This window comes from Streptomyces sp. NPDC002057, from assembly GCF_040296665.1.
Classification (GTDB): domain Bacteria; phylum Actinomycetota; class Actinomycetes; order Streptomycetales; family Streptomycetaceae; genus Streptomyces.
In genome coordinates this window covers 115,017-160,137 of record NZ_JBEOXR010000012.1, presented here as the reverse complement: position 1 = coordinate 160,137, position 45,121 = coordinate 115,017, and the positions used below count along the sequence as shown (strand labels likewise).

Here is a 45,121-nt window from a genome sequence, read left to right as displayed (position 1 = left end):
ACCTGACCCTGCCGCCGATGCCGGGCGCCACCGACACCACTGAGAAGCCCGACGTCGGCAACACCGCCGACGCCGTCGTCGCGCTCGCCGCGGCCAGCGCCGCGAAGGAGGCGAAGCCGGCCCTGGAGTGGCTGGAGAAGAACTCCGCCGCCTGGGCGAAGGAGGGCGGACCGGCCGCGTACGCGCAGCTGATCCTGGCCGCCCGCGCGACCGACACCGACCCGCGCGAGTTCGGCTCGGCCGACCTGGTCGAGCAGCTCAACGCGACCGGCCCCGCCCCCAAGACCCCCGACACCTCGGCCTCCTCCACGAGCGACGACGAGGGCTCGGGCTTCGACGTCTGGTGGATCATCGGCATCGGCACGGTCGTCGGCGTCGGCATCGGCTTCCTCGTGAGCGGCCGCAAGAAGTGACCACGGCAGCCGCGGGGCGGGGCGGCCGCCGCCACGGCGCCCGCCCCGCCGGTACCCGCCTCGGCGGCGCCCGCGTCGCGGGTGCCGCCGCCGGGGCTCTGCTCACCCTGACCGCGGTCGCGGCCGCCCCGGCGCAGGCCGCCGGCTACCGCTACTGGTCGTACTGGGAGAGCGACGGCGGGAAGCCCTGGGCGTACGCCACCCAGGGACCGGCGACCGCCCGCCCCGCCGACGGCGACGCCATCGGCTTCCGCTTCGCGATCAGCAGCGGTACGGACGACACCTCCCGCCCCTCCCCCGCCCCCGACTTCTCGGTGATCTGCGGGGACGTGGCGAAGAAGGACGGCACCAAGCGGGTCGCGGTCGTCGTCGACTTCGGCGGCCCGGCGGACGCGCCGCCCGGCGAGACCCCGCCGAAGCCGCCGGTCGAGGTCGGCTGCGCGCAGGTCCGCGAGGACGCGACGAGCGCGGAGGCGCTCGCCACCGTGGTGAAGCCGCTGCGGTACGACGGGGCGGCGATGCTGTGCGGGATCGCCGGGTACCCGGCGCGGGGCTGCGGCGAGCAGGTCGACACGACCGGGAAGACCCCGGCGTCGGCCGCGCCCACCGCCGCGGCCCCCTCGGGTGACGGGGAGAAGGGCGGGGGCGGCCCGTCCCTCGGCGTGCTCGTCGGAGGGGCCGCCGTCCTGGCCCTGGGCGGGGCCGCGGTCTGGAAGGCCCGCCACCGCGGATGAGCCCGGCACGACCCGAAGGCCCAGCGCCGCGGACCGGCCCCGGAGGCCGGCCGCGGCGGACGAGCACCGCGCGCCCCGACGGCCCGGCGTCGCGGACCACCCCCGCGCGCCCCGGAGGCCCGGCGTCGCGGACCAGCACCGCGCGCCCCGACGGCCCGGCGTCGGCGATGAGGCCCCTACGCACCGCACGCGCCGAGGGTCCGCCGCCGGTGAGCCCCGCGTGACCCGGCCGATCCGCACCGTTCTCTCCTCTCTCCGGGCCCCCGAGGCGAGCCGGGCGAACGCCCTGCACGCCGGAGCCTGGTGGCTGTGGGCGCTCGGCCTGGCCGTCGCCGCCTCCCGCACCACCAACCCGCTCCTGCTCGGTCTGCTCGTCGGGGTCGCCGGTTACGTGGTGGCGGCCCGCCGCACGGACGCGCCCTGGGCCCGCTCGTACGGCGCGTTCGTGAAGCTCGGCCTGTTCGTGGTCTTCCTGCGGGTCGTCTTCTCCCTGCTGCTCGGCTCCCCCATCCCGGGGACGCACCTGCTGTTCACGCTGCCCGAGGTGCCGATGCCCGACTGGGCGCAGGGCGTACGGGTCGGGGGGCGGGTGACGGCCGAGCAGCTGGTCTTCGCGGTGTACGACGGCCTGAAGCTGGCGACCCTGCTGATCTGCGTCGGCGCGGCGAACGCGCTGGCCAACCCGGCGCGGCTGCTCAAATCGCTGCCCGGGGCGCTGTACGAGGCCGGGGTCGCCGTCGTCGTGGCCATGACCTTCGCGCCGAACATGGTCGCGGACGTGGTCCGGCTGCGGACCGCCCGGCGGCTCCGCGGCCGCCCCACCGGCGGGGTCCGCGCGGTGCTCCAGATCGGCCTGCCGGTCCTCGAAGGGGCCCTGGAACGGTCGATCGCGGTCGCGGCCTCGATGGACGCGCGCGGATACGGGCGGACGGCGCGGGTCCCCGCATCCGTACGGCGCACCACGAACCTGCTGACCCTGGGCGGACTGCTCGGGATCTGCGCCGGTTCGTACGGGCTGCTCGCGGCGGAGGGCGCGGGGTACGGGCTGCCGCTGCTCGGCGCCGGGCTCCTCGCGGCCATGGCCGGGCTGCGGCTGGGCGGGCGCCGGACGGTACGGACCCGGTACCGGCCCGACCACTGGGGGGTGCGGGCCTGGCTGGTGGCGGGCTCGGGGGTGGCGGTCGCGGCCCTGATGATCTGGGCGAACGCGTACGACCCCGAGGCGCTGCACCCCGGGGTCGTCCCCCTGGAGGCCCCGGAGCTGCCGCTCTGGCCGGCCCTGTCGATCCTGGTGGGCCTCGTGCCCGCGTTCGTGGCCCCCGTTCCCAAGGAGAACGCGTGATCCGCTTCGAGAACGTCTCCGTACGGTACGAGGAGGACGCCACGCCCACCCTGAAGGGCCTGGACCTCACCGTCCCCGAGGGCGAGCTCGTGCTGCTCGTCGGCCCCTCGGGGGTCGGCAAGTCGACCCTCCTGGGCGCGGTCTCCGGACTCGTCCCCCACTTCACCGGCGGCACCCTGACGGGCCGCGTCACGGTCGACGGCCGCGACACCCGCACGCATCCGCCGCGCGAGCTCGCCGACCTGGTGGGCACGGTCGGGCAGGACCCGTCCGCGCACTTCGTGACGGACACGGTCGAGGACGAGCTGGCGTACGGCATGGAGTCCCTCGGTCTCGCGCCGGGCGTCATGCGGCGCCGCGTCGAGGAGACCCTCGACCTGCTGGGCCTCGCCGAGCTGCGCGACCGCCCGATCGCCACGCTCTCCGGCGGCCAGCGCCAGCGCGTCGCGATCGGCTCGGTCCTGACCCCGCACCCGAAGGTCCTGGTCCTGGACGAGCCGACCTCGGCGCTCGACCCGTCGGCGGCCGAGGACGTGCTGGCGGTCCTCCAGCGCCTGGTCCACGACCTCGGCACGACGGTGCTGCTCGCGGAGCACCGCCTCGAACGGGTGGTGCAGTACGCGGACCGGGTCCTGCTGCTGCCGGAGGGCGTCATGGGCTCCCCCGCCGAGATCATGGCCGTCTCGCCGGTCCACCCGCCGGTGGTGGCCCTCGGCCGTCTCGCGGGGTGGGACCCGCTGCCCCTGACGGTGCGGGACGCGCGCCGGCGGGCGGGTGGGCTGAAGACGCGCCTGGAGGGGCTGGACCCCGCGGGGCTCCTCCCCGCACCCGGCCCTTCCCGTACCCCGGGCTCCGCCCCCGGCCGTGCTCCCGGGACGCCGGACGGGGCGGGAACGGCGGACGGGCCGCGTCCGCCGGCCGCGGGCTTCCACCCCTTCAAGCGGCGCCGCACCACGGCACCGGTCTCCGCGGGTCCCCGCGCCGGGGCCCCCCTCGTCCTCGCCGAGGGCCTCGGCGTCCGCCGTGGCCGGGTCGAGGCCCTTCGCCGTATCGACCTCCAGGTCCGCACCGGCGAGACCCTCGCCCTCATGGGCCGCAACGGCGCGGGCAAGTCCACCCTCCTCTCCACCCTGGTCGGCATGATCGCCCCGACCTCCGGCACCGTCCGCGTCGCGGACCGGACGCCGCACACCACCGATCCGCGCGAGCTGATCCGCCAGGTCGGCCTGGTCCCGCAGGAGCCGCGCGACCTGCTGTACGCGGACACCGTCGCCGCCGAGTGCGCGGCGGCCGACACCGACGCGGGCGCGGAGCCCGGGACCTGCCGGGCGCTGGTGTCCGAGCTGCTGCCGGGGGTCGCCGACGACATCCATCCCCGGGACCTGTCCGAGGGGCAGCGGCTGGCGCTCGCGCTGGCCCTCGTCCTGACCGGCCGGCCGCCGCTCCTGCTGCTCGACGAGCCGACCCGCGGCCTGGACTACGCGGCGAAGGCCCGGCTCGTCGTCCATCTCCGTGCCCTCGCCGCCGAGGGCCACTCGATCGTGCTCGCGACGCACGACGTGGAGCTGGTGGCCGAGCTGGCGCACCGGGTGGTGATCATCGCGGACGGCGAGGTGGTGGCGGACGGGCCGACGGCCGAGGTGGTCGTCTCCTCCCCCGCGTTCTCGCCGCAGGTGGCGAAGATCCTCGCCCCGCGGCCCTGGCTCACGGTCGAGCAGGTGGAGGCGGCCCTGGAGGAGGCACGGTGAGCGCCCGCCCGATCCGGCTCGGTCCGCGGTCCGTCGCCGCGCTGGTCCTCGTCTCCCTCATCGGCCTCACCGCCTTCTGCTGGCCCCTCTTCGCGGACGCGGACTCCGCCGTCACCTCACACGCCGGGGACGCGCCCTGGCTGTTCGCCGCGCTGCTGCCGCTGCTCGTCGCGGTGGTCGTGGCGACGATCGCCGACGGCGGGACGGACGCGAAGGCCATCGCGATGCTGGGGGTGCTCGCCGCGGTCGGGGCGGCCCTGCGGCCGCTGGGGGCGGGCACGGCCGGTCTGGAGCCGATGTTCTTCCTGATGGTGCTGAGCGGCCGGGTCCTCGGGCCGGGGTTCGGTTTCGTCCTCGGCTCGGTGACGATGTTCGCGTCGGCCCTGCTCACGGGTGGTGTGGGGCCGTGGATGCCGTTCCAGATGCTGGCCATGGGCTGGTTCACCATGGGCGCCGGGCTGCTGCCGGGCGCGAGCCGGATCCGGGGCCGGGGTGAGCTGCTGATGCTCTCGGCGTACGGATGCGTGGCGGCGTTCGCGTACGGAACGATCATGAATCTGCAGGGCTGGGTGCTGCTGCAGGGCCTGAGCAGCGGGATCTCGTTCCAGCCGGGGGCCCCGCTGAACGAGAACCTGGTCCGTTTCCTCGCCTACGTCACGGCCACCTCCCTCGGCTGGGACCTGGGCCGGGCCGTCCTCACCGTCGTCCTCACCCTGACCGTCGGCGGCACCCTCCTGAAGGCGCTGCGAAGGGCCACGCGACGGGCCAACTTCGAGGCCCAGGTCACATTCGAGGCCCCCGGGAAGCCCTCCGCGGGTGAGCCGCCCCACAGGACCTACGTCACGTACGAGCCGGAATAGTAGTCGGGCGGTACCCACCCAAACCACCCACAGTTGGTCATGACCTGCGGAAACACCACGGACCCACCCCCCGGGACGTTCGCCGCGGGTCCGAACCTTCCTCGTACAAGGGGTCGTTGCGTCGGCGTTCCGGCCCTGGTTGTCTGGTGGACGTCGCCAGGCAGCCGGTGCTCACCGCAGCGCCTCGGACGGCCGGTTCCCCCCAGTTCCCGGGTTCCCCGGGCTCTGGTTCCGGCTTGCCGAAACCGCCTGACGCAGCCCTTGTTCCCGAAGTTAGGTAGAGACCTTGATCCGCTCGATCACCACTCGTGTCGCCGCCCGCAAGAAGACCTTCGCCGCCTCCGCAGCCGTGCTGCTCGGCGCGTCGGGTGCGGTGCTCGGCACGACGGGCACGGCCTCGGCCGCCAGCCCGCAGGATGTCGCCCGGCAGATCGTTCCCGCTTCGCAGTACGCCTCCTTCAGCAAGATCGTGTCCCACGAGTCCGGCTGGAACCACAAGGCCACCAACGCCTCCAGCGGCGCCTACGGCCTGGTCCAGGCCCTGCCGGCCACGAAGATGTCCTCGGCCGGTTCCGACTGGAAGACGAACCCCGCCACCCAGATCAAGTGGGGCCTCAACTACATGAACGAGCGCTACGGCTCCCCGAACGCCGCCTGGGCGTTCTGGCAGGCCAACGGCTGGTACTAAGAGTCACCGCCGCACCCTGCGCACCCGCAAGGCCCCGCCTCCCTTCCAGGGAGGGCGGGGCCTGCGGCGTTTCCCGGGCCGGCCCCTTCCCGCACCCGTGCGCGTACCCGTCCCCGTCGCGCGGTCCCGGACCCGCCGGGTCCTACAGCCGCTGGATGATCGTCCCGGTCGCCACCGCCCCGCCGGCACACATCGTGATCAGGGCGAACTCCTTGTCCGAGCGTTCCAGCTCGTGCAGGGCCGTGGCGATCAGCCGCGCCCCCGTCGCCCCCACGGGGTGGCCGAGGGCGATGGCCCCGCCGTTGACGTTGACCTTCTCCAGATCCTGGTCGAAGACCTGGGCCCAGCTGAGCACCACCGAGGCGAAGGCCTCGTTGATCTCGACGAGGTCGATGTCCCTCAGCGACATCCCGGCCTTGCCGAGGACGGCCCGCGTGGCGTCGATCGGCCCGTCGAGGTGGAAGTGCGGGTCGGCGCCGACCAGGGCCTGGGCGACGATCCGGGCGCGGGGACGGAGTTTGAGGGCGCGGGCCATGCGCTTGGAGGCCCACATGAGCGCGGCGGCGCCGTCGGAGATCTGGGAGGAGTTCCCGGCGGTGTGGACGGCGGTCGGCATGACGGGCTTGAGCCGGGCGAGGCCCTCCATGGTGGTGTCGCGCAGGCCCTCGTCCCGGTCGACGAGCCGCCACATGCCCTGCCCTGAGGCCTGCTCCTCCTCGGTGGTGGGGACCTGGACGGCGAAGGTCTCGCGCTTGAAGCGCTCCTCGGCCCAGGCGTTCGCCGCCCGTTCCTGGGAGAGCAGGCCCAGGGAGTCGACGCGCTCGCGGGTCAGGCCGCGGTGGCGGGCGATGCGCTCGGCGGCCTCGAACTGGTTGGGGAGGTCGACGTTCCACTCGTCGGGGAAGGGCTTTCCGGGGCCGTGCTTGGATCCGGAGCCGAGCGGGACGCGCGACATGGCCTCGACGCCGCAGCTGATCCCGATGTCGATGACCCCGGCGGCCACCATGTTGGCGACCATGTGGCTCGCCTGCTGCGAGGAGCCGCACTGACAGTCGACGGTGGTGGCGGCCGTCTCGTAGGGGAGCCCCATGGCGAGCCAGGCGGTCCGCGCCGGATTCATGGACTGTTCGCCGGCGTGGGTGACCGTACCGCCGACGATCTGTTCGACGCAGTCGGCGTGGATGCCGGTGCGGCCGAGGAGTTCTCGGTAGGTCTCGCCCAGGAGGTAGGCGGGATGGAGGTTGGCGAGCGCGCCTCCGCGCTTGCCGATGGGGGTGCGAACGGCTTCGACGATGACGGGTTCCGCGGCCATGAGCTCGTCCTCTCCTCGACGGACGGGGTGTCCCGGCACCCCGGTCGGTCGGCGTCACGGGGGAACTAGTACGCGTTCTAGTTCTGAGTGCAGTCTTATGACTGCTACCGCGGGTACGCAAGGGTCCGGGAGGCAACACTTCCCGTTCCGCCCCTTGCTACTTGTAGAACTCGTTACTAACTTTCCCGGCAACTCCTGACGGCCCATCAGATGTGGAGTGTGTTGCCGATGCCCTGCCCCCATCTTCCCGAAGGGTTCGACGCCACCGACCCCGATCTGCTCCGCGACCGCGTCCCCTTCCCGGAGTTCGCCCGGCTGCGGCAGACCGCACCCGTCTGGTGGTGCCCGCAGCCGCCCGGCGTCACGGGCTTCCCGGACGGCGGGTACTGGGCCGTCACGCGCCACGCGGACGTCAAGTACGTCTCCACCCACCCGGAGTTGTTCTCCTCGAACGAGAACACGGCCGTCATCCGCTTCAACGAGCACATCACCCGGGACCAGATCGAGGTCCAGAAGCTGATCATGCTCAACATGGACCCGCCCGAGCACACCCGGGTCCGCCAGATCGTCCAGCGCGGCTTCACCCCCCGCGCCATCCGCACCCTGGAGACCGCCCTGCGCGAGCGCGCCCAGGCCATCGTCGACGAGGCGAAGCGCGGCGCGGACGCCGACGGCACCTTCGACTTCGTCACCCGGGTCGCCGTCGAACTGCCCCTCCAGGCCATCGCCGAACTCATCGGCGTCCCCCAGGAGGACCGCTCCCGGATCTTCGACTGGTCGAACAAGATGGTCGCGTACGACGACCCCGAGTACGCCATCACCGAGGAGATCGGCGCCGAGGCCGCCATGGAACTCATCGGGTACGCGATGAACATGGCCGCCGCCCGCAAGGAGTGTCCGGCCGCCGACATCGTCAGCCAGCTCGTCGCCGCCGAGGGCCAGGGCAACCTCTCCTCCGACGAGTTCGGCTTCTTCGTGCTGCTGCTCGCCGTCGCGGGCAACGAGACCACCCGCAACGCCATCAGCCACGGCATGCACGCCTTCCTCACCCACCCCGACGAGTGGGAACGCTTCAAGCGGGAACGGCCCGCGACCACCGCCGAGGAGATCGTCCGCTGGGCGACCCCCGTCGTCTCCTTCCAGCGGACGGCGACCCAGGACACCGAACTCGGCGGGCAGAAGATCGCCAAGGGGGACCGCGTCGGCCTCTTCTACTCCTCCGCCAACAACGACCCCGAGGTCTTCACCGACCCCGAACGCTTCGACATCACCCGCGACCCCAACCCGCACCTCGGCTTCGGCGGCGGAGGACCCCATTTCTGCCTGGGCAAGTCCCTCGCGATCAAGGAGATCGAGCTGATCTTCAACGCCCTCGCGGACACCCTTCCCGACCTCACCCTCGCCGGCGAACCGCGCCGACTGCGCGCCGCCTGGCTCAACGGCGTGAAGGAACTCCGGGTGCGGGCGGGGGCGTAGGGGGCCTCGCGGGGCGGGGGCCTCGGCGTCGTGGGGCGGGGGCGTCGTGGGGCGGGACTCCGGCGTCGCGGCGCTCCTGGTCATCCGGGCCGTACGGGCCGTACGGGCGGCACGACACCGCCCGGAGACCGGAGCCGGTGTACGTTCGGCCGCATGACGAACCCTCAGTGGACCGAAGTCGACCAGTACTTCGCCGAGACGATCGCCCCGGCCGACGAGGCGCTCACCGCCGCGCTCGCCGACTCCACGGCGGCCGGGCTGCCCGAGATCGCCGTCGCCCCCAACCAGGGCAAGCTGCTCCACCTGCTCGCCCGGATGCAGGGCGCGCACAGCATCCTGGAGATCGGCACCCTCGGCGGCTACAGCACGATCTGGCTGGCGCGCGCGCTGCCCACCGACGGCCGGCTGATCACCCTGGAGTACAGCCCGGAACACGCGGACGTGGCCCGCGCCAACATCGCCCGCGCCGGCCTCGACAAGAACGTCGAGGTCCGCACGGGCGCGGCCCTGGAGAGCCTGCCGCAGCTGGAGGCGGAGGGCGCGGGCCCCTTCGACCTGGTCTTCATCGACGCCGACAAGGTCAACAACCCGCGCTACGTGGAGTGGGCCCTCAGGCTCTCCCGTCCCGGCACGGTGATCATCGTCGACAACGTGGTGCGCGGCGGGAAGATCACCACCCCGCACCCGGACGACCCGGCGATCACCGGCACCCGCGAGCTGTTCGACCTCGTCGCCGCCGAACCCCGCCTGGACGCGACGGCGCTCCAGACGGTCGGCACGAAGGGGTACGACGGACTGCTGCTGGCCCGTGTCGTCGGCTAGGGCGCTCCTTCCGGGCCGGATCCATTGACTATCGATCGTAATCGATCGATTATCGATGCATGCATCGACTCTTCATCGCCGTGCTCCGTGGTGGCATCGCCTCGGCGATCCTCGTCGGCCTCTTCGGTCAGCTCGTCGTCATCCCCACCACGGCGGCCGACGAGGTCGACCGCTTCCCGCCGTACGCTCCGTTCGCCGTGCCCTACTCGGTGGCGGCCATGGCGGGAGTCGTCTGCGTCCAGGTCGTCCTGGCCGCGACGTGGAGGCTGCTCACCATGGTCGAGCGTGACGCGATCTTCTCGTCGGCGGCCTTCCGGTGGGTCGACGTCATCATCGGCTCCCTCGTCGCGGCGACGCTGCTGGCCCTCGCCGTCACCTGCCACCTGACGCTGGCCGACATCCCCTCCCCCGAGGACGGGATGGAGCTCCTCGGCGCCCTGGCCGCCGCCGCCGCGACCACCGGCGTCGGGGCCTGCCTGGTCATGCTCATCGCCGTCATGCGCGGCCTGCTGGGCAAGGCGGCCACCATGCGGAGCGAACTGGCCGAGGTGGTCTGATGGCGATCATCGTCGACCTCGACGTACAACTCGCCAGACGCAAGCTCTCGGTCGGCGAGTTCGCCGCGGCCGTCGGCATCAGCCCCGCGAACATCGCGGTCCTCAAGAACGGCCGGGCGAAGGCGATCCGGTTCACCACCCTCGACGCGATCTGCCGCACGCTCGACTGCCAGCCCGGGGACGTGCTGCGCTGGGTGCCCGACGACGGGCCCTAGCGCACCGCCTCGGGCGTGGGCGCGCTCTGCCGCCAGCCGGTGAAGAGCGGCACCTCGCCCGAGGCGTCGAGGACGACCACGCCGAAGGGCCGGTCGAAGGCGACCCGCTCCACCACCTCGTGCCGGGGCGGGGCCGCGCCACGGGTCATCGTGACCACGGTGACGGCCGCCGCCTCGACCCCCTCCTCGGCCACCTCGACCAGCGCCTCCTGCACCACCTGGGCGATCCGCTGGGCGGCGGCGGAGAGCCCCGAGAAGTCGGCGTCGTGGCTCAGCGCCCGACGGACGCCGAGCGCCGGCAGATGCTCGTGGACCTCGGTCCTCGTGCGGAGGGTGAAACGCGGCAGGAGAAGGTCGGCCGATTCCGCCACGAGCCCCTCGCGCGCTCCGGGCCCCGCCCAGGCGGCGGGCAGCACCTCGGCGGGCCCGGCGCCCTCCGGGCCGAGCACGAACCGCACCCGGGCGGGCACGTCCCCCTCGCAGGGCAGCTCGACGACGGTGACCCCGTCCACGTACCAGACCCAGGAAGCCGGGATCCGCCGCCGCATGGTCGGTACGGCCCGGGCGTCCCCGTACCCGTCGGTGAACGGCTCGTCGCGGGTGAGGTGCCCGGGGAAGGCGGTCAGCCAGGAGGCCTTCAGGGCGAGGGCGTTGAGCAGGACCAGGTCCTCGGAGCCGTCGAGTTCGAGCGGCAGCCCGGCGATCCGCCCGCCGGTCGCCTCCCGCACCCACGCGTCGAGCTCCGCCTGGGCGTCGGGAAGCCCGCCCGGCGACATGTCGTCCGTCGCCCCGAGGAACGCGTCGGGCAGCGCGAACAGGGCGGCGCCCGGCAGCACCCCGAACCGCACGTCGGGCAGCCCTCGCCGGAAGGCGTCGAGGATCGGCACCTTGCTCCACACCCCGGTCGCCACGGCGAGCCCGTCCGTCCCCGCGAGCCGCCGCCCGACCCCGGTCACGGCCCCGGCGGCCGCCTCGCCCTCGACCCCGAGCAGCGCCCCCAGCTCCGCACCGGTCGCCCCCTGAGCCCCGGAGGCGACGGCACCGAGCGCCAGCCACAGCCCGACGGGCGAGCAGACGAAGTCGTCGTCCCCCAGACAGGGCAACCAGCGCACGGCGAGGGCCTGTACCGCGTCCGCCTCGAAGACGGTGGGACCGGGGGTCATATCCTGCCCTCCATGAGCATCGTGAAGATCAACGTCCTGACCGTTCCGGCCGAGCAGCGCGAGGTGCTGGAGCAGCGCTTCGCCTCCCGGGCCGGGGCCGTCGAGGGGTCCGACGGCTTCGAGTGGTTCGAGCTGCTGCGCCCCGTGGAGGGCACCGACCAGTACCTGGTGTACACCCGCTGGCGCAGCGAGGAGGACTTCCAGGCGTGGATGAACGGTTCCATGAAGGCCGCGCACCAGGGCGGCGGCGAGGGCGGCCAGGGCGCCGAGCGTCCGAAGCCCGCCGCCTCCGGTTCCACCCTGTGGTCCTTCGAGGTCGTCCAGCAGGCGTCCCCGAAGAGCTGAGCCGGCGCCCTCGGCTCCCGGGCCGCTCATCGGCGGTCGGGCGCCCTCGACGGTCGGCCGTCCCTCGACGGACGGGCGCCCCTCGACGGACGGGCGCCCCCGACGGTCGGGCGCCCGGAAACCCGGCTGCGTCCCAGGTCGTGCGCGGCGCAGAATGGCGCGCATGACCTGGACCTTCTCCCCCGAACGCGTCGACACCCCGGACGCCTCCGCCCTGCGCCGCGACTACTACGACGACGTCGCGAGCCGGTACTGGAAGCGGCCCGCGACCACGGCGGAGATCGACGAGGGCCTGACCGGCGACGGGGTCGAGCTGCTGACACCGCCGACCGGACTGTTCCTGGTCGCGCGCCACGAGGGCGAGGCGGCCGGCTGCGGCGGGGTGCTCCTGCTCGACGAGGGGCGCGCCGAGCTGACCCGCGTCTTCCTGCGCCACGCCTTCCGCGGCCTGGGCGGCGCCGGGCCCCTGCTCGGCGGGCTGGAGGACGCGGCGCGGGGCCTCGGGGCGCGCGAGATGGTCCTCAACACGCGCCTTGACCTGGTCGAGGCGCGCGCCCTGTACACGCGGCACGGGTACGCGGAGATCCCGGCGTACTGCACGGGGCCGTACATGGACATCTGGTACGGCAAGCGGCTCTGACCCGCCCCGGGACCGGGGTCCGCCGTCAGCCGCTCCACACGACGACGTCGAAGACACCCCGTGTCTCGGAGCCCTGACCGGCGGCCTCCTTGACGGTCAGCCGGGCGAGCCGGCCGTCGTTCGTGCGGGCGCAGACGACGAGACCGGTCTTCATCTTCATGTCCGTCGTGGTGCCCAGGGTGTCCACGGCGCCCGCGCAGTCCTCGTACGAGGGTGCCGTGGAGTCCTTCCACACCAGCGCCTTGGCGCCGCTCTCGGGGCGCAGCATGCGGGTGGTGCCGAAGGGGTAGACGGAGAAGTCGTTCTCCTCGTTGATCTCGGACTCGGCGGGCGGCGCGGAGTCCAGGTCCTTGTCCTCCGCGTACGCGATCGCCAGGGCACCCTGCCATTCGACCGTGTCGGCGGGCTTCGCCGGGGGAACCTGGGCGGTCGGTGCCTGCGAGGAGGGCTTCGAGGACGCGACGGTCTCCGGGCTCCGCGAGGAGTCCGGGGAGGCCTCGTCGCCGCCCTGCGCCTCCTCGCCGGGCGGGGTGGTCGAGGCCGTCGGGCCCTGTGCGGCGGGCGGTGTGGGCGCCGGGTTGTTGTTGCCGCTCACCATGTACGTACCGACGACGCCGATCACCGCCGCGACCAGGGTGGCGCCGGCGCCTATCCAGGCGCCGCGGTGCGCACTCTGGCGTGCCGGCGCGGGCGGCGCCTGGGGGCCGTACCCGCCGTAGCCGTCGTACCCGCCGTTCGGCGCGTGTCCCGGAGGAGCCGGCCAGCCCTGACGTGGCTCTTCGTTGTTCATCCTGCCCATCCCCCTGTGATGCGATCTTGGAGGGGACAGCGTACTGAGGGCTCCTGAGCGGCTGTCATACCGGTCGTACGGCGGGTGGTTGGGGCGGCCTGCCCCCGTCAGGCGTGGTGGTCGCGCGGCGGCTCCGGGCGGTCCGGCCGCTCCCCGTCCGAGCCGCTCAGCTCGGCCGTCAGCTCCTCGACCAGCTGCACCAGGTCGGTGGGCCGGTCGGGTCCCCACCAGTCCCCGAGGAGTTCGGCGAGCGACTCCTCGCGGGCCGCCGCCAGCCGCGTCGCCACCCGTACCCCCTCCTCGGTGAGGATCAGCTGCACGCCCTCCCGGGAGGCCAGCCGCCGCTCCTCCACCTGCCGGGAGGCCTCCGTGATCACCCGCAGCGGTACGGGGACGGTCTCGGCGAGCCGGGCGGGTTCGACGATCCCGTGGCGGCGGATGCGCAGCAGCAGCCAGCTGGCGGCGGGCAGCAGATCGAGCCCGGCGCGGGCGGTGATCTTCTCGTAGATCTCCTTGCGTCCCGCGCGGGAGCCGAGGACGGACAGGGCGCGGGCGCACTCGTCGTACGAGGACCGTTCGACCGGGTTGGAGGCGAGCGTCTGGCTGGTGTCGGGCGCGGTGACCGAGGCCCGCAGCTTGTCCTCCTTGAGGAACCAGGCGACGACGAAGGCGACGAGGACGACGGGGGCCGCGTACAGGAAGACGTCGGTGATCGAGGTGGCGTACGCGTGGAGGACCGAGGGGCGCAGGTCGGCCGGGAGTTCGGCGACGGTGCGCGGGTCGGCGGCGACCTGCTCGGGGCCGACGCCGGGCGGGACCGCCAGCCCGGAGGCGGTGGCGGAGGCGAACACGTCGTCGAGCTTGTGGGTGAGGCGGGTGGTGAAGATGGTGCCGAAGACGGCGACGCCGAAGGAGGCTCCGATGGAGCGGAAGAACGTGGCTCCGGAGGTGGCGACGCCGAGGTCCTCGTACGAGACGGCGTTCTGCACGACGAGGACGAGGACCTGCATGACGAGGCCGAGGCCGGCGCCGAAGACGAAGAAGTAGAAGCTCATCTCCCATGTGGAGCTCGTCTCCGTCAGCTCGTTGAGGAGGAGCAGCCCGAGGGCGGTGAGGGCGGTGCCGAGGATCGGGAAGACCTTCCAGCGGCCGGTGCGGGAGACGATCTGGCCGGAGACCGTCGAGGTGATCAGCAGGCCGAGGACCATGGGCAGCATGTGGACGCCGGACATCGTCGGCGTGACGCCCTGCACGACCTGGAGGAAGGTCGGCAGGTAGGTCATCGCGCCGAACATCGCGAAGCCGACGACGAAGCTGATGATCGAGACCAGGGTGAAGGTCCGGATCCTGAACAGCTTGAGCGGCAGCACGGGCTCGACCGCCCGCCGCTCGACCCGGACGAACCAGACGAGGAGGACGGATCCGAGGACGGCGAGGCCGATGATCTGCGCCGATCCCCACGCCCAGGTGGTGCCGCCGAGGGAGGCCACGAGCACCAGGCAGGTGGCGACGGAGGCGATGAGGAAGGTGCCGAGGTAGTCGATGGTGTGCTTCGTGGAGCGCACCGGGATGTGGAGCACGGCGGCGATCACGAAGAGGGCGACGACGCCGATCGGCAGGTTGATGTAGAAGACCCAGCGCCACGAGAGGTGCTCGGTGAACAGGCCGCCGAGCAGCGGGCCGAGGACGCTGGTGGCGCCGAACACGGCGCCGAAGAGGCCCTGGTACTTGCCGCGCTCCCGGGGCGACACCAGGTCGCCGACGATCGCCATCGACAGGACCATGAGACCGCCGCCGCCGAGGCCCTGGATCGCCCGGAAGGCGATGAGCTGCGGCATGTTCTGGGCGATGCCGCAGAGGGCGGAGCCGATGAGGAAGATGACGATGGCCGCCTGGAAGAGCTTCTTGCGGCCGTACTGGTCGCCGAGCTTGCCCCACAGCGGGGTGGCCGCCGTGGACGCGAGCATGTAGGCGGTCACCACCCAGGACAGGTGCTCCATGCCGCCGAGCTCGCTGACGATCGTCGGCAGGGCGGTGGAGACGATGGTCTGGTCGAGGGCGGCGAGCAGCATGCCGAGCAGCAGCGCGCCGATCGCGACGAGGACGGTGCGGTGGCTCTGCCCCTCCCCGGGCGCGGGCGCGCCGCCGAGCTGGGAGGGGCTTGTTTCCTGGGCCATGGGCGTCTCCTCGGGGCGTCTCGTCGGGCGTCCCGCCGGACGGCCCATGGGACGGCGTCTCCATCCTGGTCCGAATGTCCGGTTATGGCCTGCGGAAGGGCACGGCTGTTCGCCCACCGGGAGGGGGTGGGCTGCATAATCGCCAGCAGTTGTCTCGGGGAGGGGACCCATCATGACCGGACATGTCTGTCCTGAATGCGGTGTACAAAGACCTGGCTGCGCCTGCGCCCGGGCGGAGATGGCGGCGGCCGAGGACTTCGATCCGCTCCGGATCAGGCCGTACGTGACGCTGGACTCCCCGGAGGGCTCGGGGGAGGCCGCCGGGGAGGGCCCGCCGGGGCCCTCGGGGGAGCGTTCGGGGCAGCGCTCGACGGGCCACTCGGGTAAGGCCTCGGCAGAGGGCTCCACCCCGGGCTCTACGGGGCACCCGAACGGGCACGGGGCGGGAGCCGCCGGTGACGCGGGGGGCGCCGCCGGGGACGTCTCCGGCCGGTACGGGGTGGCCGGGGGCGCGGCCGGGTACGGGGTGACCGGGGGCGCGGCGGGGTACGGGGTGGCCGGGGGCGCCGCAGGGTACGCGGTGGCCGGGGGCGCGGCCGGGTCGTACGACGCGACCCGGGGTGCCGCGGGGCCGTACGCCATGGGCGACCCCTCCGAGACCATGCCTCTGCTGCTGCGCGGCATCGGCGACGTACCGCCGCCGCCCGGGCACGAGCGGGATCGGCCGGGCGGACGGGGGCGCAGGCGCGGCGTCATGGTCGCGGCCGTGGCCGCCGTCGCCGTGGCCGGCACCGCCGCCTTCGCGGCGACCGTGCTCGGCGGTGGGGACGGGGGCGACGACCGGGCCGCCGTACCCGAGGTGACCACCAGCGCGTCCCTGAACCTCGGCGTCTCGGAGGCCCCGTCCCCCTCCTCCGGGAGCCCGGAGCCGACCTCCTCCTCGCCCACCCCGCGCCGGACGTCCGGGTCGCCGACGCCCACCCCCTCCGCGAGCGGCACGACCGCGTCGCCGAGCGCCTCGGCGAGCACGAGCGGCGAGGCGGCGCCCCCGGCCTCCGCCTCGCCCTCGTTCGCCGCCTCCTCGTCGGCGCCGGTCACCGCGCCGTCGACGTCGGAACCGACCACCTCGGCCCCCTCGGAGGCGCCCGAGGAGGGCGCGGAGGGCACGACGCTGGCCCTCGGCTCCACCGGGCACGAGGTCCGGGAGCTCCAGCGACGGCTGACCGCCGTCTGGGTCTACGACGGCCGGATCGACGGCAAGTACGACGAGGAGGTCCAGGAGGCGGTGGCCCGCTACCAGTCGTGGCGGTACATCCCGGGCGACCCGGAGGGCGTGTACGGCCCCGAGACGCGGCGGATCCTGGAGCAGAGCACCCCGGACATCTGAGCGGCGGGCCGGTGACACGGCCCTCCGCCGTCCGCCCTCCGCCCTCCCCTCCCGCCGGGTGTCCGTCCTTCCCGGGGGTCCCTGGCCACCGGTCACTGGTCACCCGGTCCCACCATGCGGACCGGGCGGCGGACCGGTTGGCCAAGACCGCCCTCGGTTTTGTATCGTGGAAAAACAAAGTGGCCCCGCCCGCAATCCCTGACCGGTGGGCGGGACCGCTTCGTTCTCCGCACCACCCCTTCTGGAGACCCGATGGCCGCCACCACCCCGGCAACGCTCACCGCCCGCGCCCTCCTGCTCGACATGGACGGCACCCTCGTCAACTCGGACGCCGTCGTCGAGCGCTGCTGGCGACGCTGGGCGGAGCGGCAGGGCCTCGACGGGGACGCCGTGCTCAAGGTGGTCCACGGCCGCCAGGGGTACGCGACGATGGCCGTCCTCCTCCCGGAGCGCCCGATGGAGCAGAACTACGCCGACAACCGGGTCATGCTCGCCGAGGAGACCGCCGACCTCGACGGCGTCGTGCCCGTCCCCGGCGCCCCCGCCTTCATGGCCGCGATCGCGGAGCTGCCGCACGCCCTGGTGACCTCGGCGGACGAGGCGCTCGCGCAGGCGCGGATGGGCGCGGCGGCGCTGCGCATGCCGGAGGACCGGGTCACCGCCGAGCGCGTGGGGGCCAGCAAGCCGGACCCCGAGGGCTTCCTCAAGGGCGCGGCCGAGCTGGGCTTCGAACCCGCCGACTGCATCGTCTTCGAGGACTCCGAGGCCGGCATCCAGGCCGGCCGCGCGGCCGGCATGCGGGTCGTGGGCGTGGGCCCGCGCGCGGCCGCCTTCGCGCCGGACGTGCACATAGCCGACCTCACCCGGCTGCGGGTCGACTCGGCGGCCGACGGTTCGATCGTCCTGACCGTCCTCCCGTAACCCCTCCTCACCCCCCTCCCTCCCCCGGCCGGGGCCGGGCGATCCTGCCCCGGGCCACCAGTTCCAGGGTGGCCGCCGCGGCCACCGCCTGGACCGCGAGCAGGGCGATGAGCACGAAGAGCTGGACGGCGCCCGCGTGCAGCGGTGACGCGCCGCCGAGCAGCATGCCCACGAACGCCCCCGGCAGCGTCACGAGCCCCACCGTGCGGGTCTGGTCCATGCCGGGGAGCAGCGCGTCCGACGCCGCCGGCCGCGCCACTTCGAGCCGGGCGTCCCGCTCGACGAGCCCGATCGCGAGCCCGGCCTCCACCTCGCCCCGCCGGGTCTCCAGTTCGTCGAGCGCGCGTCGGCCCGCGAGGACGGTGGCCGTCAGCGCGCCGCCGACGAGGATGCCCGTCACGGGCACGAGCGTGATGCCCTTGACCGGCACGAGGCCGGTGGCGACGAGCGCGAGGACCACCGGCGCGACGGCGGCGGCGATCGGCACACCCGTCCACCACCAGCCGCGTCCCGGCGCCGGGACGACCCGGCGGCCCGCCGTGCGTACCGCCACGGCGTACATCAGGAGCAGGAAGCCGAGCAGCAGCGGTACGGAACGCACCACCCACGCGATCACGAGCGAGACGGCGACCAGCTGGACGGCGGCGCGCGCGCCGGCGAACAGGGTGTCGCGGGCCCGGCCGAGGTGGGCGACGGCGACGACGACCGCCGCGAGGGCGAGCAGAACGGCGAGGACCGCCCCGAAGGTGACGTTCACTTCGAGAAGCACCCGGCAACCCTAGGGTCGCGGCGGGCTGTCACGACCCAGGCCGCGACGTTCCGCACACTCTCCGGGCACCGGGCGGACCGTTTCGCGCACTCCTCAAGCGCCGGGCGGACCGTTTCGCCCACTTCTCAGGCGCCGGGCGGAACCTGGCACTCCGTCAGGACACGTCACACCCCTTGATGTGACGTGTTCATGTCGCCACTCTGTTACCTGGCGCACCCCCCACCGAAACCTGGCGCCGCCACGATGACCGGGCCGCCGCCCGGCACCCCACGGGGACGGCATCCAGCCAAGGTCCCCCCGCATCAGAGGAGTTCACATGCCCGTCGGCATGATCTACGCGCGTCGACTCGCCGTTCTCGCCACCTCGGCCGCCCTCACCGTCACCGGCCTCCTCGCCACCGCCCCGGCCGCGCAGGCCGCGATGCCCACGCCGGTCAGCGCCGCGACCGCGCGCAGCTACCTCGCCTCCCTCACCGTGAAGGCGGAAGGTTCCTCCTCGGGTTACAGCCGGGACCTCTTCCCGCACTGGATCACCCAGTCCGGCGCCTGCAACACCCGCGAGACCGTCCTCAAGCGCGACGGCGTGAACGTCGTCACCGACTCCAGCTGTGCGTCGGTCAGCGGCAGTTGGTACTCGACCTACGACGGCGCCACCTGGACCGCCGCCTCCGACCTCGACATCGACCACATGGTCCCGCTCGCCGAGGCCTGGCGCTCGGGCGCCAACGCCTGGACCACCGCGCAGCGCCAGTCCTTCGCGAACGACCTGACCCGGCCGCAGCTCATCGCGGTGACGGACAACGTCAACCAGTCGAAGGGCGACCAGGACCCCGGGGAGTGGCTGCCCTCGCAGACCGGCTACCGCTGCACGTACGCCCGCGCGTGGGTGCACGTGAAGTACCACTGGAACCTGAGCGTCGACTCCGCCGAGAAGAGCGCCCTCCAGTCCATCCTCAACGGCTGCTGACCACCGACGCCAACAACCGCCGACCGCACCACCCCTGACCGCACATCAACAAAGACCACCGGGAAGTGAACCCGACCACACACTTCCCGGTGGCCTGATGTTGAACTTGCAAGTACTAGTGAGGGGAACCTAACCTTACGGCCCGATCGGTTTCCGTCCCCACTCCCCGTCCTCCCCACGGACGGGGTCAGGCCGAAGGAGTCCCCCCATGAAGAACCAGAACGCCCCGAGCGCCCCGAGCGCACCCACCGGACCGGGCGGCGCGAACGCCCCCGGCGGCGCGGGCACCCTCACCGACCGCCTCAACCAGGCCCAGCCCTACGCGCTCGGCCTCTTCCGCATCGTCGTCGGCCTGCTCTTCGCCTGCCACGGCGCCGCCACGCTCTTCGGCGTCCTCAGCGACTCCTCGGGCGGCACGGCCCCGGTCGGCACCTGGCCGAGCTGGTACGCGGCCGTGATCCAGCTCGTCGCCGGCGGCCTGGTCCTGCTCGGCCTGGGGACCCGCAGCGCGGCGTTCCTCGCCTCGGGCTCGATGGCGTACGCGTACTTCAAGGTCCACCAGCCGGACGCCCTCTTCCCGCTGCAGAACGGCGGCGAGAGCTCCGCGATGTTCTGCTGGGCCTTCGCCCTGCTCGTCTTCACCGGCCCGGGCGCGCTGGCCCTCGACCGGCTCTTCGGCAGCCGGGTCGACACGGGCTCGACGACGCGCGGGAGGAGCAGCCAGGAGCGCGAGGAGCAGGGCGCGCCGGCCGCGGCCTGAGCCCTGATCCCCAGGGCCTGAGCAAGCCCTGCGGTCGAGGGATCGAGCACCCTCGTCGAGCACACCTCGTCAAGCACCCTCGTCGAGCACCCCTCGCGTCGAGCACCCCTCGTCGAGCGCCGCCACAGGCGAGGGCCTACAGGAAAGGGCCGGAGTCCGCAGCACGTCTTCCGGCCCTTTCCCGGACCCCCACCACCCGGAACCGGCCCCTCGCCCGGGGCACGTTCCCGCAAAGTCGCACAGGTTCGCACGGACCCCGCCGATCGCCCTCCCGCCCCCGGCGCACCCCGGCAGGCGCCCGGGCACCCACCCGGCGGGCGGTCCCCCGCCCCCGCGTAGGCTCTGGCCCTGTGAATCTGCTCGACAGCCTGGGATCGCTGCGGTCGCTCACCGCCGGCCCATGGATCTACCCGGTGGTGGCGACGTCGATCCTGCTCGACGTCTTCCTGCCCGTGCTGCCGAGCGGCTTCCTGGTGATCACCGCCGCCACGGCGGCGGCGTCGGCCACCGCGGCCACCCCCGACGTACCGTCGCTCCTCCCGCTGCTCCTCTGCGCGGCCACGGCCTCGGTGCTCGGCGACTTCCTCGCGTACCGCCTCGCCCTGCGGGGCGGCGCCAGGCTGGACCGGGCGATCTCCCGCTCCAAGCGCCTGTCGGTGGCGCAGGAACGTCTCGGCACCGCCCTGGCCCGGGGCGGCGGGCTGCTCGTCGTCCTCGCGCGCTTCGCCCCGGCGGGCCGCTCGGTGGTCTCCCTGGGCGCGGGCGCGGCGAAGCGGCGCGTCGAGGAGTTCCTGCCGTGGTCGGCCCTCGCGGGCATCACCTGGGCCTCGTACAGCGTGGGGCTCGGCTGGCTCGGCGGTCAGTGGCTGGGCGCGACCTGGTTCAGCGCGGGGGTGTCGACCCTCGCGCTCTTCCTGGCCGGCGGCCTCGCCGCCTACCTCATACGGCGTCCGGCTGCGGCTCCCGCGCCGGCGTCCTGACGGCGGGGTGCGCGCCGCGCACCTCAAGGCCGTCGAGGAGTCTCGCGGTGGCGTCGGCGATCTCGTCCACGGCCCGCTCGAAGACCTCGCGGTTGTGGGCGGCGGGGGCGCGGAAGCCGGAGACCTTGCGGACGTACTGCAGGGCGGCGGCCCGGATGTCGTCCTCGGTCGCCTCCTCGGGCAGCGCGGGCGGTCGGAGCGTCTTGATACTGCGGCACATGCCTCCAGTGTGGCGCGCGCCACTGACAACCGCCCGGATCCACCTCGCCGCTCCCGCCGAGCGAGGCCCGGGGGGCGACACGGGGCCGTCAGGACAGCCCGCGCCGACTTCGCGCGTTGATCTCGGCGGCGCGGGCGCGCAGCTCGCGCAGGGGCGTGGCCGGCAGGACGTCGGCGGGCTCGGCCTCCCACTCGGCGCCCCCGTGGACGGCCCGGATCAGATAGCGCCCGGAGACGCTCTCCACGTAGAAACCGACCCGCCCCGTGGCGGTGTCGCGGACGAGGTCACCGACCTCGGGCAGCGGCTGCACGTATCCCCTCCGTCCCGATTCCTGAAGCCTTCGCGGAGTACTCCTGAAGCCTGGGGAGAACCAGAGAAGCCCTCCGCCCCCTCCCTGTCAACGTATCTCTAGAGATGTCCCCCGATGGATGGATCGACCGGGCGGGACGGCGTACACGTGTGCACCCGGGCCGCGGGGTGCGCCGTAGGGTGTCCGGCAGATGAAGGGAGTGGTCCACCCGTGACTGACCAGGACAGCGCTCGTCAGCCCAAGTACCAGCGCATCGCCGACGAGTTGAGAACCGCGATCCAGTCAGGCGACTTCGCGCCGGGCGACCGGCTCCCCGGCGAGAACGACCTCATGACGACGTACGCCGTGGCCCGGATGACCGCCCGCCAGGCCCTCTCCGTGCTGCGCAACGAAGGTCTCGCCGAGGCCCGCAAGGGCGCCGGGGTCTTCGTCCGCACGTTCCGCCCGCTGCGCCGCCGGGGCATCCCGCGCCTGTCGGGCGAGCAGTGGGGCAACGGGCGCTCGGTCTGGTCGGCGGACGTGGTGGACCGGGACCTGGTGGTCGACCGGATCGAGGTGGGCGAGACCGAGGCCGGGACGCGGGTCGCCGGGGCGCTGAACCTGGCGCCGGGCGCGCCCGTCTGCGTCCGCAGCCGCCGCTTCGTCCTCGACGCGCGACCGGTGCTCCTCTCCGTCTCGTACCTCTCGGCGGAGCTGGTGCGCGGCACGCCGATCACGGAGCCGGACACCGGGCCGGGCGGGACGTACGCCCGGCTCGCCGAGCTGGGCCACCGGCCGGTGCGGTTCCGTGAGGAGATCCGCTGCCGGATGCCGACGGCGGACGAGTCGGACCGGCTCGCGCTGGAGCTCGGGACGCCGGTGGTGCTCATCGGGCGTACGGCGTTCACCGGGCCGGGAGTGGCGGTGGAGCTCAACGAGATGACGCTGGACTCGTCGTCGTACGTGCTGGAGTACGACTTCGACGCGTGACCTCGAAGCGCGTCCGGGGGTCGGCGTGGACGACCTCGCCGGGGTACGCGGCGGCCGCCCGCGCGACGGCCTCCGCGGGCCGTGTCCCCGGGCCCACGTGGGTCAGGACGAGCCGGCGGGCCCCGGCCCGGGCGGCACTGTGCCCGGCCTGCTCGGCGGAGTGGTGCCCGGGCCCCTCCCCGTCGGCCTCGCACAGGAACAGGTCGCAGTCGCGGGCGAGTTCGACCAGGGCGGGGCAGGGCTCGCAGTCCCCGGAGTAGACGAGGGAGCCGCCGCCCTCGTCCTCGACGCGCAGGGCGAAGGCGGGGAGTCCGTGCTCGACGGCCCGGGACCGCAGCGTCAGGCCGCCGATCCGGACGACGTGCCCGTCGTACAGCTCCTCGACCGCGAAGGCCTTCTCGACGGGGCTGCGCCCGGGTCCGTTGGTGAGGAAGGCGGCGAGCCGGTCGGCGATGCCGACGGGCCCGAACAGGGGCACGGGGGGCCGGGGAGCGAGCCCCGCGTGGAGGAGGCCGTAGTAGGCGGTGAGCAGGTCGGCGGAGTGGTCGGCGTGCAGATGGGAGATCCACACGGCGTCGAGGTCGCCGAGGCCGGCGTACCGCTGGAGTTCGGCGAGGGTGCCGCTGCCGGCGTCGACCCAGATCCGTACCCCGCCGCCCTCGACGAGATATCCGGAGCAGGCGTTGCCGGGCCGGGCGAAGGGGGTGGCGGACCCGAGGACGCTGATCCGCAGGGAGTCGTCGGACATGAGACAAGATTAAATTACATCCACGCCAGTCCGCCGAAAGTTGTGCGGACGAGGTGAAGAGCGTGCGTATTCTGTGTGCTCGCCGGGCCCCATCGGACGGGTGTCCGGCAGAAACTGAGGGACATTCATGCTTCGCGCACGCACGTTCGCGGCCGTGACCGCGGCCGCCGCCTCCGGCATCCTGCTGCTGCCCACGCAGGCACAGGCCGCCGGGTCGGTCCACCTGTACAAGATCCACTACGACAGCCCCGGCACGGACCGCCGCTCGAACGCGAGCCTCAACGGCGAGTACGTGCAGATACGCAACACGACCGGCGCGGCGGTCAACCTGCGGGGCTGGACGGTCACGGACGCGGCGAACCACAAGTACACGTTCGGCAGCTACGTCCTCGGCAAGGGCAAGACCGTGACGGTCCGCACGGGCCGCGGCACGAACACCACCGCGAACGTCTACCAGAACCGCGGCGCGTACGTCTGGAACAACGACCGCGACACCGCGACGCTGAAGAAGGCGAACGGCACGCGGGTCGACACCTGCTCGTACAACTCGACCCGGGTCGACTACAAGTGGTGCTGACGTCGCACGTCGCCTGACGCCCTACGGGCAGGGCCCCCGGGGATCTCCCGGGGGCCCTGCCTACTTCTCGTCCGCCTCCGGGGCGCGGGCGGCCGGGACACCGTGCTGCTGCACGTCCGAGCTGACCTGCCCACCGAGGGTCATCACGTTCAGGGTGGCGGAGTTCTCGCTGGCGATGGCCTTCTCCACGCGGGCGACCAGCGTCGAGAACGCCTCCCGCTTGGGCAGGTCGCGGTACGGCCCGACCTTGGCCTCGAAGTAGACGCGCTCGTGCCCGAGCAGCTGCTCGGTCGACCGGTAGTTCTTCCACTGCTCGCGGTAGCGGTAGACGCTCTCCAGCGACACGGCGGCGACGACGACCACGCTCAGCACGGTGGCGGTGACCCGGGCGAAGGCCAGATCCAGATTCACGAACACGGGCACGAGCGCCGCACCGACGACGGACACGGTCCGCATCCGCAGATGCATCGCCTTCATCCGGGTCGCCTTGGAGTCGTACCACTGCTGGTACTGCGAGAGCCTCGTCTCGATGTACCGCTGCGGCGTCATCTCGCCGCCCTGCACCCCGGGTCCGGGCGCGTCCCCCACCTCAGCCATGCGGGGAGTACACCCGCCGCACGGAGCCCCCGTCAACTCTCCGCCCATTCCCCCACAGCCCGCCACAAGGTACGTTCAACCCACCGTCAACCACAGGAACTTCAGGGAGAACCCCGTGGCGCTCACCCACCTGACCCCCACCACCAGGACCGGCCTCGCCCTCGGCGCCCTGGCCGCCACCCTCGCAGCCCTGGCGGTCCACACCACCACCGCCACGACGACGGCGAGCGACCGCGAGACGGGCACCGTCAAGTGGGTCACGGCCGCGAAGAGCGCAGGCGAGAAGAAGGTCGAAGTCATCAAGTGACGACAGCCTGACCCACCCCCGTACGCACAGCCCCCTCGGCCACCGGGCGGAGGGGGCTCACCCGTCTCCGTGACGCCGCGCGACCCGCGGGAACCGCCGAACGTCCACCGGTCGCGCCGAGCGCCGGCCAACGACGCCCGCGTACGGCCGCAGGCTCCGCCGGCGGGCGAGATCGACCTCCCTCAATTCTTGCTCAGAAGAACCCCCGATTCTCACCAACACCCCGCGACCACGGTTACGTTCGTCGCACCGGGCTGCCTCACCGACCTGACAGGCGGCCTCACCAGCAGTCTTGATTCGGGGGAATCGATGCGCAATGAAGCTCCTCAGGAACGCGACCTCCGTGGCCGGATGCCACGACGGGCGGACGCACTCGTGGCGGCGTCACGCAGGCCGCTGATCGCGGCCTCGGCCCTCTCTCTCGCATCCCTCCTCGCGGCCGGCTGCACCGGCGCCGCGCCGGCCCCGGACACTCCGCCGACATCGGCGACGAGGAGTCCGACGGGTGCGCAGTCGCCCCGGGTGGAGGGCGAGGAAGAACAGGGCAAGCGTGCCAAGTCCGCGCTGGAGACGGGCTCGCCGGACGACCCGGAATTCGTGGAATCCGGACTGGAGCGGGTCCGGGAAGGGGTGCACAGCCTCTCCCCGCTCAAGAGGGGAAAGGCCTACAAGCTGTCCGTGGCGTGCGTCGGCACAGGGACCGTGAAGGTCGTCATCGCGGACAGGGCCCCACGGTCCGTACCCTGCGACGGAGTCCCTGCCGGCCAGCGCGTCGAAGACGCGCCGTCGCGATTGCCCATCGACATCACCGCGGAAGCCGGAGCCACGGGCATGGTCGCCTGGCAGATCATCTCCCTTCAGTCCTGAGCACCTCGCCGGCCTTCACCCCGCGTCGGGGGATTCCCGGTCACCGCCACATCGCCGTCACGATGAACGTCCACAACCCCGACGAGATCGGCGACAGACGCGAAAGACCCCTCGCCATGATCGGCGAGGGGCCTTTGCACTGGTGGGCGCGGACGGTTTCGAACCGCCGACATCTGCTTTGTAAGTTCGCGCGGACCATGGCCGGTGAGGGTGCACCCCAGCTCGCGGCCACCACGAAGGGCCGTACAGGACTGCTGTCATCCACCGTCGTTGATGTCAGATTTGGATGTCATCTGTCGCCGGCCCACGCACGGCCGTCGGTAGCCCGCGGCGTCCCCGACCGGGGGATAGTCCCTGCCGAACAGCATGTAGACAGGGTGCTCGGGGTACCCGACTTCCATCCTCACGGAGATGTCCACGTCGTGGTTGGCGAACCGGTGCAGGTACTGGGTGAAGAGCTTCAGCTCCTCGTCCGACAGTGGCTCGCCGAGCTGCTCATCGCGCATCCCCCCGTCGTCACCAGCTCTCAGGATCGGTCCGGCACTGCTCGTACCGGCAGTCGACGTCTCGTCGGTGCAGGCGCCGCAGGTCCTGCAAGGCGGCAACGGGAAACGGGTGCAGCATCCACTTCTCCTGGTACCCGTCCTCACCGTGCTCTCGCAGTACGGCCTCGGCCGCTTCCTTCACCGCGTGGCACAGCACGCCACGGGACTGGGTGGAGCTCCAGAGAAAGGTGCCACCCGTCTCGTCGGGCGAGCCCCAGCTCGTTCCCCCGTCCGGGAACTCGAAGATGTCGATGGTCACGTCCACCCCCTGGCGCCGCAGGAGCCACCTCGTCTCCATGGGCTCACGGTCGAAGGAGAAGCGTTCACCGGACGAGTCCCCGTAGAGCCCCGTCATGGCGTACAGCAGGTCGGCAAGGGCGTCCGTGCAGTAGCCGACATGGGTCTCATGCTCCGAGACGCCATCGGCGATCCGATACGTGGCACCCCCGGCGCCACTAAGTTCCCAACTGAAGCGGAAATCATCCACCGTCCCCCCCTCCTGAACCGTGATCGTGCAGCAGGAGTGTCCCTCGCCGCTACGATGCGCGCGAGAGGCAGAACCAGTTGAGGGGGACGGCAATGAGGACCAAGGACCCGGAGTATCCGGCAGCGGTCGAGGCGGCCGTCGATGTTCTCCGGCAGCGGGCCCGCCGGCATCAGACCATCACCTACGGGGAACTGAGCGCCGAGCTGGCGGCGCAGGGGTTCGACTCCATCCCGCCTCACCGCGGAGTTATGACCTACCTCCTCAAGGACGTCTGCCTCCACGACAACGATGACGGCCGCTCACCGATGCTCTCGGCCCTCGTGGTGAACAAGGCCACCCAGGAGCCGTCCGACCAGTTTTCCACCCTCGCCCGAACCGAGCCGTTCACCCGCCCAGCCGACTGGACCTGGCAGGACGAACAGCAGCGGGTGTTCGCCCACCACCACTAGGACGTCAAAGGCCCCCAGCCATGATCGGCTACTGGGGGCCTTTCCCCTGGTGGGCGCGGACGGTTTCGAACCGCCGACATCTGCTTTGTAAGCCTGGCGCCCGCAGCTGATCCGTCATCGCAGCTCAGCCTCTCTGCGCGCTGCCACGGCTGTCACCAGCTGTGGACGCCGTAGCGAACCTCCAGTGACCGCGGTTGACCGCCCGATCTGGCACGCATCTGGCACGCGTGCTCAGAGCACAACCCGCTTGCTCACGACATCGTCAGCAGGCTCCCCATATCGGAGCACGACGTGCGCCGGCCGAAACGGAAGCGCATGCAAGCCCGGCTCCATCACCCGGTACAGAGCGTCCGCATCCGGCCCATAGGCGAAGATTACAACCTCGCCCCCACCGAACTCATCGCCGTCGACCTCCCCAACACCCGCAGCTGCGACCGCGGCCCCGATGGACCGCTCGGCCTCAAAGACCAGTGACCACTGATTGGGCTCGCCGAGGTCGTCGCCACCCTGTTGGAAGCGAGCAATCACGGCGTGCTCCGGAGGTATCGCCGGCAAGTCAAAGAGTGTGCCCTGCATGGCGGCACCCTCCCACCGACCACTGACAGCCGACCGACCTTTGCCGGGGCGTCCGAGCCTGCGGCGCCTGGCCAACCCCACGCTTTGCACGTTCGCCCAGAACCCGTCTCCGAGGGCCTCCTTGCGCGTCCAGAGACCATCGACGACCGTTAGGCTCCTTCTCCGTCTGCGGCCGTTGATGGCAGCATTGGCCGTCAGGCTCGCTTTACGGCAAGTCGCAATGCACGAAGAGAGCAGAGCTACGCGCCTGACTCCTTGCGTGTCACCCCCGCTAGCGCGAACTTCCTTCATGGCCTGGCACCAGACCGGCGTGCTGATGATTCCAGCACAACCGCCAGCTGTGACGCTCGACGTGCCGCAGCCGCTCACGAACTCGCTGACTCATCTCGCGCAAGGGTTCGCCGAGCAGCTTCAGCCCAGGCTGTGACTCGCCCTTCAAACTCCCCCTTGCTGGCCTTCAACCTCAGCCATGCTGGCTCGGAATCACGCTGATGCGACCAAGATGCCCACCCATAGTCGTCCACATCCTCCACGACACGTCGGGCGAGAAGCATGATCTCTTCAGCGCTACGCGCTTCCTCCTCCTCGACCGACAAGCGCAGGAGTGACTCCCGAAACCAGAGCGCTTTGAAGCTCTCGTCTAGATTCTTCTTGGCTTCCGTAAGATCATCTCCACTGGCGCCCCTCCCCTCTTCGTAGGCCCCAGCTACCTCACACATGTGAACAACACACATCCGCACGTGCTCGACCGCACCCAGAAACGAGGCGTATGCCGACTTTCGGGCCTGCCAGAGGGCGTCGTCACGCTGGCCGGCGAGCTGCATCCGTGCGCCCGCCAATGCCGCCTGCACCTGAGCGTGACCGCTTGCTGCAGCGGACTCAACCTGCGCTGCCGCCGACTTACGCACGGCGTAAATAGCCACAACAGCGGAAACAACCGCGCCTGCCACCCCGATGCCTGCGGCCCAAAGAGCCGCTACTCCCTGATCCATGGCGGGATTCTGGCATGCCCTGAACCCCTACCCCGCTCGCTCAGCACACTCGCTGACGATGCAGTCGCCGCTCAGAACAGGCATTAGGGCCAAGTAGAGGCTACCTGTCAACGGCTGACGGGAACTTCGTAGACGATCTCGCACAGGGCAGCGGGGACGACGATGTCCGCCGTCTCAACAGGCCGACCCTGATCGCTGTAGTACGTCCGCCGGATGTGCGTGACAAGCGCGGCCTTCTGGATCCCGAGGAGTGACGCCTCCTCGGCGGTCGCCTGCCGCGGCTCGGGCTGCTCCACGGCGTGGCTGACGGTGACGCCGATCTGGGCCATCCGGTTCACGACGCCGGCCCCGGCGTGAGGCCCACCCTCTGGAAGGACGATGAGCGTCCCGCCGGTGAGGTCGTACGGCTCCCAGCTCGTCGACAACTGCACAGGCCGACCGTCGGCGAGGAACTCATACACGGTCCGGACGCACAGCTCCCCCTCACCGATCCCGAGCCGCGCAGCGATCTCCGGCGGCGCGGGCACCTTCGCATCGGTACGGCTCTCCCAGCCGCCATTTCGCCCCACGGCCTTCATGTCGGCCCGGAACGGCGACCCGTCCGGCTGCTCGCGCGCCGCAGACCGAACCATCCGCACCCGCCGCCGAGGCTCGGCCACGTAGGTCCCAGACCCGGCCCGCCCCTCCAGCACACCCTGGGAGACCAACAGCTCCTGGGCCCGGCGAACGACGTTCTCGCCCACCCCGCACTCCTGGCCGATCTGAGCCCGAGAGGGCAGCCGGTCTCCAGGAGTCCACTCGTGCTCCGCGATCCGCCGCCGCAGTTCGTCGGCGATGCGGAGGTAAGGCGGCTGCTCAGGCATATGGAAAATCTAGTCCACTAGCTCTAATCTAGTTAACTAGCTTCACTCAAAGTGATCGCCGGTGACGGAGGCTGCCCTGTGCCTGCTCCAGAAGTAAGCGCGGAGGCCTTGGCTGCCCGGTTGTCAGCGGTCGGGCTCACCACACGCGTGGAAGGGCACCCGCGGCACACGTCGATCGAAGCGGAGTTACCGGAATCCCTCTCCGCCGAGACATGGCAGGAGGTCCTGGAAGTCGTGGCTGCGGCGGACCGATTCGGTCTCCTGGCCACCAGCCTGGGCGGCCGCACCCTATGGGCCGCCGTGAACAAAGCGGTCCCCGCGACGGGCAATGTCCGGGGACCTGGCCATCAGCGATAGGAGCTGATCAGCATGTTCAACCGTATCCGCCGCGCCATCAGACGCACCAGAGAGCGGTACGCCCAAAGGACCCGGCACTGGGAGCCCTTAACGTCGACCCGCTCGGCGCTCGCTCTCCCCAAACCGCCCGACGAACTGACGCTGTTGCTCCAACAGGTCGAAAACCGCACAAACTTCCTCCCGGGCGAAGAGAAGGCCCTCGTCCGCCCGTGCATCCTGGTCGGCGAAGACCGCACCCGACAGAACTCGGCCCCGATTCCGCCCCACCTCCTCGCCCACACCTGGTTCGTGCCGGCGGAGGCCCACGGATGATCCGCATCCCCTCGGCGGCGACCACGCCCTATCGGTCCAGCGCCTGCCAAATCGGCACCCATCACGAGTGCGCGCACTCCTCCCCGACGACGGCACCGATCGACATCCCCGTCGTCTACGAAGCGTGCGCCTGCCCCTGCCACTCCGCGACCACGTCACCAGAGGCGGCCTCATGAACGGCTATCCCCCGGGCGGCGCACTTGCCTCGCCGGTCGAGATCACCACGACCACGGTGCAGCGCGGCGACGTGATTCAGATCGGCGGCCAGCCGTGCCGAGTGGCCGACCTCCGCCAACTGCCCGGCGGCGCCAAGCGCCTCCTTTTCGAATCGGGCGAGCTCCTGACGATGCACACCCGTACGCGCCTGATCGCCGTACGAGTGCTCAGAAGGTGGTGACCGCCATGCCGTCTCTCCGCGACACCATCGCCGACGACCTACGGGCCCAGATCATCACCGGCCATCTGCAGGCCGGCGCCCGCCTCCCCTCGGAACCGAGGCTCGCCGTCCACTACAAGGTGAGCACCCCGACACTGCGCAACGCCCTCGCACTCCTCCAGGCCGAGGGCCTGATCGACAAGATCCACGGCAAGGGTAACTACGTCCGCCACCCCCTCCGCAGACTCACATACACGGAAGGCCACCTCACCCCGGACGTAGGCCTCCACGTCACGATCCGCACCACCAACCTCCGGGCGCGCGGAGACCTCATCCCCCTACTCAAGGTCCCCTCGCGCACCCCACTGACGGAGTTCCTCTGCCTCACCCACCAGGGAGAGAGGCCGCACAGCATGGCCCGCATCTACGTCCCGCGCGATCTGGAACCGGCCGAACTGCCGTGGCCTCGCGCCGGACAGGCGGAGACCCGAGAAGTGGTCGCCGCCCGGCTCCCCACCCCAGAAGAGGCCTCCACCCTCCGGCTCAGCACGACGCTCGCCGTGATCGCAATCACGCGAGTGTCTGCCGACATCACAGGCCGCGTGATCGAGGTGGCTCGCCTGATCCTCCCCGGCGACCGCACCGAAGCGCTCTTCACCACTCACCACACGATCGATGAGAGGGAAACGGAAGGATGAAAAGCCTCAGCGAGCTCCGTCTCCTCCCGTGGTCCGGCCCCGATGGAAGGCCCTGCTACCTGAGCACCGATGACGACAACAGCCATCTCTCTCGCCTGGCCGACACAACCGAAGCTGCCCAACTCGACGTCGCGCAAGAGCTCTTGGAACACGCCATGGAGGCAATCACCGACGGCGAGTCCGGGCCGGCTGAACTCCGGCTCCTAGCAGGGGATCTCACGGAAGCCCTGCGGGACACACTCCGCGTGGCCGTGAGCCGCGGCCACCGCCTTCCTACACCGGACTCCACCACGCACGGAGAGGGGGAGGCGGGCCCTCGGCTCTCTGCTGCGGCCGTCGGTTAGCAGCTACGTCCCGCAACAAGCCCCGGGCCAAAGCCCGGGGCTTATCTGCACGCCACTCAGAAGGCCGCTCCGCTGTCGCCCGCTCTACCTGACCAAGAGACCGCAAATGGACGATCGAGGGAAAACGGTCCCGGAGCCGCCAGCGCACGCAGCGTGCCACCTCCCGTCGACCCCGCAGCCCTACAAGGCGCCCATGCTCATCCCAGAGGTACGGGTCCCAATTGCTGGACTTGGCGGGACAGCACACCTAGGTCTTAGTCCAGGGGATCTCGCGCACAGCCCCGACTGTGAGGTGACGACATCTGATCCTGTTATCTAGCCATTCGCTTGTTGGTTTACTCGAAAGGACCTTGAGTAGAGTCCGACACGTTTTGACGGATCCATCTCTCGGAGAGGCGATAATTAGGTGATTGTCCACCGCGACCGGAGCTTTCCCTGTAACCAGCACACCGGAAAGCCGAGATTCCTGTTGCGCTGTTGACGGTCGGGACGTCCTTCGCACCAAAACGAAAGGAGGCTCGAATACCCGACGGGAGAATTTGCGACGGCGCACAGGTGTGGAAATTTCACCAGAAGGCGGCAAGTCTCGCGCTCGGGCAAACGGAAACTCAGGACCCTCAATCGGATCACGATTATCGACAACAGTGCCCACACGCACAACGAAAAAGTCGTCTACAGACTTTGATCCCACCACGACAGAATCGCCAGCATGCCACCAGTCACCTGGGCTTTCCAAGAGCGCTTGGCGCTCAACTTTGGCACCTAGCAGGAAGACGTCTACGTCAGCATGCTCGTCGAATTGCCCATACGTATCCAACGAACTGCGGCTGAGAATCTTGTTCACCTGCGCCCGCCAGGTTGAGTATCGACTGCCGCTCCTCAAGACGTCCGGGAGGATGGCCGTGAGACGACTTCCCTCCACCATGAAGTGAGCCGCTTGGTACGTAAATAGGGCCGCAGCTGAGGTAGGGCGAGAGGTCCATGGTCGACTCAAAGGCGATGAAATCACACCAAAGGGTGGATTCATTACAATATGGCCTGCGAATGCCGCCTGCCCCCTTAGCCCCTCAAGACCATCTCTAGTGACAATGTTGGCGAAGTAAGCAGAGACATTAGGGATTCGCAAGGCACGTTGAGTCTCATACCCATGACGCAATATGGCAGCGATGAGCAATCTAAGCCGCGCCGCTTCAACGAACTCGCCGTTTATATCCCACCCGTGGAGGCGATCAGTCCAATCCTCGAGTGTTTCCTTAAGCGATCCTTGTATAGGCAACGCATGTGATGCGGCCAAGAGCAGGTCACCGGAACCGCACGCCGGATCCAAGTAGCGTTCCGATCGAACTCCGGACTCCAGCATCTCGCTGACGCGCTGCTTGAGCGGTGCCGGGGTGAAGAACGCGCCGACTCGGCGGCGGTACTCCAATGGGACCAGCCGGCGGAGCTGCTCAGATGCCTCGCCGTCCACACTCGCCAAGAGACGATGGTGTTGGACCGGCCTGCCTGAGGCGACGTCAGCGGTCAGTGCCTGCAGACGAGTGGTGTACTCGCCATAGCCGTGCGCCCCAGTCATCCGGCCCTACTCCCTGTTGATCTAGTCCACGACCTTGACGTTGCGCCACTATCGGCCATGAGAACGTGCTTTGAGTCAGAGATGACCTCCAACGTAGTGCACGGACCCACACGCAGCACTACGCTGGCCGCGAGGGGCGAGCTGCCGACGCTGCCTCAACAAGCCACTCCAAAGCTGCTGTTGGGCGCTAGAAGGCCCTAAGGCACGGGGGATAGGGGACACATGGGTACAGAACGCCTACGCTTCGCGCCCGAGATGCTCGCACGCCTGGGCGAAGAGCTCATCCCCCATCCGGACTTGGGAATCGTCGAGTTGGCGCGAAACTCCTACGACGCTGATGCTGTCAGCTGCGAAGTCAGCTTGCAGAATGTCGGCGAAATCGGTGGGTCTATCGTGGTGACCGACGTCGGCGAGGGAATGACCGCTGACGACATTAGAGACGGTTTTCTAATTCTCGGCCGTTCAGGAAAAGTTGAAGATTCAGTAACCCCCCGCGGTCGACGAAAGGTCGGCGAGAAAGGACTCGGCCGGCTCGCAGCCTTGAGGCTTGGGCGGGAGGCGGTAGTTCGCACCCGACCGAAATCGGAACGTGGAGTCGAGTATGTCGTCCAGATCGACTGGGCTCGATACGATCAGGCTGCCACCATCGAGGATGTCGACCTTGAGGTAACGTCCAGGGAAACCTTGGAGAAGCCCGGTACGACTATCGAAATAAGGAACCTTCGAGCTCCGCTTGCCGATACTGACGTGAGGCGCTTGGCTCGATCCCTGGCCATGCTTACTGGCCCTTTCCCAGATAAGGGTGAGGATTTCACCATCACTCTCGATGCGCCAGATTTTGCCGAGTTGCAGAAAGTCGTAGATTCAGGCTTCTTTGAAGGGGCCCACTATATGCTGCGGGCAACTCTTGATGAGAATGGTCAAGCAGCAGCACATTTGTTGGACGGTGCCGGAACCATACTTGCGTCCGGAGACCATTTCGCTGTCGCGTCAAGTTCCGCTATGGGGAATCACTCCGGATTCATGGCACCTGCGGCAGAGCTCGAGATCTGGATGTTTAATCGAACCCGCCCGTCCTTTGACGTGCAACTGACTCCAGGGCTCAGGAAAGCCTACGTAGCCTGGCTCGATGAGGTTGGCGGGGTTCACTTCTATCAGCGGGGATTGCGGGTTCATCCTTATGGAGACCGCGGTTACGACTGGCTGGACATGAACGTCCTGCAGAAGCGGAACCCGGAGGAGCGACCTGGAACCAATAACTCTGTCGGACGCATGATGGTAGTTGCCGACAATGGCCAGTTGGTCCCAAAAACCGATCGCAGTGGGTTCGTGGAGAACTCTGCGTTCGTTGAACTAAAAGAGTTTGCCCGGTCTGCGCTCGAATGGGCCGCTGATGTACGGCTTGACCGTCGCGACAAGCGCAAAATCGAAGAGAAGCAGAAAACTCGAGAAAAGGTAAAGGAAACTCGAGACAAGGTTGATGCGGCCCTGCGCCTCGTACCAGAGAGTGTCCGGCCTATAGTCCAACAGGCTGTGCGTGAGGACAGGGCGGCCATGGCCGAGAGGCTGGAGGTCGTAGAGAGTGATCTCATGTTGTATCGCACTCTCAGCACGGTTGGAACCACTACTGCAGTTTTTGCGCACGAGACGCTTCGTCCAGTTGACACCATCGAGCAAATGGTTGGATCCATTGCTCGACGTGGTGAACGAGAGCTAGGCAATGAACGCTTTACTTCGGTGCTTGGTGATCCAGTTGACCTAATCCGTAGGTCTGCGGCATCTCTGCACACCTTCGCTGAGTTGCCGTTGGAGCTATTGAAGCAGCGTAAGCGCAAGTGGCGAGACGTGGACGTCAATGCGGTTGTCCGTGATATGACGGAGAGTTTCGAACCGTATTTTGCTGATGCGCGTGTTTCCGTTTCAACAGACCTGACCCAAGCTCCCCCTGCAGTTGTTCGTTCAACGATTGCTTCGATCGAAGCAATTCTGGCCAACTTTCTTGCGAATTCTGTGGCCATTTTCACGAGCCCTTCGAACCAATCAAACACCCGAGAAATAGTTGTTCGTACCGAAGTTTACCCGGAAGAGGTGACTCTGGGCGTCCTGGACTCTGGCCCTGGAATCATTGGAATAGACAAGGATGACGTATGGAAGCCCGGTAAATCTACCAGGAATGAGGGCACCGGCATGGGGCTCACCATCGTTCGAGACATCGTACTCGACCTCAAGGGAAAGATCTGGGCAGTGGAGAGCGGTGAGCTGGGCGGCGCCGAGTTTTACGTTTCATTTCCACGGGTTAACTTGTAACGCCATTCGAATTCTTCGATGTGCTCCGCGAAGTTGAGGTAAAAGTGCTGAGCGTTCTTGACACCCTGAGGCCTGGCTCCAGGATCGCAGTGGTCGATGACTCGCTTGACGACATGAGGCGTACTTCGATCCTGCTCGAAGACGCAGAATTCGTACCTGTGGCCATTGATCCGACGTTCCCAACTCTTCAAGAGCTGCTAGATACCGTTGCCGCGAGAGCCGAAGGGCTTGTTTGCGACCATAGGTTGAGTCATTCGGCCGCTGCGCCGTTCACGGGAGCTCAGGTTGTCGCTGCGAGCAATAGGCGTCGATTCCCTGCAGTCCTAATTACAGGCTATGCAGACCTTGATGAACAGACCAGCATCCGTCGGTACCGTTCCAGCATCCCGTGCATGCTGCGGAAGCGCTTTGAGCCGGCAGAGATTGAATCAGCACTGACGCGAGCTCATCGTGAGCAGCTGATCGGCCCGGCTCCGGAAAGGGTGGGATATCGGACAGTTGTACGCGTACTTCGAGTGGACCGCATCGGGTCCGAGCCGATTGTCGAAGTAATCGTTGTCGCTTGGAACCCTGTCGATGCCGTAATTCTTCCAGCGGACATGATCACTTCGTGTGTGGGCATGGCGGTGGATGATCTGCCTGGGAAACGGTTCATGGCAAGGGTGAATATCCACGCAAGGTCTTCCGAGGAGCTATTCTTCGAAGGTTTCGAAGTGGCTCCTAACGTTCCTCACGGCTGGCTGTCGACGCTCTGAAGGGGAGACCTTGACCAGTAGAGTAGCGCTCCCAAATCAACGGGCTTCTGTCGAGCTGGCTGCGCAGATCCTAAATGTCGGACATGGCAACTGCTCGTTCATCTACGACGGCCCTAATGGGGTGGTCGTAGATGTCCCTGCTGTTGCGCCGCTCCTTGAGGCTATGGACCGCGTCGGCGCAAGCAACGTCGATCACCTCATTCTTTCTCACGCCGACAACGATCACATTAAAGGCGCTGCAGCACTTATGGCGCACGACGAGGTTACCGTCAAGGCGTTATGGGCAAATCCAGATTCCACAAAGTTGTCCGAAGCTTTCATTGACCTTCTCACCGTGGCGGCGGATCGTCATCAAAGAGGGTTGATCGAAGTTAGCACCAACCTCAATGTTGGCGCGAATGGTGCCCTTAACTGTGGAAGGATTGGCGTACGGGTCCTACATCCGGGGATCCTGTGGGCCGGCGTTGGCCCGACGAAGGGTAAGCATCCTCTTGGATCCATTACGTCCAATGGCATGTCGGCCGTAGTTCGGATCGAGCTGGATGGCAGTCCAGCGGTCTTGTTGCCCGGCGACCTTGATGCCAAAGGCTTTGCTGAGATGCGGCGAGTTGGCGTGGATATGACCGCACCGGTGCTGGTGTTCCCGCATCATGGCGGCCGATCGGGTGCCTCAGACGATAGGGAATTTGCGAGAGAATTGGCGAGGGCGGTTCAGCCGGAGCTCGTGATTTTTTCTCATGGGCGATCAAGCTTCCTCAATCCACGCAAAGAGATCGTAGATGGAATCCGCGACGCGCTGGGATCTAAGGTACGGATAGCATGCACGCAAGTCAGTCGAGCGTGTCACGCATCTCCGCTTCCTAATGCGAGCCACCGTGATCAAGGAGCTCACTCTCAACTGGCTTGCGCAGGATCGTTGAGCATCACTGCAACCAGCACGGGTGTTTCTTGGTCTCCGGGGGCGAGTCAACATAGCATCATTGTCGATTCACTGGAATCGCCGATGTGTCGCACGCAGGAAATCATCTTGGATACTGGGGCCTTGCAAGCAAAAAATGAATAGCGTCACTCCCTGTGTTGGCGATGTAGCTTATGGGTAAGTGCTGCCCACCCCTAAGCTTCCAATATTTGGGGAAGTCTGTGCCTTGAGACGGTCAATGGCTAAGCCATCCTGGCTCGGCTGCGTGGGCATTGCCGGAGAAGCCCAGCCTGGCACGGAAAAGCCGGCTCCCATCCCGTCTGCCGTCGACCCACACACCGTGGAGCAGGCGTGGTGCCGGGCGTCCAGGTGGAGCGCGCCACTGTACGAACGACCTGGACGCCCGGTGCCGTGTCTGCTCGGCTCTGCCTGGGTCGACGGCAGACGGGATGGGAGCCCCCACCGCCACACCCCACCGGCCAGCACCCGCGTACGGCCCCCTCCCATCCCGGAGTCGGAGCGCCCCCCGCCGGAGGCATCGTCTTGAGGCGCACCTGCGTACTGGCTCGGCCATGTCTTGGGTTCGTCACCCATCAACCCGAGCTGTCAGGCGTGCGGACGGCGGCCGGGCTGGAGCGGGGCGGAGACAGGAGCGCAGGCCCGGGCGACGGGCCGCGCGCGCCGCGCTGTGCGCGGCGGGTGCCTTGATGAAGTAGAGAAAGTCTTACCGCGCTGCCCTCAAAGGGCGATCGGTTTGTAGGCCATAGCCCTGCCTACGACCTTCTCAGGCGTCGGCTCGGGATCCTGGTCCCAGAAGATGTAGTCGCTGATGTGCGGGCAGTGCAGGCCCTGTTCAAGGATGGCCAGGATCTGGGAGGACACTTTCTCGGGCGTCTCCGGGTTCATGAGGCGCTCGACGAGAGGGATCGCTTCCTCGCGGGTCATCCGCCGTGACGGCTGCCTGCTCACTGCTGCGTGATTAGCTGGCGGCCGTCATGGCTTCGGACGTGGGGGCCGTTTCCGTCCAGGGCGTCCAGAAGGCGGATCGCGTAGACCTCGGCCATGCGCTCCTCGACCTCGGCCGGCGTCAGCCAGTCGACCGCGGTCGACTCGTCCGAGGTTCGCTCAGTGCCGCCGGAGGGCTTGCAGCGGAAGACCAGGGCGACGATGCCTCGGGTCGTGTTCTTGTAGACGCCCGTCAGTTCGTCCACCTCGACGTGGATGCCTGTCTCCTCCAGGACCTCGCGGGCGACACCTGCTTCCGGGGCCTCGGTGAGTTCGAGGACTCCGCCCGGGAGTTCCCACGTGCCATTGTCCGCTCGACGGATGGCCAGGAGGCGGCCGTCTTCGCGCACTACCGCTCCGGCCACGGACACCGAGTGGAGTGGCGTTGACTTTGTTCCCGCGCTCCCGTTACTCATGTACAGGAGCATATGAGAGTGGGTAGGACTGTGGGAACTCCAGCAGGAGCTGGCAGGGCCGTGCCTCGGTACGTGCAGATCGCGGACGAGATCGTTCAGCAGATCCGGTCCGGTGTCCTTAAGGCCGGCGACATGGTTCCGAGTGAGTCCGAGCTCGTCGAGCGGTACGGGGTCGCCGGCGGAACCATCCGGAAGGCCATGGTCGAGGTTCGGGCCAGTGGGCTCGTCGAGACCCGGCACGGCAAGGGTTCGATCGTGAAGGACCGGCCTCCCGTACGGCTTCGGTCTTCAGATCGGTTCCGTGCTTCTCACCGGCGGGGCGGTAAGGCTGCCTATCTCGCCGAGTCCGAGCAGTCCGGCGCCACCGCCAAGGTCAGCGTCCTCTACATCGGGCCCATGGAAGCGCCGGCGGACATCGCCGAGCGGCTCGGTGTCGACGTGGGGACTCAGGTGCTCGCGCGGCGGCGGCTGTACTTCCGAAACGGCACGCTTGTCGAGACCGCCTCGTCGTATCTGCCGTGGGACGTGGTGAAGGACATCCCCGAGCTGTTCGCCGAGAACCCAGGCCCCGGTGGCATCTACGCCCGGCTCGAAGAGCACGGCCACACCTTCGCCGAGTTCGTGGAGACGCTTCAGGCTCGGCCGGCTGCTAAGGCTGAGGCGTCTGAGCTCGCTCTCAGTCCTGGGGCTCCTGTGGTGCACCTGCTGCGGGATGCCGTGACGAAGAAGGGGCGGGTCGTGGAGGTCTGCGACACCCTCATGGCCGCTGACCAGTTCGTCTTCCAGTACCGGATCCCCGCCACCGACTGACGCTCGCTCAACCCCCCTCAACCCGCTGCGGTTTCTTTCCGCGGCGGGTTGACTCATATACAGGAGTGATGCACTCTTCTTCATGTCACTCCTATACAGGAGTGAAGGAGCCCCACCTCTATAGAGGAGTGACCCACTGTGCGTCAGATCCCCGTCGACACCTCCGCCGCGATGGTGATGGTGGCCCAGCCCCCGGCCCCGAAGATCGCGAACCGTCAGACCGGCGAGATCGCCACCGACCGGGACACCGGTGCCCCGCTCATGACGGTCGACGTCATGTTCGTCATGGACGGCAACGCCGAGATCCTCAACCTGACCGTGCCCAAGACCGGCATCTCCGAGGAGCTCTCCATGGGCACCCCGGTCGCTCTGACCGGCGTCGTCGCCCGGCCGTGGGAGAACGAGTTCAACGGCCAGAAGCGCCACGGCATCAGCTTCCGCGCCGTCGCCGTCACCTCGCTCGCCGCCGCGAACGTCGGCTGACCCATGAGCGCCTTAACGGTCACCCTCGCGCTGGTTGCTACTGTCGCGCTGCTTCTGCGGTGGCAGCGTCCGGCCTGGTACTGGATGACCTTCGGTGTCGTCTTCGCCGTGGTGCGGATCCTGGCCCGGTACGCGTCGGTCATGGACGCGTGCGGGCTGACCGTCCCGCCCTCGCGCTGGCGCCTGGCGCTGGCCCGGATGACCGGCCGGCCCATCCCCGACTCGCGGGCTCCCCGGATCCTGCGGCTGCGGCCGACACGTACCGGGCTCGTACTGCGGCTGAAGCTGCGTCCTGGTCAGGACGCGTTCGACTTCTCCGCCGCCTCGGACCGGCTCCGGCACTCGTTCGTCATGCAGAACGTCACCGCCCGGGAGATCCGCTCCGGTGTCGTCGAACTGCGGATGACCGGCTACGACGTCCTCAAGCGGGTCCAGATGCCCGCGGCCGCCCGCGCTGGGGTGATGCGGGTTCCGGTCGCCATGCGGGAGGACGGAGAGGTCTACTACCGCGACTACCGCCAGACCCCGCACGCGCTGAACGTCGGTGCCACCCAGTCCGGGAAGTCCGTCTATCAGCGCAACCTCGTCGCCGCGCTCGCCGCGCTGGATGTCGCCCTCGTCGGAATCGACTGCAAGCAGGGAGTCGAACTCGCCCCGCTCGAGCGACGGTTCACCGCCTTGGCCGATAACCCTGACGCAGCTGCCGACCTCCTCGACGCCCTCGTCGAGCACATGGAGGGCGTCTACCAACTGATCCGACGCGAGCAGAGATTGAGTGCAGACGTACCAGATGCGGAGATCACCGCCGACATCTGGGACCTGCCCGATCACCTGCGACCGACGCCGATCGTGCTTCTGGTCGATGAGGTCGCCGAACTCGCCCTCTTCGCCACGAAGGAGGAGGAGAAGCGGCGGGATCGGATCATCACCTCCCTCGTCCGTCTCGCCCAGCTCGGCCGTGCCGCCGGCATCTACCTGGAGGTCTGTGGGCAGCGCTTCGGCTCTGAGCTCGGTAAAGGCATCACGATGCTTCGCGCCCAGCTCACCGGCCGGACCGCTCACCGCGTCAACGACGAGACCTCCGCAAACATGGCCTTCGGCGACATCGCCCCGGACGCCGTCCTCGCCACGGTCCAGATCCGCACCGACCGGCCCGGCACCGCTGTCGCCGGCGACTCCTCTGGTGGGTGGGTCCGCATCCGTACTCCCCACCTCACGCTCCGGCGGGCCGTGAACATCGCGAACTCCCACGCTCACCGCACGCCCGAGGTCCCCGCGTTGGACGCCTTCCAGCCCGTCCTGCCACCTCTGGGCAAAGCCGCGGCGCCCTCGACCGTCACGGCTCCCGCGATCGCCTGACTCCCCCCGCTCCACGGCGGCGTGACCGCTTCACGCCAGGTCCCTACCCCTCCCATGCCCGAAACCGGAAGGAGGACCTTCTGATGCGCCCCATCCGCCGACCGGACGCCGTCCTCGTACAAGCCGTGATCGCCGGCGCCCTGTCCTTCGCTCACCTCCACGACCTGGCTGCGGCTGCCGGACAGTCCGGTTGGAAGGCCTGGGCCTACCCGATCTCCGTCGATCTCCTGCTCGTCGCCGCCTGGCATCGGCTGAGGACCTCGCGGGCCGCCGGTGAGCCTGTCCGCTCGGCCTGGACGTGGTTCATGGTTGCCCTGGCCGCGTCGCTCGGTGCGAACGTCGCCACCGCCGGTCTCCTCGACCTCGGCCACGTCCCCGCCTGGCTGCGCATCCTCGTCGCGGGCTGGCCTGCTCTCGCGTTCCTCGGCGGGACCCTTCTTGTCCACTCTCCTGGACATCCGACGGTCGCCGTGCCGACGGAACCCGGCACGGCCGCCGAGCAACCCTCGGCCGTGGAAGCGGTCATCGAGCGGGATGACGTCACCGAGTCGGAGCCCGAGAGAGCCGCCCCGGCCCTCCTCTCCCCGGAACCGGAGCCAGTCCCGGAGCCCGAACCCGCCCCCGTGGCCGTACCGCCGGCGCTCGTCGCTCACGCCCGGAAAGTCGCCGACGACTACCGCGCCCGCACCGGCTACCCAATCGACGCCGACACCCTGCGCGCTCGCCTCGGCGTCCCGCCCCTGATGGCCGCGGCCATCGCCGCCCAGCTCGTCTGATGGGAGACCCTCATGGCCCCTCGCGATCACTTCCACTCCGTGATGCGGATCGGCCCGGTGCAGATCGGTACCCGCCGCGACCGCCACGGCCGCACCAAGTACGCCGCGGTGTGCACGTCCGACGGCTGCGGCTGGTCCGCCGAGTACTCCAGCTCCTCGGCCGCCCAGCTCGCCGCCCGAACCCATCGCTGCAAGCCCCGCTGACCTCGAAGGAGACCCGCCTCATGGACGTCCCGCTCTGGCTCGCCCTGATCGTCGTCGGCGGCCTCGGCATCAAGCTCATCCGCCCGCCCTGGTGGCTCGTCGCCGTGATCCTCCTCGGCGGCTACCTCCTCGCCGACAGCGTCCTCGCCCCGCTCATCGACAACACGATCAACAAGTAGGGAGAACCGTCATGTTCCAGCCGCGCATCCCGGTCAACCCGCTCCCGACCGCCATCGTGACCCCGCTCGTCCAGCCGACCGTCAGCACCGACATCACGCCCCACCACACCGACCACGCGGCGGCCTGTGACCACCACCACGCCCCGGCCCCCGCTCCGGTCCCGGCACCGACCTCCGCCGTCCGCCTCACCCCGGCCGGCCTGGCTGTCGTCGTGGCTGGCGGCGCCGGAGCCGTCCTGGTCGTCGGCACGGTCCTGGTCTCCATGCTGCTCGCCGTCGCCGTCAGCGCCGCCTCGGTCGCCGTGTGCGCCGTCGTCCTGCGCTCGCTCCTCAACGGCCAGCACCGACAGCGCTAGTCGTCGAACTCGAAGCCCGACGCCTCCGCACCGGCAATGATGTCGCGCACTGCCTCAGGGCTCGTGATGACGGATTCAAGAGCCGTCTTGAGTCGTGCAAGATCGCTCGGACTCCCGACCGCGCAGAACGTGCCGGCCTCGCTGTCGAATTCGAGGTCCTCGGCTATGTCCGGCCAGGCGAACTGCACGAGACCTTCCCAGAAGTACCCGTTCGGCTCGTGCCCGGCGGCAACTACAGCGACATCGGCAGCCAAGCCACCGGCATTCAAGGTCAACGAATGCTCGCCGTCGAAGTCATGCAGGTTGATCGTCACGGCGTGATCCTCTCACCGCACTGTGACAGGGCTGCCCGATCTCTCAGGGCGCCCATCCGGTCCCCCACCCACGCCGGTCCGGTGGACCTTCCAGTCACCGCACCAGTCGGCCTCCGGGCGACTCAACCGCCAAGTCTCCGCCGCCCGGAGGCCCCGCCCCTACCCGGCTCTCAAAACCAGAAGGAAGCACTCCATGATGACCGTCCCAGCCGCCTCGTCGGCGGGATTCGACACCGCCACCCTGGGCGACATGCTCCGGGTGGCCGGGTCCCCCGGCTTCGACCGCTGGCGCGAGCAGATCCACCGCACCGGCGGCTGCTCCCACCCCATCCACCTCCAGGGCTGGACCCTCACCCGGGACAAGACCACCGGCGAGACCCTCCACCGGTACTCCACCGACACCGAGCCGGGCGCCCGGCTCCGGATCGCCTGCGGCAACCGCCGGGCCTCCCGCTGCCCCGCCTGCGCCTGGACCTACGCGGGCGACACGTACCACCTCATCCGCGCCGGCCTCGCCGGAGGCAGCGCCCGGGACATCCCCGCTGCCGTCCGCGAGCACCCCCGCGTGTTCCTGACCCTCACCGCCCCGTCCTTCGGCCCGATCCACAACCGCCCCGGCACCCGGCCCTGCCGCTGCGGTACCCGCCACGCCGAGGACGACCCGGCCCTCGGCACGCCGCTCGACCCCGAGTCGTACGACTACGCCGCCGCCGTCCTCTTCAACAACCACGCCGGGCAGCTCTGGCAGCGATTCACGAACCGCCTCCGCCGGGAGACCGCCGCCGCGGCCGGCCTCTCCCAGAGGGAGCTGAAGGCCGTCGCTCGGATCTCGTACGGGAAGGTCGCCGAGTTCCAGAAGCGGGGCGCCGTCCACTTCCATGCCGTTGTCCGCATCGACGGCCCGGACGGTCCCGATTCCCCACCGCCGTCGTGGGCGACCACCGAGCGCCTCACCGACGCCATCCGCGCCGCCGCCACCCACGCGTACACGACCGTCGCCGTCCCCGCCGCCGGTGATCAGCCGTTACGCCGCCTCCGCTGGGGTACCCAGCTCGACATCCGCCCTGTCAAAGCCTTCGGCGACGGGTCCGACATCACCGAACAGGCCGTCGCCTCCTACATCGCCAAGTACTCCACCAAGGCCGCAGAGACCACCGGCAGTCTCGACCGCCGCATCGGAAACCGTGAGGCCCTGGTCCTTCTCGGCGTCCCCGACCACACCCGCCGCCTCGTCGAAGCCTGCTTCGACCTCGACCCGCTGTACCCGGATCGCCGCCTCCTCGCCTGGGCCCACATGCTCGGCTTCCGGGGTCACTTCTCCACCAAGTCCCGGCAGTACTCCACCACCCTGGGCGAACTCCGCCAGACCCGCGCCGACTACCGCGCCGCCCAGGAACACACCGCCCGCGGCCTCGACGACATCGAGCCGGACACCGTCCTCGTCCTCACCTCCTGGGCCTACGTCGGCCAGGGCCACTCCCCCGGTGAGGCCGCCCTCGCCGCCTCCATCGCCCGGGACATCCAGCTCAACCGTGAGACCGCCCGCGAAGCCCTACGCGACCAACTCGCCCTGGAAGGAGCAACCGCATGACCGACCGACTGCTGACCGTGGGCCAGGCCGCCGAACTCCTTGGCACCACCGAGAGGTTTCCGCGTCGGCTCATCGCCGAGCGCCGGATCGTCTTCGTCAAGGTGGGGCGGCATGTCCGCATTCCTGAGCGGGCCCTGGAGGAATTCGTCGTCGCCCACACCGTCCAGCCGATCATCACTCGTCGCCGATTCGCGGCGGTGGCCTGATGGCAAACAGCAAAGGCAAGCGTCGCCGCTTCGGTGCAGTGCGCAAGCTGCCCTCGGGGCGGTTCCAGGCTCGCTATCAAGGGCCTGACGGGATAACTCGATCGGCCCCCGAGACGTTCGCCTCGCAGACCGATGCCGATCGGTGGCTCGTCCGCAAGGAAGCGGAGATCATCGACGGCAAATGGAAGAACCCTGACGACAAGGTTCT

The 45,121-nt window shown here is 69.5% G+C and carries 57 protein-coding genes and 1 pseudogene (1 of these 58 running past the window's edge); 40 read left to right on the top strand and 18 right to left on the bottom strand.

What is annotated here, in order from left to right:
• The 6 genes and pseudogenes from ABT129_RS13515 to ABT129_RS13490 all read left to right on the top strand — a co-directional run.
• Nucleotides 1-413 (top strand): annotated as a pseudogene (locus tag ABT129_RS13515) (prenyltransferase/squalene oxidase repeat-containing protein); the annotation flags it as partial.
• Nucleotides 410-1,147 (top strand): SCO2322 family protein, encoded by a 738-nt coding sequence (locus tag ABT129_RS13510; RefSeq protein WP_351900375.1) that lies wholly within the window; start codon nucleotides 410-412, stop codon nucleotides 1,145-1,147. The pseudogene ABT129_RS13515 and the gene ABT129_RS13510, both read left to right, overlap by 4 nt.
• A gap of 220 nt (nucleotides 1,148-1,367) precedes the next feature.
• Nucleotides 1,368-2,489: an energy-coupling factor transporter transmembrane component T gene (locus ABT129_RS13505; protein WP_351900374.1), complete on the top strand. Its 1,122-nt coding sequence runs from the start codon at nucleotides 1,368-1,370 to the stop codon at nucleotides 2,487-2,489.
• Nucleotides 2,486-4,237 carry an ABC transporter ATP-binding protein gene (locus tag ABT129_RS13500; RefSeq protein ID WP_351900372.1) on the top strand — a complete coding sequence of 584 codons (1,752 nt, stop codon included), beginning with the start codon at nucleotides 2,486-2,488 and terminating at the stop codon, nucleotides 4,235-4,237. Before ABT129_RS13505 ends, ABT129_RS13500 begins: the two co-directional genes overlap by 4 nt.
• A complete protein-coding gene (locus ABT129_RS13495) occupies nucleotides 4,234-5,097 on the top strand; it encodes an ECF transporter S component (RefSeq protein ID WP_351900371.1) in 864 nt (287 codons plus the stop codon). The genes ABT129_RS13500 and ABT129_RS13495 overlap by 4 nt, the downstream gene beginning before the upstream one ends.
• A 286-nt stretch (nucleotides 5,098-5,383) precedes the next feature.
• On the top strand, nucleotides 5,384-5,785 hold the full coding sequence (locus ABT129_RS13490; RefSeq protein ID WP_351900369.1) for an aggregation-promoting factor C-terminal-like domain-containing protein: 402 nt from the start codon (nucleotides 5,384-5,386) through the stop codon (nucleotides 5,783-5,785).
• Between the two features lie 142 nt (nucleotides 5,786-5,927).
• Here ABT129_RS13490 and ABT129_RS13485 read toward each other — a convergent pair whose 3' ends face one another.
• Entirely contained in the window at nucleotides 5,928-7,097 is a 1,170-nt protein-coding gene (locus ABT129_RS13485; RefSeq protein ID WP_351900368.1) for a steroid 3-ketoacyl-CoA thiolase, read from the bottom strand.
• Between the two features lie 228 nt (nucleotides 7,098-7,325).
• On the opposite strand from ABT129_RS13485, the gene ABT129_RS13480 reads away from it, so the two are divergent.
• The 4 genes from ABT129_RS13480 to ABT129_RS13465 all read left to right on the top strand — a co-directional run bounded on the left by ABT129_RS13480 (nucleotide 7,326) and on the right by ABT129_RS13465 (nucleotide 10,167).
• Nucleotides 7,326-8,573, top strand: coding sequence for a cytochrome P450 (locus tag ABT129_RS13480; RefSeq protein ID WP_351900367.1), 1,248 nt, complete (start codon nucleotides 7,326-7,328; stop codon nucleotides 8,571-8,573).
• 153 nt (nucleotides 8,574-8,726) lie between these two features.
• Complete coding sequence (locus tag ABT129_RS13475) at nucleotides 8,727-9,395, top strand: O-methyltransferase (protein ID WP_351900365.1); 669 nt, start codon at nucleotides 8,727-8,729, stop codon at nucleotides 9,393-9,395.
• Between the two features lie 59 nt (nucleotides 9,396-9,454).
• Nucleotides 9,455-9,952, top strand: a complete 498-nt coding sequence (locus ABT129_RS13470; protein WP_351900364.1) for a DUF2975 domain-containing protein — start codon at nucleotides 9,455-9,457, stop codon at nucleotides 9,950-9,952.
• Entirely contained in the window at nucleotides 9,952-10,167 is a 216-nt protein-coding gene (locus ABT129_RS13465; RefSeq protein ID WP_351900363.1) for a helix-turn-helix domain-containing protein, read from the top strand. Before ABT129_RS13470 ends, ABT129_RS13465 begins: the two co-directional genes overlap by 1 nt.
• Here ABT129_RS13465 and ABT129_RS13460 read toward each other — a convergent pair.
• Nucleotides 10,164-11,330 (bottom strand): serpin family protein, encoded by a 1,167-nt coding sequence (locus ABT129_RS13460; protein WP_351900361.1) that lies wholly within the window; start codon nucleotides 11,328-11,330, stop codon nucleotides 10,164-10,166. The two genes, ABT129_RS13465 and ABT129_RS13460, sit on opposite strands and share 4 nt — an antisense overlap.
• Nucleotides 11,331-11,342: 12 nt before the next feature.
• Here ABT129_RS13460 and ABT129_RS13455 point away from each other — a divergent pair, with 12 nt between their 5' ends.
• Nucleotides 11,343-11,675 (top strand): antibiotic biosynthesis monooxygenase family protein, encoded by a 333-nt coding sequence (locus ABT129_RS13455; RefSeq protein ID WP_351900360.1) that lies wholly within the window; start codon nucleotides 11,343-11,345, stop codon nucleotides 11,673-11,675.
• A gap of 154 nt (nucleotides 11,676-11,829) precedes the next feature.
• The gene (locus tag ABT129_RS13450; RefSeq protein WP_351900358.1) at nucleotides 11,830-12,315 is read left to right on the top strand and encodes a GNAT family N-acetyltransferase; all 486 of its coding nucleotides are present in this window, start codon (nucleotides 11,830-11,832) and stop codon (nucleotides 12,313-12,315) included.
• Nucleotides 12,316-12,340: 25 nt separating this feature from the next.
• On the opposite strand, the gene ABT129_RS13445 is transcribed toward ABT129_RS13450, so the two are convergent.
• Together ABT129_RS13445 and ABT129_RS13440 are read right to left on the bottom strand one after the other, a co-directional pair.
• Nucleotides 12,341-13,105 (bottom strand): hypothetical protein, encoded by a 765-nt coding sequence (locus ABT129_RS13445; RefSeq protein WP_351900357.1) that lies wholly within the window; start codon nucleotides 13,103-13,105, stop codon nucleotides 12,341-12,343.
• Nucleotides 13,106-13,212: 107 nt separating this feature from the next.
• Nucleotides 13,213-15,282 carry an MDR family MFS transporter gene (locus ABT129_RS13440; protein ID WP_351900356.1) on the bottom strand — a complete coding sequence of 690 codons (2,070 nt, stop codon included), beginning with the start codon at nucleotides 15,280-15,282 and terminating at the stop codon, nucleotides 13,213-13,215.
• 238 nt (nucleotides 15,283-15,520) lie between these two features.
• On the opposite strand from ABT129_RS13440, the gene ABT129_RS13435 reads away from it, so the two are divergent.
• Both ABT129_RS13435 and ABT129_RS13430 read left to right on the top strand, forming a co-directional pair.
• Nucleotides 15,521-16,669, top strand: coding sequence for a peptidoglycan-binding domain-containing protein (locus ABT129_RS13435; RefSeq protein WP_351900354.1), 1,149 nt, complete (start codon nucleotides 15,521-15,523; stop codon nucleotides 16,667-16,669).
• Nucleotides 16,670-16,921: 252 nt separating this feature from the next.
• Nucleotides 16,922-17,590: an HAD-IA family hydrolase gene (locus ABT129_RS13430; protein WP_351900353.1), complete on the top strand. Its 669-nt coding sequence runs from the start codon at nucleotides 16,922-16,924 to the stop codon at nucleotides 17,588-17,590.
• A gap of 7 nt (nucleotides 17,591-17,597) precedes the next feature.
• On the opposite strand, the gene ABT129_RS13425 is transcribed toward ABT129_RS13430, so the two are convergent.
• Nucleotides 17,598-18,359: an ABC transporter permease gene (locus ABT129_RS13425; RefSeq protein WP_351900352.1), complete on the bottom strand. Its 762-nt coding sequence runs from the start codon at nucleotides 18,357-18,359 to the stop codon at nucleotides 17,598-17,600.
• 316 nt (nucleotides 18,360-18,675) lie between these two features.
• On the opposite strand from ABT129_RS13425, the gene ABT129_RS13420 reads away from it, so the two are divergent.
• The 3 genes from ABT129_RS13420 (at nucleotide 18,676) to ABT129_RS13410 (ending at nucleotide 21,066) form a co-directional block, all read left to right on the top strand.
• The gene (locus ABT129_RS13420) at nucleotides 18,676-19,326 is read left to right on the top strand and encodes an HNH endonuclease family protein (RefSeq protein WP_351900350.1); all 651 of its coding nucleotides are present in this window, start codon (nucleotides 18,676-18,678) and stop codon (nucleotides 19,324-19,326) included.
• Nucleotides 19,327-19,534: 208 nt separating this feature from the next.
• Nucleotides 19,535-20,086 (top strand): DoxX family protein, encoded by a 552-nt coding sequence (locus ABT129_RS13415; RefSeq protein ID WP_351900349.1) that lies wholly within the window; start codon nucleotides 19,535-19,537, stop codon nucleotides 20,084-20,086.
• A gap of 350 nt (nucleotides 20,087-20,436) precedes the next feature.
• On the top strand, nucleotides 20,437-21,066 hold the full coding sequence (locus ABT129_RS13410; RefSeq protein ID WP_502981745.1) for a DedA family protein: 630 nt from the start codon (nucleotides 20,437-20,439) through the stop codon (nucleotides 21,064-21,066).
• On the opposite strand, the gene ABT129_RS13405 is transcribed toward ABT129_RS13410, so the two are convergent.
• Nucleotides 21,026-21,286 (bottom strand): DUF2277 domain-containing protein, encoded by a 261-nt coding sequence (locus ABT129_RS13405; protein WP_351900348.1) that lies wholly within the window; start codon nucleotides 21,284-21,286, stop codon nucleotides 21,026-21,028. The genes ABT129_RS13410 and ABT129_RS13405 overlap by 41 nt on opposite strands.
• An 88-nt stretch (nucleotides 21,287-21,374) precedes the next feature.
• Complete coding sequence (locus ABT129_RS13400; protein WP_351900346.1) at nucleotides 21,375-21,596, bottom strand: hypothetical protein; 222 nt, start codon at nucleotides 21,594-21,596, stop codon at nucleotides 21,375-21,377.
• A 210-nt stretch (nucleotides 21,597-21,806) separates the two neighbouring features.
• On the opposite strand from ABT129_RS13400, the gene ABT129_RS13395 reads away from it, so the two are divergent.
• Complete coding sequence (locus ABT129_RS13395; protein WP_351900345.1) at nucleotides 21,807-22,565, top strand: GntR family transcriptional regulator; 759 nt, start codon at nucleotides 21,807-21,809, stop codon at nucleotides 22,563-22,565.
• On the opposite strand, the gene ABT129_RS13390 is transcribed toward ABT129_RS13395, so the two are convergent.
• On the bottom strand, nucleotides 22,507-23,313 hold the full coding sequence (locus ABT129_RS13390; RefSeq protein ID WP_351900344.1) for an MBL fold metallo-hydrolase: 807 nt from the start codon (nucleotides 23,311-23,313) through the stop codon (nucleotides 22,507-22,509). The two genes, ABT129_RS13395 and ABT129_RS13390, sit on opposite strands and share 59 nt — an antisense overlap.
• A gap of 127 nt (nucleotides 23,314-23,440) precedes the next feature.
• On the opposite strand from ABT129_RS13390, the gene ABT129_RS13385 reads away from it, so the two are divergent.
• Complete coding sequence (locus ABT129_RS13385) at nucleotides 23,441-23,890, top strand: lamin tail domain-containing protein (RefSeq protein ID WP_351900342.1); 450 nt, start codon at nucleotides 23,441-23,443, stop codon at nucleotides 23,888-23,890.
• 60 nt (nucleotides 23,891-23,950) lie between these two features.
• Here the strand turns inward: ABT129_RS13385 and ABT129_RS13380 are convergent, their stop codons facing one another.
• A complete protein-coding gene (locus ABT129_RS13380; RefSeq protein WP_351900341.1) occupies nucleotides 23,951-24,487 on the bottom strand; it encodes a DUF4231 domain-containing protein in 537 nt (178 codons plus the stop codon).
• Nucleotides 24,488-24,602: 115 nt separating this feature from the next.
• On the opposite strand from ABT129_RS13380, the gene ABT129_RS13375 reads away from it, so the two are divergent.
• Nucleotides 24,603-24,794, top strand: coding sequence for a hypothetical protein (locus ABT129_RS13375; RefSeq protein ID WP_351900340.1), 192 nt, complete (start codon nucleotides 24,603-24,605; stop codon nucleotides 24,792-24,794).
• A 309-nt stretch (nucleotides 24,795-25,103) separates the two neighbouring features.
• Complete coding sequence (locus ABT129_RS38045) at nucleotides 25,104-25,661, top strand: DUF6023 family protein (RefSeq protein WP_502981750.1); 558 nt, start codon at nucleotides 25,104-25,106, stop codon at nucleotides 25,659-25,661.
• A 257-nt stretch (nucleotides 25,662-25,918) separates the two neighbouring features.
• On the opposite strand, the gene ABT129_RS13365 is transcribed toward ABT129_RS38045, so the two are convergent.
• Together ABT129_RS13365 and ABT129_RS13360 are read right to left on the bottom strand one after the other, a co-directional pair.
• Nucleotides 25,919-26,167, bottom strand: a complete 249-nt coding sequence (locus ABT129_RS13365; RefSeq protein WP_351900337.1) for a hypothetical protein — start codon at nucleotides 26,165-26,167, stop codon at nucleotides 25,919-25,921.
• A 10-nt stretch (nucleotides 26,168-26,177) separates the two neighbouring features.
• Nucleotides 26,178-26,693, bottom strand: a complete 516-nt coding sequence (locus tag ABT129_RS13360; RefSeq protein WP_351900336.1) for a hypothetical protein — start codon at nucleotides 26,691-26,693, stop codon at nucleotides 26,178-26,180.
• 92 nt (nucleotides 26,694-26,785) lie between these two features.
• Here ABT129_RS13360 and ABT129_RS13355 point away from each other — a divergent pair, with 92 nt between their 5' ends.
• Nucleotides 26,786-27,142, top strand: a complete 357-nt coding sequence (locus ABT129_RS13355; RefSeq protein WP_351900334.1) for a hypothetical protein — start codon at nucleotides 26,786-26,788, stop codon at nucleotides 27,140-27,142.
• 231 nt (nucleotides 27,143-27,373) lie between these two features.
• On the opposite strand, the gene ABT129_RS13350 is transcribed toward ABT129_RS13355, so the two are convergent.
• From ABT129_RS13350 to ABT129_RS13340, 3 genes are all read right to left on the bottom strand, one after another.
• A complete protein-coding gene (locus tag ABT129_RS13350) occupies nucleotides 27,374-27,718 on the bottom strand; it encodes a hypothetical protein (protein WP_351900333.1) in 345 nt (114 codons plus the stop codon).
• Nucleotides 27,719-28,083: 365 nt separating this feature from the next.
• Nucleotides 28,084-28,710: a hypothetical protein gene (locus ABT129_RS13345; protein ID WP_351900332.1), complete on the bottom strand. Its 627-nt coding sequence runs from the start codon at nucleotides 28,708-28,710 to the stop codon at nucleotides 28,084-28,086.
• A 107-nt stretch (nucleotides 28,711-28,817) separates the two neighbouring features.
• Nucleotides 28,818-29,573, bottom strand: a complete 756-nt coding sequence (locus ABT129_RS13340; protein WP_351900330.1) for a GntR family transcriptional regulator — start codon at nucleotides 29,571-29,573, stop codon at nucleotides 28,818-28,820.
• A 78-nt stretch (nucleotides 29,574-29,651) separates the two neighbouring features.
• Between ABT129_RS13340 and ABT129_RS13335 the strand changes: the two genes are divergently transcribed.
• The 5 genes from ABT129_RS13335 (at nucleotide 29,652) to ABT129_RS13315 (ending at nucleotide 31,660) form a co-directional block, all read left to right on the top strand.
• On the top strand, nucleotides 29,652-29,930 hold the full coding sequence (locus tag ABT129_RS13335) for a hypothetical protein (protein ID WP_351900383.1): 279 nt from the start codon (nucleotides 29,652-29,654) through the stop codon (nucleotides 29,928-29,930).
• A gap of 12 nt (nucleotides 29,931-29,942) precedes the next feature.
• Nucleotides 29,943-30,242: a hypothetical protein gene (locus ABT129_RS13330; protein WP_351900329.1), complete on the top strand. Its 300-nt coding sequence runs from the start codon at nucleotides 29,943-29,945 to the stop codon at nucleotides 30,240-30,242.
• A 172-nt stretch (nucleotides 30,243-30,414) separates the two neighbouring features.
• A complete protein-coding gene (locus ABT129_RS13325) occupies nucleotides 30,415-30,639 on the top strand; it encodes a hypothetical protein (RefSeq protein ID WP_351900328.1) in 225 nt (74 codons plus the stop codon).
• Between the two features lie 5 nt (nucleotides 30,640-30,644).
• Nucleotides 30,645-31,316 carry a GntR family transcriptional regulator gene (locus ABT129_RS13320; protein ID WP_351900326.1) on the top strand — a complete coding sequence of 224 codons (672 nt, stop codon included), beginning with the start codon at nucleotides 30,645-30,647 and terminating at the stop codon, nucleotides 31,314-31,316.
• Complete coding sequence (locus ABT129_RS13315; RefSeq protein WP_351900325.1) at nucleotides 31,313-31,660, top strand: hypothetical protein; 348 nt, start codon at nucleotides 31,313-31,315, stop codon at nucleotides 31,658-31,660. Before ABT129_RS13320 ends, ABT129_RS13315 begins: the two co-directional genes overlap by 4 nt.
• A 247-nt stretch (nucleotides 31,661-31,907) precedes the next feature.
• Here the strand turns inward: ABT129_RS13315 and ABT129_RS13310 are convergent, their stop codons facing one another.
• A complete protein-coding gene (locus ABT129_RS13310; RefSeq protein ID WP_351900323.1) occupies nucleotides 31,908-33,233 on the bottom strand; it encodes an N-6 DNA methylase in 1,326 nt (441 codons plus the stop codon).
• Nucleotides 33,234-33,455: 222 nt separating this feature from the next.
• Between ABT129_RS13310 and ABT129_RS13305 the strand changes: the two genes are divergently transcribed.
• The 3 genes from ABT129_RS13305 (at nucleotide 33,456) to ABT129_RS13295 (ending at nucleotide 37,358) form a co-directional block, all read left to right on the top strand.
• Nucleotides 33,456-35,540 carry an ATP-binding protein gene (locus tag ABT129_RS13305; RefSeq protein WP_351900322.1) on the top strand — a complete coding sequence of 695 codons (2,085 nt, stop codon included), beginning with the start codon at nucleotides 33,456-33,458 and terminating at the stop codon, nucleotides 35,538-35,540.
• A gap of 392 nt (nucleotides 35,541-35,932) precedes the next feature.
• Complete coding sequence (locus ABT129_RS13300; RefSeq protein WP_351900320.1) at nucleotides 35,933-36,295, top strand: hypothetical protein; 363 nt, start codon at nucleotides 35,933-35,935, stop codon at nucleotides 36,293-36,295.
• A 10-nt stretch (nucleotides 36,296-36,305) separates the two neighbouring features.
• Nucleotides 36,306-37,358, top strand: a complete 1,053-nt coding sequence (locus ABT129_RS13295; protein ID WP_351900318.1) for a ComEC/Rec2 family competence protein — start codon at nucleotides 36,306-36,308, stop codon at nucleotides 37,356-37,358.
• A 594-nt stretch (nucleotides 37,359-37,952) separates the two neighbouring features.
• On the opposite strand, the gene ABT129_RS13290 is transcribed toward ABT129_RS13295, so the two are convergent.
• Nucleotides 37,953-38,183 carry a bacteriocin immunity protein gene (locus ABT129_RS13290; RefSeq protein WP_351900317.1) on the bottom strand — a complete coding sequence of 77 codons (231 nt, stop codon included), beginning with the start codon at nucleotides 38,181-38,183 and terminating at the stop codon, nucleotides 37,953-37,955.
• Complete coding sequence (locus ABT129_RS13285; RefSeq protein WP_351900315.1) at nucleotides 38,180-38,647, bottom strand: NUDIX hydrolase; 468 nt, start codon at nucleotides 38,645-38,647, stop codon at nucleotides 38,180-38,182. The genes ABT129_RS13290 and ABT129_RS13285 overlap by 4 nt, the downstream gene beginning before the upstream one ends.
• Here ABT129_RS13285 and ABT129_RS13280 point away from each other — a divergent pair, their 5' ends adjacent.
• From ABT129_RS13280 to ABT129_RS13250, 7 genes are all read left to right on the top strand, one after another.
• On the top strand, nucleotides 38,648-39,445 hold the full coding sequence (locus ABT129_RS13280; protein ID WP_351900313.1) for a GntR family transcriptional regulator: 798 nt from the start codon (nucleotides 38,648-38,650) through the stop codon (nucleotides 39,443-39,445).
• Between the two features lie 138 nt (nucleotides 39,446-39,583).
• Nucleotides 39,584-39,928 (top strand): SCO3933 family regulatory protein, encoded by a 345-nt coding sequence (locus ABT129_RS13275; protein ID WP_351900311.1) that lies wholly within the window; start codon nucleotides 39,584-39,586, stop codon nucleotides 39,926-39,928.
• A gap of 3 nt (nucleotides 39,929-39,931) precedes the next feature.
• Nucleotides 39,932-41,287, top strand: a complete 1,356-nt coding sequence (locus tag ABT129_RS13270) for an FtsK/SpoIIIE domain-containing protein (protein WP_351900309.1) — start codon at nucleotides 39,932-39,934, stop codon at nucleotides 41,285-41,287.
• An 83-nt stretch (nucleotides 41,288-41,370) separates the two neighbouring features.
• Entirely contained in the window at nucleotides 41,371-42,063 is a 693-nt protein-coding gene (locus ABT129_RS13265; RefSeq protein WP_351900307.1) for a DUF2637 domain-containing protein, read from the top strand.
• Nucleotides 42,064-42,075: 12 nt separating this feature from the next.
• The gene (locus ABT129_RS13260; protein WP_073917679.1) at nucleotides 42,076-42,267 is read left to right on the top strand and encodes a mobile element transfer protein; all 192 of its coding nucleotides are present in this window, start codon (nucleotides 42,076-42,078) and stop codon (nucleotides 42,265-42,267) included.
• Between the two features lie 20 nt (nucleotides 42,268-42,287).
• Nucleotides 42,288-42,446, top strand: a complete 159-nt coding sequence (locus ABT129_RS13255; RefSeq protein WP_190103575.1) for a hypothetical protein — start codon at nucleotides 42,288-42,290, stop codon at nucleotides 42,444-42,446.
• 11 nt (nucleotides 42,447-42,457) lie between these two features.
• Nucleotides 42,458-42,802 carry a SpdD-like protein gene (locus ABT129_RS13250; RefSeq protein WP_351900304.1) on the top strand — a complete coding sequence of 115 codons (345 nt, stop codon included), beginning with the start codon at nucleotides 42,458-42,460 and terminating at the stop codon, nucleotides 42,800-42,802.
• Here the strand turns inward: ABT129_RS13250 and ABT129_RS13245 are convergent.
• A complete protein-coding gene (locus tag ABT129_RS13245) occupies nucleotides 42,799-43,116 on the bottom strand; it encodes an Imm51 family immunity protein (RefSeq protein ID WP_351900303.1) in 318 nt (105 codons plus the stop codon). The genes ABT129_RS13250 and ABT129_RS13245 overlap by 4 nt on opposite strands.
• A gap of 193 nt (nucleotides 43,117-43,309) precedes the next feature.
• Between ABT129_RS13245 and repSA the strand changes: the two genes are divergently transcribed.
• The 3 genes in view from repSA to ABT129_RS13230 are tightly spaced (each overlapping or abutting the next) and all read left to right on the top strand, a layout consistent with a single transcriptional unit that may run on beyond the window.
• The gene (repSA, locus tag ABT129_RS13240) at nucleotides 43,310-44,707 is read left to right on the top strand and encodes a replication initiator protein RepSA (RefSeq protein ID WP_351900301.1); all 1,398 of its coding nucleotides are present in this window, start codon (nucleotides 43,310-43,312) and stop codon (nucleotides 44,705-44,707) included.
• Nucleotides 44,704-44,913 (top strand): excisionase family DNA-binding protein, encoded by a 210-nt coding sequence (locus ABT129_RS13235; protein WP_351900299.1) that lies wholly within the window; start codon nucleotides 44,704-44,706, stop codon nucleotides 44,911-44,913. Before repSA ends, ABT129_RS13235 begins: the two co-directional genes overlap by 4 nt.
• Nucleotides 44,913-45,121, top strand: the 5' end (the start) of a protein-coding gene (locus ABT129_RS13230) for a tyrosine-type recombinase/integrase (protein ID WP_351900298.1). 931 nt of this gene lie beyond the right edge of the window; the window shows 209 of its 1,140 coding nt (coding positions 1-209); the start codon lies at nucleotides 44,913-44,915; its stop codon lies beyond the right edge, outside the window. Before ABT129_RS13235 ends, ABT129_RS13230 begins: the two co-directional genes overlap by 1 nt.

Coding starts and splice junctions, on each gene's coding strand:
- ABT129_RS13485 (WP_351900368.1), bottom strand. CDS start 7,097: ATGGCCGCGGAACCCGTCATCGTCGAAGCCGTTCGCACCCCCATCGGC.
- ABT129_RS13480 (WP_351900367.1), top strand. CDS start 7,326: ATGCCCTGCCCCCATCTTCCCGAAGGGTTCGACGCCACCGACCCCGAT.
- ABT129_RS13475 (WP_351900365.1), top strand. CDS start 8,727: ATGACGAACCCTCAGTGGACCGAAGTCGACCAGTACTTCGCCGAGACG.
- ABT129_RS13470 (WP_351900364.1), top strand. CDS start 9,455: ATGCATCGACTCTTCATCGCCGTGCTCCGTGGTGGCATCGCCTCGGCG.
- ABT129_RS13465 (WP_351900363.1), top strand. CDS start 9,952: ATGGCGATCATCGTCGACCTCGACGTACAACTCGCCAGACGCAAGCTC.
- ABT129_RS13460 (WP_351900361.1), bottom strand. CDS start 11,330: ATGACCCCCGGTCCCACCGTCTTCGAGGCGGACGCGGTACAGGCCCTC.
- ABT129_RS13455 (WP_351900360.1), top strand. CDS start 11,343: ATGAGCATCGTGAAGATCAACGTCCTGACCGTTCCGGCCGAGCAGCGC.
- ABT129_RS13450 (WP_351900358.1), top strand. CDS start 11,830: ATGGCGCGCATGACCTGGACCTTCTCCCCCGAACGCGTCGACACCCCG.
- ABT129_RS13445 (WP_351900357.1), bottom strand. CDS start 13,105: ATGAACAACGAAGAGCCACGTCAGGGCTGGCCGGCTCCTCCGGGACAC.
- ABT129_RS13440 (WP_351900356.1), bottom strand. CDS start 15,282: ATGGCCCAGGAAACAAGCCCCTCCCAGCTCGGCGGCGCGCCCGCGCCC.
- ABT129_RS13435 (WP_351900354.1), top strand. CDS start 15,521: ATGGCGGCGGCCGAGGACTTCGATCCGCTCCGGATCAGGCCGTACGTG.
- ABT129_RS13430 (WP_351900353.1), top strand. CDS start 16,922: ATGGCCGCCACCACCCCGGCAACGCTCACCGCCCGCGCCCTCCTGCTC.
- ABT129_RS13420 (WP_351900350.1), top strand. CDS start 18,676: ATGCCCGTCGGCATGATCTACGCGCGTCGACTCGCCGTTCTCGCCACC.
- ABT129_RS13415 (WP_351900349.1), top strand. CDS start 19,535: ATGAAGAACCAGAACGCCCCGAGCGCCCCGAGCGCACCCACCGGACCG.
- ABT129_RS13405 (WP_351900348.1), bottom strand. CDS start 21,286: ATGTGCCGCAGTATCAAGACGCTCCGACCGCCCGCGCTGCCCGAGGAG.
- ABT129_RS13390 (WP_351900344.1), bottom strand. CDS start 23,313: ATGTCCGACGACTCCCTGCGGATCAGCGTCCTCGGGTCCGCCACCCCC.
- ABT129_RS13385 (WP_351900342.1), top strand. CDS start 23,441: ATGCTTCGCGCACGCACGTTCGCGGCCGTGACCGCGGCCGCCGCCTCC.
- ABT129_RS13380 (WP_351900341.1), bottom strand. CDS start 24,487: ATGGCTGAGGTGGGGGACGCGCCCGGACCCGGGGTGCAGGGCGGCGAG.
- ABT129_RS38045 (WP_502981750.1), top strand. CDS start 25,104: ATGCGCAATGAAGCTCCTCAGGAACGCGACCTCCGTGGCCGGATGCCA.
- ABT129_RS13365 (WP_351900337.1), bottom strand. CDS start 26,167: ATGCGCGATGAGCAGCTCGGCGAGCCACTGTCGGACGAGGAGCTGAAG.
- ABT129_RS13355 (WP_351900334.1), top strand. CDS start 26,786: ATGAGGACCAAGGACCCGGAGTATCCGGCAGCGGTCGAGGCGGCCGTC.
- ABT129_RS13350 (WP_351900333.1), bottom strand. CDS start 27,718: ATGCAGGGCACACTCTTTGACTTGCCGGCGATACCTCCGGAGCACGCC.
- ABT129_RS13345 (WP_351900332.1), bottom strand. CDS start 28,710: ATGGATCAGGGAGTAGCGGCTCTTTGGGCCGCAGGCATCGGGGTGGCA.
- ABT129_RS13340 (WP_351900330.1), bottom strand. CDS start 29,573: ATGCCTGAGCAGCCGCCTTACCTCCGCATCGCCGACGAACTGCGGCGG.
- ABT129_RS13330 (WP_351900329.1), top strand. CDS start 29,943: ATGTTCAACCGTATCCGCCGCGCCATCAGACGCACCAGAGAGCGGTAC.
- ABT129_RS13325 (WP_351900328.1), top strand. CDS start 30,415: ATGAACGGCTATCCCCCGGGCGGCGCACTTGCCTCGCCGGTCGAGATC.
- ABT129_RS13320 (WP_351900326.1), top strand. CDS start 30,645: ATGCCGTCTCTCCGCGACACCATCGCCGACGACCTACGGGCCCAGATC.
- ABT129_RS13315 (WP_351900325.1), top strand. CDS start 31,313: ATGAAAAGCCTCAGCGAGCTCCGTCTCCTCCCGTGGTCCGGCCCCGAT.
- ABT129_RS13310 (WP_351900323.1), bottom strand. CDS start 33,233: ATGACTGGGGCGCACGGCTATGGCGAGTACACCACTCGTCTGCAGGCA.
- ABT129_RS13305 (WP_351900322.1), top strand. CDS start 33,456: ATGGGTACAGAACGCCTACGCTTCGCGCCCGAGATGCTCGCACGCCTG.
- ABT129_RS13300 (WP_351900320.1), top strand. CDS start 35,933: ATGCTGCGGAAGCGCTTTGAGCCGGCAGAGATTGAATCAGCACTGACG.
- ABT129_RS13285 (WP_351900315.1), bottom strand. CDS start 38,647: ATGCTCCTGTACATGAGTAACGGGAGCGCGGGAACAAAGTCAACGCCA.
- ABT129_RS13280 (WP_351900313.1), top strand. CDS start 38,648: ATGAGAGTGGGTAGGACTGTGGGAACTCCAGCAGGAGCTGGCAGGGCC.
- ABT129_RS13270 (WP_351900309.1), top strand. CDS start 39,932: ATGAGCGCCTTAACGGTCACCCTCGCGCTGGTTGCTACTGTCGCGCTG.
- ABT129_RS13265 (WP_351900307.1), top strand. CDS start 41,371: ATGCGCCCCATCCGCCGACCGGACGCCGTCCTCGTACAAGCCGTGATC.
- ABT129_RS13260 (WP_073917679.1), top strand. CDS start 42,076: ATGGCCCCTCGCGATCACTTCCACTCCGTGATGCGGATCGGCCCGGTG.
- ABT129_RS13255 (WP_190103575.1), top strand. CDS start 42,288: ATGGACGTCCCGCTCTGGCTCGCCCTGATCGTCGTCGGCGGCCTCGGC.
- ABT129_RS13250 (WP_351900304.1), top strand. CDS start 42,458: ATGTTCCAGCCGCGCATCCCGGTCAACCCGCTCCCGACCGCCATCGTG.
- repSA (WP_351900301.1), top strand. CDS start 43,310: ATGATGACCGTCCCAGCCGCCTCGTCGGCGGGATTCGACACCGCCACC.
- ABT129_RS13235 (WP_351900299.1), top strand. CDS start 44,704: ATGACCGACCGACTGCTGACCGTGGGCCAGGCCGCCGAACTCCTTGGC.